Here is a 56256-nt window from a genome sequence, read left to right as displayed (position 1 = left end):
CCGGTCAGCACGCGTTCCGGCAGGATCTCGTCGGCGAGCACCGGGCGCGGCGCCTGCGGCCAGGCGGGCGCGGCGGCCAGCCCGGCGAGGGCGGCGGCCGCGGACGCCGCGGCGTCCGAGACGTCGGGCACGACGCCGCCGATCACGACGGGCCCGGGACCGAAGCGGTCCAGGAGCGACGTGGCGGCGGCGACGAGGTCGCCCTCGCCGCCCAGCACGAGCACGAGACGGTCGCCGTGGATGCCGACCAGGGCGTCGCCCGCGGCGCGGCGGGCGAGCCGCCGCAGCTCCGCCGTGCGGACGTCGTCGAGCCGCGTCGTCGCTTCGCCCACCACCACGAGGGCCTGGCCGCGGCCGCTCCAGCCGAGCGCCGAGACGCGCGAGCGGAGCGAGTCGTCGCCGTCGCCGCGCACCAGCGCGTCCACCACCAGCGCCTCGAGGCGGGCGTCCCAGGCGCCACGCACCTCGGCGGCGCGGGCGTACACCTCGGCGGCGGAGAAGGCGATCTCGCGGGAGTACCGCAGCACCGCCTCGCGCAGCTCGCGCTCGTACCCGGGGGCCGCGATCTCGTCCGAGTGCTGCTCCACGACGTCGACCATGAGGCGGACGAGCTGCAGCGTGTGCTGCAGGGAGATCGAGCGCGTGAGCTCGGGCGGCGCGGCGGCGAACATCTCGCCGACGCCGTGCGGGGTGGGCGTGGGCTCGGCGAACCAGCTCACGAAGGCGTTGATGCCGGACTGCGCGACCAGGGCCACGTACGACCGGTCCTCCGCCGGGAGCTGCCGGTACCAGTGCACGTCCTCCTCGAGGCGGCGCATCGCGGTCGAGGTGAGCAGCCCCATGCCCTCCCGCACGCGCTGCACGTTCTCGCCCCGGGAGACGGGAGTGCCGTCCGCGCTGCCCTCGGGGACGGCGGTCCCGTCGGTCGTGGAGGTCGGGGTGCCGCTGCTCGTCATGGGTCGAGGATACGGGCGTGGTTGTGGGGAGTGCACAAACGTCCGGGCGGTCGGAGCGGGGCCCGGCCGTGGCGGGGGTCATTGGATAGTGTCGGTGCTATGGCCCTCATGCCCCGGCTCCGGCAGCTGCTGCGCCGGCCGTTCTCCGCCTCGACGGTGGCCGCGCGCCGGCCGTCGCCCGCCCAGGAGCACGGGGACACGGTGCCCGAGGACGCGCTGCGGGCCATCCTCACCGACGACCCCAACGACGCGCCCGCCTTCCGGGCGCTCGCGGAGATCGTGCGCCGTCGCGCGGCCGAGTCGCCGAACCCGGAGGACCCGCTCACCGCCCCGGCCGACGAGGCCGCGCAGCAGCGCGCCGCCGACCTGGCCGTGTGGTCGCTCGCGGAGGAGCTCGCCGGTCACCCGCGCGGGTGGCGCCCGCTGCTCGAGCTCGGGCGCCTGTCCGTCGCCGACGACCCGGAGGGCGCGGCCCGGCGCCTCGCCACCGCGGCCGAGCGCGACCCGGGCGGCGAGGCCCTGGCCGAGGGCCTGGCGATCCTGCGCGACGCCGGCATGCCCACCGAGGCGCTGGGTCTCGGCATCGGCCACTGGCGCGCCCGCGAGCACACGCCCGAGGTGGGTCGGCAGCTCGTGCTCGCGGCCCTCGAGGCCGGTCGCGTCGCGGAGGCGCGCCAGCACCTGGAGTCGCTCGCCCAGCACCCCGGCACCGCCGCGCTGCGGGCGGAGCTGGCTCGCGTCGTGGCCGCCCGCGAGCAGACCTCGACGATGTAGCCCCGCCGTCGTCGCCCGACGGTCCGGCACCGCCGGAGACGGCACGAAGGCCCCGAGCCGTGCGGCTCGGGGCCTTCGTGCGGTGCGGCGCTACGTCAGCTGTCGCCGCCGGCGACGCCGGACGTGCCGGCGTTGACGTCGAGCAGGCGGTACTTCTCCACCGCCTTGGCCACGACGTCGGCCGGGACCTCGCCGCGACGGGCGAGCTGCTGCAGCGTCTTCACGACCATCGACGGGCCGTCGATGAGGAAGTAGCGCCGCGCGGCCGCGCGGGTGTCGGAGAAGCCGAAGCCGTCCGCACCGAGCACCGCGTAGTCGCCCGGCACCCAGGCGCGGATCTGGTCCGGCACCAGGTGGTCGTAGTCGCTGGTGGCGACGAACGGACCCTGGGAGCCCGACAGCTTCTGCGTGACGTACGGGGTGCGCGGCTCCGCGGCCGGGTCCACGAGGGCGTCCTTCTCCGCGGCGAGCGCGTCACGACGCAGCTCGTTCCAGCTGGTCACCGACCACACGTCGGCCGACACGCCCCAGTCCTCGGCGAGGAGCTGCTGCGCCTCGAGCGCCCACGGCACGCCCACGCCGGAGGCGAGGAGCTGGGCCTTGGGGCCCTCGACGTCGGACGTCGCGATCCGGTGGATGCCGCGGAGGATGCCGTCGACGTCCACCTCCTCCGGCTCCGCCGGCTGGATCATCGGCTCGTTGTACACCGTGAGGTAGTACATGACGTTCTGGTCGCGGCCGTCGGACCCGTCGCCGTACATGCGCTCGATGCCGTCGCGCATGATGTGGCGGATCTCGTAGCCGTAGGCCGGGTCGTACTGGACCATCGCCGTGTTGGTGCCGGCGATGAGTGGCGAGTGGCCGTCGGCGTGCTGCAGGCCCTCACCGGTCAGGGTGGTGCGACCGGCGGTGGCGCCGATGATGAAGCCGCGGGCGAGCTGGTCGCCGGCCGCCCAGAACTGGTCGCCCGTGCGCTGGAACCCGAACATCGAGTAGAAGATGTAGACCGGCACCATGGCCTCGCCGTGCGTCGCGTACGACGTGCCGACGGACTGGAAGGCGGCGGCGGAGCCGGCCTCGTTGATGCCGGTGTGCATGATCTGGCCGGACTCGGACTCCTTGTAGCTCAGCATGAGCTCGCGGTCCACGGCGAGGTAGTTCTGCCCCTGCGTGTTGAAGATCTTGGCGCTGGGGAAGATCGCGTCCAGACCGAACGTGCGGGCCTCGTCCGGGATGATCGGCACGACGCGCTTGCCGAACTCCTTGTCCTTGATGAGGTCCTTGAGCAGGCGCACGAAGGCCATCGTGCTGGCGACGTGCTGCGTGCCCGAGCCCTTCTTGAGGATCTCGTAGGCCTTCGGCTCCGGGAGCGTCAGCGGCTTCGGCGTCGAGCGGCGCTCGGGCAGGAAGCCGCCCAGGTGCCGGCGGCGCTCCAGCATGTACTGGATGCCCTCGTCGTCCATCCCCGGGTGGTAGTACGGGGGCAGGTACGGGTCGGCGTCGATCTGCTCGTCCGTCAGCGGGATGTGCAGGTTGTCGCGCAGCGCCTTGAGGTCGGAGTTCTTGACCTTCTTCATCTGGTGCGTGGCGTTGCGGCCCGCGAAGCTCGAACCGAGGGCGTAGCCCTTGACCGTCTGCGCGAGGATCACCGTCGGCTGGCCCGTGTGGGCCCGGGCCGCGGAGTACGCCGCGTAGATCTTGCGGTAGTCGTGACCGCCGCGCTTCATGTTCCAGATGTCGTCGTCGGTCATGTTCTCGACGAGGGCCTTCGTCCGCGGGTCGCGGCCGAAGAAGTGCTCGCGGATGAACGCGCCGGACTCCGCGCGGTACGTCTGGTAGTCGCCGTCGGGCGTGGCGTTCATGAGGTTGACCAGGGCGCGGTCCTTGTCCGCGTTGAGCAGGGCGTCCCACTCGCGGCCCCAGACGACCTTGATGACGTTCCAGCCGGCGCCCTTGAACTGGGCCTCCAGCTCCTGGATGATCTTGCCGTTTCCGCGCACCGGGCCGTCGAGGCGCTGCAGGTTGCAGTTCACGACGAACGTCAGGTTGTCGAGCTGCTGGTGCGCCGCCTGCTGCAGCATGCCGCGCGACTCCGGCTCGTCCATCTCGCCGTCGCCGAGGAACGCCCAGACGTCCTGCTGGCTGGTGTCCTTGATGCCGCGGTTGTGCAGGTACTTGTTCGTCCACGCCTGGTAGATCGCCGACGCCGGGCCGAGGCCCATCGAGACCGTCGGGAACTCCCAGAAGTCCGGCAGCATGCGCGGGTGCGGGTACGAGGGCAGGCCGCCGCCGGCGTGCGACTTCTCCTGGCGGAACCCGTCGAGCGTCTCGGCCGACATGCGGCCCTCGAGGAAGCTGCGGGCGTACTGGCCGGGGGAGGAGTGCCCCTGGAAGTACACCTGGTCGCCGCCGCCCGGGTGGTCCTTGCCGCGGAAGAAGTGGTTCAGGCCCACCTCGTACAGCGTCGCGACGGACGCGTAGGAGGAGATGTGGCCGCCCACGGAGATCTCGGGGCGCTGCGCGCGCGTCACCATGACGGCCGCGTTCCAGCGGATCCACGAGCGGTAGCGACGCTCCATCGCCTCGTCGCCCGGGAAGTACGGCTCGTCGTGCACGGCGATCGTGTTGACGTAGGGCGTCGCGAGCGTCGCGGGGATGTGCACGTTGCGCTCCCGCGCGCGGCGCAGCAGGTTGAGCATGACGTAGCGCGCCCGCGGGCCGCCCTTGTCGTCGATCAGGCCGTCGAACGACTCGACCCACTCGCCGGTCTCGGCGGGGTCGATGTCCGGGACGGCGCTGAGCAGGCCGTTGATCAACGGTCCGGTCTCGTCGTACGAAGCCACCAGCAACCTCTCTCATCTTCGGACGGTGTGCGGCACATGGTCGCCGCCCCGGTCCGTGTCAGGCATCCCGTCGTGAAGGCACCATGGCGCGTGGTCGCGACGGTGCGGACCACGAACGGGTGGTCATCACTCATTGTGTCCCCAGACGGCCCGGGGGAACACCATCGGGCGGTCAAGGATCCGTGATCTACGTCATGCCGCAGGTCGTCGATGTTGCCGAGGTCACTGTGCAGCCCCGCTCCGAGCAAACCACGGGCGTGTGGGGGTTGCCGGGCGGACGTGCTTCCGGTGGACTACGTTGGCGCACACGACAGACGTGCGCCCCGCGCGCGCGTCCGTACGTGTCGGTGATGGTCAGACGGAGAGGAACGAAGGTCCAAAGTGGGTAAGCAGGCGGAATCCCCGGCAGCTCGATTCGGGTTCACGCCCGGTCAGGTCGTGCAGGAGTTCGGGTGGGGAGACGACGTCGACGACGCGCTGCGGGCCGAGGTCGAGGCCGCGGTCGGGAGCGAGCTCGTCGACGAGGACTACGACGACGTCACCGACGGCGTCATCGCGTGGTGGCGCGACGAGGACGGCGACCTCACGGACATGCTCGTCGACGTCCTGACGGTGCTCGACGACGGCGGTCTCATCTGGCTGCTGACGCCGAAGCCGGGGCGCGACGGCCACGTCGGCCACGACGAGATCCAGGAGGCCGCGACCACCGCCGGCCTGCACGCGACGAGCACCTTCGCGGTCGCGCCCGACTGGTCGGCCACCAAGCTGGCCAACCGCGGTCGTGGGCGCTGACGCGGTGACCGGCCGGTGACGGCCTCGGCCCCCGAGGTGCGCCGGCGCGCGGGCGACCCCGCTCCCGACTTCACGCTGCCGGACACCCACGGCACGCCCGTGCACCTCGCCGACCTGCGCGGCGAGCCGGTGCTGCTCGTGTTCTTCCCGTTCGCGTTCTCGGGCATCTGCACCGGTGAGCTGTGCGAGCTGCGCGACAACATCGAGGACTTCGAGGCGGCCGGGGTGCGGGTGCTGGGCGTCTCCACCGACCCGGTCTTCACGCTCAAGGCCTGGCACGAGCAGGAGGGTTTCGGCTTCGACCTGCTCAGCGACTTCTGGCCCCACGGCGCCGTCGCCGACGCCTACGGGGTGTTCGACCCCACCAGCGGCCACGCGCTGCGCGGCACGTTCCTCGTCGACGCCGACGGGATCGTGCGGTGGTCGGTCATCAACCCGCGCGGCCAGCGGCGCGACCTCCAGGCCTACCGCGAGGCGCTCGCCGAGATCTGACCCTGACGAGGGCCGCGCGGCTGTCCGGTGGGCGCTCCGTCGCCGGGTATTCTTTGCTGCGCTGTCCAGGGCCTGTAGCTCAGCTGGTCAGAGCGCCACGCTTACACCGTGGATGTCGGGGGTTCGAGTCCCTCCGGGCCCACCACCCCCGCATTTCTCGTGTGCACCGGTCGTCCCTCGTGTTCGCGTCCGTCGAGCTCGTCGGCTGCCGGGCACTTGGCGAGGCCAGCGCACCGGGCGGCGCCGCGGGTCCCGGGGGGGCCACCGACGTCTGCGACGGGTGTGACGCGGCAAGGCCACGTCTACAATCGGAGACAGCGGACCTTGGAGGTCACGATGTCAGCCAAGAAGACGATCCGTGGCTGGTTCCAGCGGCGCTCGAAGGCGAAGCTGCCACCGCTGGAGCGGCCGCGCGACCTCCCGCCACGCCGCCCCGATGCGAAGGCGCCGCACGACGCCGAGCCCTTCCCGCTCGGGGGCGACCATGCGCTCGGGATGCGCGGCGACGGCAGCCCCTACTAACCCCACACTCGACGCGCGGGACAACGTCCACGACGCCAAGAGCCACGTCGCCGCCGTGCCGATGTGCCCGGCAGCTCTGCCTGCTTGATGCCGCAGGGCCCGGAGGATGGACCGTCCTCGTGCGCGGACCGGATGCCGCTGTGTGCGAGGACCTGCTCGCCAGCGTGACTTCGATGGGCGCCGCGGGAGACGACCTCGAACCGCGTCGCTCGGGCTCATTCCGTTCGTCCGCAGGCCCGGGCGGCCGCACGGCAATCATCGTTGTTCACCCTGCTGGCAGTCGTCAGCTTCGGTGCTGGTACCTCGGGCACCGAGGCTCTCTGCTGAACGTGTTCGGCGAGGCCTCGCCCGCAACTGGCGTCACGGCTTCGAGAGTCAGCGGAGAGCGTCGAACGCATCGTCGAGCAGATCGGAGAGCGTGCGGGCCCGCTCCAGAGCCACCCATTCGGCGAACGCGGCGTCGAGACAAGCGAATGCCGCGTGGATCAGCGCGTGGGTGTGTAGTCGCCTGGTGGCTGCCGGGCCGCCGATTCGCTTGAGGACCTCCGGTTCGAACATCTGCCCCCAGGCCAGGTGCTTCTCCAGGTGGCGTGCCCGCAGCGAGGAGGGTGGGTTCCGCATTTGGCGCGCTTAGCGCACAAAGCGGATGGTGGGACCCGGGGCCGGTACGCAGAGCACGACCGCGTGCTTCACGCGTACGGCAGAGGTACAGGGTGGCCGGTGCAGGGCTGTCCGGGGTTGGACGCCCTGATCAATCCCGCGTCGTGATTCCGGGCAGGATCAGCTCGAGCCACCGCTGCCGGACAGGTGCGGGTTGATCCATCGGCGCCGTCGCCATGAGGAGATAGATGTCGGCGACCGTCACGGTCGACCGGACGTCGCCCGCGAGCTGCGCCAGGTGGATGAGTTCTCCGATCGCCGCGGCCGCGCGCGCCTCGTCCGGCTGGTCTCCGTGACCTTCCACGCCGAGCGCCTTGGCTGCGACCTTCACCGCGTGGTGGTGCGCGGTCGACTCCGCGACGCGATCGAGGAACCCCACGACCTCGTCGACCGCGCGCGCACCCTGACGCGCACGCCCCAGCGCAGCCTCGGCGTCGTCGGCCACCTCGGCGACGTACTCGGCGATCACCGCTCCCACGAGGTCGGTCTTGTTCGGGAAGTGCCGGTAGAGGGTGCCGACGGCCACTCCGGCCGACCGTGCGATCTCGTCCATCCCTGCGTCCGGTCCCGTGGCGCTGATCTGCTCCCGGGCTGCCGCCAGGATGCGGCCACGGTTGCGGACCGCGTCGGCTCGTAGCGGACGACTCTGGCTCATCAGTGCTCCTCCCGGTGTGACGCGACCGCACGCTTGCGCGATCGTGAATCGTGGTTCAGCATATATGGTGAACCGCGATTCATCTTACATCGGGAGAGAACATGACCACCAAGGTCGCCCTCGTCACCGGAGCCTCCTCGGGCATCGGTGAGTCCACCGCACGCAAGCTGCAGAGCATTGGATACACCGTCTACGGCGCCGCACGCCGCACCGACCGGCTGCAGAGGCTCGCCGCGGACGGCGTCCGCCCGCTCCGGATGGACGTGACCGACGAGCAGTCGATGAAGGACGGCGTGGCGACGATCGTCGCCGACACCGGCCGGATCGACGTGCTCGTCAACAACGCCGGCTACGGGTCCTACGGCGCGATCGAGGACGTCGACATCGACGAAGGTCGCCGCCAGTTCGAGGTGAACGTCTTCGGCGCGATGAACTTGACCCAGCTCGTGCTGCCCCGCATGCGCGAGCAGAAGTCCGGGACGATCGTGAACATCACGTCCATGGGCGGCAAGATCTACACCCCGCTCGGCGGCTGGTACCACGGCACCAAGTTCGCCCTCGAAGCGCTCAGCGACTGCTTGCGGCTGGAGCTGGCTCCGTTCGGCATCGACGTCGTCGTGATCGAGCCGGGCGGGATCGCCACCGAGTGGGGCGGCATCGCCGCGGACAACCTCGAGAAGACCTCGGCGAACGGCCCGTACGAGCGTCAGGCCGAAGCGGTGGCCAGGTCGCTGCGATCGGAGGCCAACACCCGCCGCAATTCCCCGCCGTCGGTCATCGCCGACGTGATCGCGAAGGCGGTCACCGCCCGCCGCCCGAAGACCCGCTACGCAGTCGGGTACGGCGCACGCCCCCTCATCGCCGCCGGGAGGATTCTCGGCGACCGACAGTTCGACGCACTCATCACCCGCGCCAGCGGAGTCCCGCGCGACTGACACCCAGACCCGGGCGTGGTCGGTCGACGAACGGGCAACGCTCAACGTCTGGTCTCGTATCGTGTCAGGACCACACCACCGGGGAACTCTCGCCTCTCCACCAGATCAAGGCTCACCCAGTGCTCGAGCGCCGTGAAGAACGGTCTGCCGGCACCCACGAGCACCGGGTGGGTGACGATCGAGTACTCGTCGATCAGCCCGGCGCGCATGGCGGTCGCGGCGAGCGTGGGGCCGCCCCCGATATCCAGGGGGCCGCCGTCCTCGGCCTTCAACCGGGTGATCTCGTCGACGACGTCACCGGTGACCACGCGGGCGTTCCAGCCGACAGGCCTCGGCGTCGAGGAGAAGACCACCTTCGGCATGTCTCGCCAGCGGCGGGCGAACTCGACCTGGGCCGGGGTGACGCCGGGCTGCTGATCGGCGGTCGGCCAGTGCGAGCTCATCGTCTCCCACAGCCTGCGCCCGTACAGCGCCAGGCCGGTTGCGGCGACCCGATCGGACCACCACTGGAACCACTCGTCGCTGGGCCGGCTCCAGCCGAGGTCGTCGTCCGCCGCGGCCACGTAGCCGTCCAGGCTCACGTTCATCCCATAGGTCAGCTTCCGCATGTCATCTCCTGACTGTCGATCGTCGGTGGTCGACAGGCTCGATCGGTGTGCCTGTCGGGAGGCGGTAGAACGGCGTCGGCGCCCTCTCAGCCGAAGAACGCCAGGGCGATGCAGCCCAGGCCGAGCGGGACATCGAGGAAGAAGCAGGCCTCCGCCATCGACCGGGGCACCACCTGGTCCCTCCGGTGATGCACGACGTCCCACACGCCGTGGCCGGCGAGCGCGAGCCCCGCGACCACGAGACCGGCCTGGGGATCGATCGCCAGCGCGGTCACGGCCACGGCTCCGAAGCCGACGAGCGCAAGTGCTTGCGGCACTGCGGCTCGCGTCGCCCCGCGCGTCGCGCTGACGATGAGGAGCATCAGGGCGGTGATGCCCACCCCCGTCCACCAGGGGATCCCCGCGGCCTCGCTCGCCACGATCACGAGCGACGTGCCGAGGACGCTCGCCCACGCGACCCATCGGCGCCCGAACGCCGCCGCGGCGAGGTAGCAGAGCGCGGCCGCGCTCACCCCGATGGCAAGCGTGGCGCGGTCACCCACCCCGGTCGCGAGCAGAGCGGCCGCGACGCCCAGGCCCAGCGCGGCCGGCCAGCGGCTCACGACGCAGCGCACGGTGGCGCCGGACGACGGTTCCAGGGCGGGTGCCGCGGTGCTCGTACGAATCGTGGGTTCCGCGCTCATGTCGTCCTCGCTCCGTCGGGTGGGTGGTGCGTCGTGCAGCCGCGACCTCGTGGACCCAGGCTCCCTCTCGATTCGGGTACGCCCCGGGGGTACCGTCTGGAGGTGTCCAGATCCTTGGACCAGGCGTCGCGAAATCGGGGTGGGGCTCATGGACGAGCGTGTCGTCGCGGTCATCGGGTACGCCGGTGCGGAACTTCTCGACATCGCCTGCGTGACCTCCACGCTGGTCCTGGCGAATCGGCTCGGCGCCCGTCCCGGGTACCGGCTCGTGCTGCTCACGCCGGGGAATGCGCCTGTCGCGTGCGACTCCGGCCTGGTGCTGGCGAGCCAGGGCTCCTTGCAGCGCTGGGTCGAGCCGGTCGACACGATCGTCGTGACCGGCGGGCTCGGGCACGAGGACGCCGGAGCTGATCAGCTCGTGGTCACGCACGTCCGTCGGCTCGCCGCGCTGAGCCGTCGGGTCGCATCCGTGTGCACCGGGGCGACGGTGCTCGCGGCGGCAGGTCTGCTCGACGGGCGCCGTGCGACCACCCACTGGCGGTTCGCGGACCGGCTCGCCCGCGACTACCCGGCCGTCCGCGTCGACCCGGCGCCGATCTACGTCCGGGACGGTCGCGTCTACACGTCGGCCGGCGTGACCAGCGCCCTCGATCTGACGCTGGCGCTGGTCGAGGAGGACCACGGCCCGGAACTCGCGCGCCGCCTCGCCCGGGATCTCGTGACCTACCTCCAGCGTCCGGGGAACCAGGCGCAGATGAGCTCGTTCACCGCGGCGCCGCAGGTGCGCGACGCGTACGTCCGGTCGGTCACGGACCTGGTGACCACGCAGCTCGACGCCGATCTCTCGCTTCGTGCGTTGTCCGCCCACGCCGGTATCAGCCCGCGCCAGCTCAGCAGGCTCTTCGTCCGGCACGTCGGCCGCACCCCCGGGCGCTACGTCCGGCGGGTACGCACCGAAGCGGCCGCGCACCTGCTCGCGTCGACCGACCGCACCGTCAGCGCCATCGCGCGCGACTGCGGTCTCGCCTCTGCCGAGTCGCTGCGGCAGGCGTTCGTCGCCGAGTACGGCATCGCGCCGTCGCGGTACCGCACGGCTCATCGGCGTGCGACGCGGGTCGTCTCGCCGCCCTGACCTGACACGGGCGTTCGGGCGCGATGCCGAGCTCGAGAGCGGTGATACTGTCGCCAAGACAGTAAATTGCTCGCTCAGGAGGCCGTCCATGTCCACCACCGCACGCTTCGCCGACAAGGTCGCCCTCGTGACCGCCTCGGGCGCGGGGATCGGCGCAGCCGTCGCCACCCGGCTCGCCGCCGAGGGGGCCTCGGTCGTCGTCTCCGACGTCGACGCGGAGGCCGGGGCGAAGGTCGTCGAGGGGATCGCCGCGTCCGGTGGCCGTGCCGTGTTCCAGGGTGCCGACGTCAGTGACGCCGCGGCCGTCGAGGCGCTGGTCGCGACCGCCGTCGAGACGTTCGGCGGGCTCCACCTGGCGGTGAACAACGCGGGCGTCGGCACGCGGCCGACGCGCGTGCACGAGATGCCGGTCGAGGCCTGGGACCGGGTGGAGGACATCACCCTGCGGGGCACGTTCCTGTGCCTGCGGGCGGAGATCGCGCACATGGCCGCCCACGGCGGTGGGTCGATCGTCAACACCGCGTCGATCGCCGGGCTCAAGGCGTCGCCGGGCATGTCGCCCTACTCGGCGGCCAAGGCGGGTGTCGTCTCCCTCACGCACGCGACGGCCCTGGAGTACGTCCGCGACGGGATCCGCGTCAACGCGGTCGCGCCCGGCGCGATCGAGACCGCCGCGCTCGCGTCGCTCCCCGCCGAGGCGCGCGCGGGCTACGCCGCCGACGTGCCCATGGGGCGCCTCGGGCGCCCCGAGGAGATCGCCGCGGCCACCGCGTTCCTCCTGTCCGACGAGGCGGCCTTCGTCACCGGCGTGGTGCTGCCCGTCGACGGCGGCACGCGGATCGCATGACGCCCGCGACCGGTCCCGAGACCCGGCCCGCGGACGCGGCGGACGTCCCCGGGTACCGCTCGGACCTGCTCGACGCGCTGGTGCGCGTCATGGGCCTGTGGTCCGGCGGAGACCTCATGGCGTCGATCGCGCGCCGCGAGGGCGTGGACCTCGACGCCCCCGCGATCGTCGTCATGACGGTGCTCTGGCGGCATGGTCCGCGACGTCCGTCCGACGTCGCGGAGCACCTGTCGACGGGCGCGTCCAACGTCAGCAAGATCCTCGGCCGCCTCGAGGCCAGGGGGCTCGTCGAGCGGCGGGCCGACCCCGCCGACGCCCGCGCGTCCCGCGTGCACCTCACGCCGGCGGGCGTGGACGTCGCCCGCCGGTTCGTCGAGGGCGGCGACCGGCTGGTGGACGAGCTCCTCGCGGGGTGGGACGTCTCGGACCGTCGTGCGCTCGCCGTGCTGCTGCGTCGCCTCGAGACCGCCACGGAGGACCATCTGCGCCGGTCGTGACCACCGCGCGTCCGACCCCGCACCGACCCTCCCCGCCACGAACCCCGCAGAGGAGACGCCGAGGCGGGGGAGCGGCCGTCGAGACCACCACTGCCCGCGTCGTCACCGGCCGGATGACCCGGCGTCCGACTCGTCGGTGCCGCCGCCGACGAGCTCTCGGACCGACTCCGCGTCCGCGTCGATCGTCGCCTGGTCGACACCGTCGGTGGCGGGCACCCGTGCGGCCACCTCGTCGACCAGGTCGGCGGCCTTCCCGCTGTCGATCCACTCGGCGGTCAGGTCGTCGACGGCGGCGTCGATCTTCGCCGCGAGGCCGGCGTCCTCCTCGAACCGGGTGACGAGCGCGTTCTGACTCGTCATCCCGCCCATGCCACCGCCCCCGGCCCCTCCCGGGCCGCCCTCCATGCCCTCGGGCGGGCCCTGGGCGTCGTCGTCCGACGTGCCGCCACCCTCGCCGCCACCGGGCATCATCCCGCCCATCCCGCCGGGACCGGACATCCCGCCGAGGGCGAGGTTGAGGTCCCAGGACACGACGCTGAGGAGGCCGGTGTCGAGGTCGTAGTACAGGTAGGCGTTCTTGCCCGGCCCGGAGATGGTGTCGAAGTTGTCGATGACCTCCTGCGTGCCCAGGTACCGGGCGAAGGACTCGACGTCGACCCACTGGTCGAGCTCGTCGGCGAACTCCTCGTCCGACGCGCCGTCCAACCACCTCAGGAACGACACGATCGGCTGCAGGTCCTGGCTGCCGACGAGGTTGACCTGCTTGAAGTCGTCCGTGTACTCGGTCTGGTCGTCGCCCTGGTACTCGAACGAGCTCGTCGACAGCAGCTTGTAGAGCACCCCCTCGCCCTCGAGCCCGTCGGCGTACTGCGGGTCGGGGTTCTCGACGACGAGACGGGTCGTGGTCGGACGGTCGTTCACGGCATAGGTGGTGAACGCGTAGTCCTGCGTGGGCTGTCCCGACCGCGCCGTGAGCTCGAGCGCGACCGCCTCGTTGAGCGACGACTCGCTCGACGCGCTCGCGGGACGGATCGAGAGCTCGGTCCGTCCCTGATAGGCACGGCCCGGCTCGTTCTCGTCGAAGCTCACGAGCAGCGGCAGGTTCTCCGGCTCGGCGGTGGTCAGGGACACCCCGGTGCCGCCGAAACCACCGCCGTCCTCGCCGCCGGGCATCCCGCCTTCCGGCATCTGGCCGTCCGCGGGCGGCTCCATGCCTTCGGGGAGCTCCATGCCCTCGGGCGGCTGGGGCATACCACCCTCGCCGCCGCCCATGCCGCCACCGATGCCACCCGGCGCGCGCTCGCCCTCCGTGTCGGACCCCGAACGGTCGTCGACCAGCGACGAGAGCGTGGAGTTGCCCTTGAGGCGCACGGCCACGTCCTCGATCGTGGTGCCGTCGATGGTGATGTCGGCGGACATCCACTCCTTCTCGCCGTCGGCGAAGTAGGCGTCGAGCATCTCGTCGTAGCGCTCCTGCGTGTACGACAGCGAGATCTCGTGGTCCACGGAGTCGTCGAAGAGGTCGACCGACCCCGTGATGTCCTGGGTGAGGCGTTCTTCGTCGGTGACGGCGGCCGAGCTCGTGGAGTACGGCCGGATCGTCAGGTCCCCGAAGAAGGTCAGGGCGACGGCCACCCCGACGACTCCCGCGGTCAGGGGCTTCCAGTGCTGGCGCAGCCGCACCGGGAGGCGCTGGCGAAGGCTTGCGAGACTCATGTTCACCTGATCGGTCACCCGCTCACATGTCGGACTGGTCGTACCCGGTCAGGACGGTGACCTTCTGCCCGGAGTTGATCGCGCCGAGCGCCTCGATGACCTCGGCGGTCGTGACCCCGCCCTGGAGACGCACGGAGTAGAAGAGCTCGGTCAGGGCGCCGCCGCGCACGGTCTCGACGCTCACCAGCTCGAACTCCTGGGTCAGACGGATCAGCACGTCGGCGACGTCCTGCTGATACCGGGGCTCGGGCGGCACCTGGACCTTGACCACCTGCCGCTGGATGTCGAGCTTGAACCAGTCGAAGCGCTGCATGAGGAAGATGACGAGCAGGATGATCGCGGTCGCCGCGGCGGCCAGCAGGTAGAAGCGCGTGCCGACGGCCATGCCGATCGCCATCACGAGGAAGATGAACCCGACGTCGCGGGTCTCCTTGATCGCGTTGCGGAACCGGATCACGGACAGGGCGCCGACGAGCGCGAAAGCGCGGGCGATGTTCGACCCGACGACCAGCATGATCACGGCGACGACCATGCCGATGATGACGAGGGTCTGGACGTAGGACTGGCTGTAGGAGATGTTCCGGTGCGTCCGCTTGTACACCCAGCCGATGGCCGAGGACAGGACGAAGGACAGCACCAGCGTCATCGCGACGTCGAAGACGGAGAAGGTTCCGCTCAGATCTTGCAGGTTCATCGGACGAGGACACTCTTTCGGTTCGGGGCGTCGGCGACGCCGGTCGGGGTGGTGGGGTCGGTGGTCTGGACGCTGGCGGGGTCGCCGAGGACGGCCTCGAGCTCGTCCGGGGCGTGCATGGTCGAGCGCGGCGCGAGGCCGAAGGCCTGCACGCTCTGGCAGTACTTCGAGATCCGCACGACGTCGAGGCTCATGCGGGCGGTGAGGTCCGTGACCCACGCCGGCACGCGCTCGTTGGCCTTGACCTCGAGCACGGACAGGCGGGCGGGCAGGATGAGCCGGTTCGGGGCCTCGGAGGCGAGGTGAAAGTCGCGGTCGCGGCCGCGCAGGCGGTGGTCGAGGGTGACGCGCAGGCCGAGGTCGGCCTCGCGCCCCACCCAGGCCTCACGGTGGTACCCGGTGGTCACCGTCGGGCGCAGGTCGAGCTCGCCCACCAGGGTCGACACCTCGTCGAGGAAAGCGCGCTCGCGGGGGCTGACCTCGCCCTCGGGCTCGTAGCCCTCCGGCGAGCAGAGCCGCAGCGCGTCCCGGTACGGCAGCACGACGCGGCGCTTCTGCGTGACGCGGTTGACGCGCTGCTTGATCTCGACGAAGACCGCCGAGTCCGGCGTCAGGTCGTCGGCCGTGCCGTAGTGCCGCACGCGCAGCTTGCGCCGGAACTTCAGGCCCTCGATCTTCTCCCAGTAGAACGTCAGCCGGGCGGTGTCGTAGTAGACGCTGGTGATCGGGTAGCCCCGCTCGCCGGAGTACGCGTCGTCGTCCATGTGCCGGCGCAGCTCGGCGCGGAGCTCCTCGGCCTGGTCCTGCGGCACGAGGTACTTGATCTCGAACCGGTTGAACGCGTGCAGGCGGCTCGCGGTGGCGGTGCGTGCCGAGGACGCGGGGCCGGCGGGGCGACCCGGGTGCTGCGGTCCGGGGTCGCTGGCTGTCGTCCGGGTCTCGGAACGTCGGGACCGACGTCGCACGGGAGGCTCCTCTCGTCGGTGCCGGGGCGGCGCCGGGGATGAACGACGGCCGTCCGGCAGGTGAACAACCGGGAACCTGCAGGCTGGCGGGGCAACTTATGCGCCCGCTGAGATCTGCGGGTTCACGGGCGAAGACATAGCGGGCTCACAGGTTCGGTACAGGAACCGCGGGGGTCGAGGCCGCAGGCTGGCGCCATGACGTCGTCCTCCGTACCCTCCTTCACGACCGTCGGGCGTCCTGACCAGCCGCTCCTGACCCGACCGGACGGGTCGCCCGTCCGCGCCCTCGTGGTGGACGACGAGCTCAACCTCGCCGAGCTCCTCGCGACGGCGCTCCGGCTCGAGGGGATGGACGTCACGGCCGCGCCCGACGGCGCGTCGGCGCTCCGCCTGGCGCGCGAGACCGGGCCGGACCTCGTCGTGCTCGACGTGATGCTCCCGGACATGGACGGGTTCACCGTGCTGCGACGGTTGCGCGCCCAGGGCGCCCGGATGCCGGTGCTGTTCCTCACCGCGCGCGACGCCGTCGAGGACCGGGTCGCGGGCCTCACCGTCGGGGGCGACGACTACGTGACGAAGCCGTTCAGCCTCGAGGAGGTCGTCGCCCGGGTGCGTGGCCTGCTGCGACGTGCGGGAGCGGTGACGCGGTCCGAGGACGGGCTGCTCGTCGTCGGCGACCTCGAGCTCGACGAGGACGCGCACGAGGTGCGCCGGACGGGGGAGGAGGTCCACCTCACCGTCACGGAGTTCGAGCTGCTGCGGTTCTTCATGCGCAACCCGCGCCGGGTGCTGTCGAAGTGCCAGATCCTCGACCGCGTGTGGAACTACGACTTCGGCGGCCAGTCGAGCATCGTCGAGCTGTACGTCTCCTACCTGCGCCGCAAGATCGACAAGGGGCGGGAGCCGATGATCCACACGCTGCGCGGGGTGGGATACGTCCTCAAGCCCGCGGCCGGCGCGGCGGACGGCGGCGCCCGTGCGTGACCATGGCCGGTGGGCGGGACGGCGGTCCGCCACCCCGGGACCTGCCGCCGCGCAGCCCCGCACCCTGAGGCCCGTCACCCTGAGGCGGCGCCTCGTGATCGTGCTCGCCGCCGTGGTCGTCGTCGTGACGGTCGGCCTCGTGACGGCCTCGACGGCGGTGCTGCGATCCCAGCTCGTCGCGCAGAGCGACCAGCGGCTGGAGCAGGCGAGCCGGCGCCTCGTGGACGGGCCGGGGCCTCGGCCGCCCGGCACCGCCGCCGAGGACGGGTCGGCCGTCCCGGACGACGTCCCGCCCGCCGCCGGCGACGACCCTTCGGAGTTCCCCGCGGGCTTCGGCCCCGGCAGCGCCGTGGTGCGCTCCGTGGACGGCGAGCCGGAGCTGGCCGACCACGTGACGGAGGCGCTGGAGCGCACCACCCTGGACGACGCGCAGGTCGCCGCCCTCGAGGCGGTGCCCGCGGACGGCCGGGCGCACGACGTCGACGTGCCGGACCTCGGCGCGTTCCGCGCCGTGCACCGGACGAGCGGCGACGTGGAAACCGTCGTGGCCACGAGCACCGCGACGGTCGCCACGACCGTGCGGGGCTACGTCCTCGTGCAGGTGGCGCTCGGGGCGGCCGGCCTGGCGGTGGCCGTGCTCGGCGGCGCATGGCTGGTGCGGCGCTCGCTGCGCCCCCTCGACGACGTCGCCGAGGCCGCCGTCCGGGTCTCGGAGCTCGAGCTCGCCCGGGGCAAGGTCGCCGGCATCCCGCGAGTGCCCGCGGGCCTCACGGACGAGCGCACGGAGGTGGGCCAGGTGGGCGCCGCGCTCAACCGGATGCTCGAGCACGTCGAGACCTCTCTCCAGGCGCGGCACTCCTCGGAGCAGCAGGTGCGCCGGTTCGTCGCGGACGCGAGCCACGAGCTGCGCACCCCGCTCGCGACGATCCGCGGCTATGCCGAGCTCGTGCGCCGCGCCCCCGACGAGCCTGCCGGCGGCACCGCCCGGTCGCTCGACCGGATCGAGTCCGAGGCGGTGCGCATGTCCGGACTGGTCGAGGACCTGTTGCTCCTCGCCCGGCTCGACGCCGGCCGCCCGCTCGACCGGAAACCGGTCGACCTCGCCGCGCTCGCGGTCGACGCGGTGATGGACGCCCACGCCGCGGGTCCGGCCCACGACTGGGTGCTCGCGCTGCCGGGCGACGGTGACGACGACGGTGATGACGACGGTGATGACGACGGTGATGACGACGGCGAGGGGCGCGGTGACGGGGACGACGCCGGTCCCGGTGAGGACGCGCCGGTCGTGACCGGCGACGAGGCGAGCCTGCGCCAGGTGCTGGCGAACCTGCTCGCGAACGCCCGTACGCACACGCCGGCGGGCACGCGCGTGGCGGTGCGGCTGCTGGACCGCGGCGACGCCGTCGAGATCGAGGTGGCCGACGACGGCCCCGGCATCGCCCCCGACCTCCGCCCGGGGCTGTTCCGCCGCTTCACGCGGGGCGACGCGTCGCGTCACCGGGCCGGCGGGTCGACCGGACTCGGCCTCGCGATCGCCGACGCGATCGTGGCCGCTCACGACGGCTCGATCGACGTCCGGTCCGCCACCGTCGGCGAGCGACGTGAGGGCGGGACGGGGACGACGTTCACCGTGCGCCTGCCGCGCGGGCGCACGGCGGACGCCGCGCCGCGCTCAGCGTGACGCGCCCGACGGCGGCTGGAAGCCCTCCGGGAAGCCGCCGCCCGGGAACCCGCCCTGCGGCCCGGTCTGCTCGTCGGAGCCACCGAGCCCGCCGAGGCCGCTCGACCCCTCCTCGTCGTCCTGCACGAGCTGCTGGTCCAGGTCGGCGAGCACGACCTCGTCGCCGGCGTCGAGCCCACCCGTGATCTCGGTGCGCTCCGGCCCGACGGCGCCCGTCGTGACCTCGACCGTGCGCACGGCGTCGCCGTCGAGCACCCGCACCGTCCGCGCGGAGCCGTCGGCGCTCACGGCCGACGTCGGGACCACGAGCGCGTCGTCCACGGTCGCGACCTCGATCGTCGCCGAAGCGGAGGCGCCCTCCGGCAGCGAGCCGCCCCCGCCTGCCGCCCCGTCGGACGGGTCGAGCGCGATCGTCGCCGCGTACGAGGGGGTCGACGTCTCCGAGGAGTCGAGGACGCCCACGCTGCTCACCGTGCCGGTGTACTCGCCGCCGGTCGCGGGCACCGTCGCGGTGACGGGCTGCCCGACCTCGACCGACCCGACCTCGGCGAGGTCGAGCGTCGTGGACAGGACGTAGCCGCCGTCGCCGAGGATCGTCACGGCCGCGTCGCCCGCGCTCACGCTCGCGCCCTTCGCGGCGTCGACCCGGGCCACCGTCCCGGAGACGGGTGCCGTGAGGGTGCCCGCGGCGGCGGCCGCCGTCGCGATGTCGACCTCGCTCTGCGCGACCGTGACCGCGGCGCGGTCCGCGAGGATGCGCTCGGCCGTGACGCTGCCGGCGCTCGTGCCGGAGCCGCCGGGCGTTCCGGTTCCGGCCGTGCCTCTGGTGCCGCCCGTACCCGACGTTCCGGAGGGCGCGGAGCCTGAGGGCGCAGCGCCCCCGTCCGCGCCGCTCGGTGCTCCGCCCCGGGACGTGTCGTCCGAGCCCGCCTCGGGCGCCTCGCCCGACGGGGACCCGCCCCCGGTGCCCGTGCCGGTGCTGCCGCCGGTCCCGGAGCCAGTTCCGGAGCCAGTTCCGGAGCCGGTGCTGCCGCTGTCCGGCGTGCCCCCGGCGGAGCCGGGGGCGTCGGCGTCCTGGAGCGCCCGGACGGCGTCGTCGAGAGCGTCGGCCTCCTCGCCCAGGCTCGTCACGGCGTCGTCCAGGTCGGCCACCAGGTCGGTCAGCGCCCCCTCGGCCTTCCCGGTCGCCTGCTGGGCGGTGCCGGTCGCGACGAGCGCGTCCTGCGCGGCGACGATCGCGTCCACGCAGGCCGCGAGGTCGTCGTCCGTGGTCTCGTCGTCCGTGGTCCCGTCGTCGCCGGAAGCACCGTCGGTGGCGTCGGCCGCGGCCAGGACGGCCGCGCAGGCGCCGTCGTCGCCGGTCGCGGCGGACACGGCGTCGCCCGAGGCGCCGAGCGCCGTCGTGCCCGCGACCAGCGCGTCCTCCACGGACTCGTAACCGTCCAGGAGCGCGTCCTGGGCCGCCTCGACGTCCTTCCGGGCCGCGGCGAGCGCGGCGCGCGCCGCCGTGACCGACTCCTCCAGGTCGGTGCCGCCCTCCGTGGCCGCCGCGGCGGCGGCCGTGCTCACGGTGCCGGTCGTGCTGACGAGCCGTACCGACCTGGTCGCCGACCCGGTAGCCGACGAGGCGTCCGTCGTCGCGGAGCTGGGCTGGACGTCGCCGGACCCGGACGTGCTCCCGGTCGCGGTGCTGCCCGTCACGGTGCCGCCGCTCGTGCTGGCGCTCGTCCCGTCGGCCTGGGCCTCCAGGTCGTCGGCGAGCGTCTGCTTCGCGTCGGCGAGGGTCTCGGTGGCGTCGTCGACGGCGTCCTGCAGCTCGTCGGCGTCGAGCGTGGCGAGCGTGTCGCCCGCCTCGACCTCGTCGCCCGCGGCCACCTTCACCGAGGCGACGGTGCCGGACGTGCCGAACGTCGTGTCGGCGCGGCCGGCGGACGCGACGGTCGCGCTGACGGACACGTGCTGCACGACGTCGCCCGTGGTCGCCGCCACCGTGCGGTAGCGAGCGTCGGCCGGGCGCAGGGCGAACGCCGTGCCCCCGGCACCGATGACGACCACGGCGACCCCCGCTGCGACGAGGCGCCGGCGCCGCGTGCGCCGTCGGCGGACGGCGGCGTCACGCATCGCCGTCACCGCCCTGCCCGCCGTCCTGCCCGCCGTCCTGCCCGCCGTCCTGCCCGCCGTCCTGCCCGCCGGGGAACCCGCCGCGACCGCCGAACCCGGTGGAGCAGCCGTCGTCGCCGGGCGCCGAGACGGTGAGGCTGGTCGCGGTGACCGCGCCGCCGTCGTCCTCCTCGCCCTGCGCGGTGACGCACTGCCCGACGGCGACGTCGTCGGCCGACCCGCCCTGCTGCACGGAGTACGTGGTGGCGTCGTCGACCATGACGGTCTCCTCGCCCGTCTCGCCGTCCGCGGAGGTCGTGGTCAGCGTGACCGTGGTCCCGTCGACCGCGGTGACGGCCCCGGCGGTCACGCCGCCGAAGCCGCCCCGGCCGCCGCCCGGGCCCCCGGACGGCACGTCGGTCGGCATGTCGGTCGGCATCCCCGACGGCAGGTCGGTGGGCAGGTCGGACGGCGCGCCCTCCGGACGTTCGCCGCCCCCTGGGAACCCGCCGCCGAGCCCGCCGGTGCACTCGCCGTCGACCGGTGCGCTCACGACGACGGACGACACCGCGGAGCCCTCGTCGTCGGCCGAGCCCGAGCCGGCGAACGAGGACGAGTCGCCGCCGGGCATCCCGCCCGCCGTCGCGACGACGCACGAACCCACGGCGACGTCGTCGAGCGAGCCGTCGACGGTGACCGTGATCGTGGTGTCGTCCGTCCAGCTGACGGCGGTCTGGGAGTCGGAGCCCTGGACCTGTGCCGTCGTGCCGTCGACGGCGGCCACCTCGCCCGAGACGCCGGGAGCGCGGCCGCCGCCCTGCGGGCCGCCCCGGCCCTCCTGCTGGTCCTGCTGCTGGCCCTCGGCGGCGGGCGGCGCGTCCGACGTCGCGGCGTCCGACGACGAGCACCCGGCGAGCGTGAGCGCGAGGCCCACGACCCCCAGGACGCCGTACGACGCGAGTGCGGTGCGCGAGCGTCGGGCGGGGGAGGTGGCGGGGGACAAGGTGGTGCTGGACGGGGTGGTGCGGCGGGTCATGAGGTTCTCCGGGACGTGGGGAGGGTCGGGGTGCGGCTGGCCGCCGCTCGTGATGGGGCGCGGTGCACGGCTACTCGCTCCGCAGCGCGTCGATCGGGGCGAGACGGGCGGCGCGGACGGCGGGGTAGACGCCGAACACCAGCCCGATGGCGAGCGCGACGGCGAGCGAGCCGGCCACCGCGACGGGCGAGACGACGATCGACGAGTCGAGCACCGACGGCAGGGTCACCGCGGCGAGGACACCGAGGCCGGCGCCGACGAGCCCGCCGGTGATGCCGAGGATCGACGCCTCCGTGAGGAACTGCCGCCGGATCGCCCCGGGCGGGGCGCCGAGGGCCTTGCGCAGCCCGATCTCGCGGGTCCGCTCGGTGACGGACACGAGCATGATGTTCATGACGCCGATGCCGCCGACCAGCAGGGACAGGCCCGCCACCCCGGCGAGCAGCACAGTGAGGGTGCGGTACACCGACGTCGCCGTCGACACGAGCGAGTCCTGCGAGTCGATCGTGAAGTCGGCGGCGTCCGCGCTCGTCGCGCCGTGCAGCGCGAGCAGGAGCGACTGCGCCTCCTGGTACGCGGCGGAGATGGCGTCGGTGTCGGTCGCCTTGAGGTAGATGGTGCTGACCGACGTGTCGGAGCCGCCCGTGATGCCGGACGTCATCGCGGTCATGGACACGACGGCGGTGTCGTCGAGGTTGGCCGACGCGCTCGACCCGGCCGCCTCGAGCACGCCGACGACGTCGAACGTCGTCCCGGCGATGCTCACCGTGCGCCCGACGACGCGGGTGGAGCCGAACAGCTCCGTCGCCGTCTCGGGGCCGAGCACGACCTCGTCGGTCGTCCCGTCGCCGACGAACTCGCCCGAGGCGAGCTCGCGCGAGCGGACGCCCAGCCAGTCGCCGGTGACGCCGGTGACCGTGGTGGTCCAGTTGGCGTCGCCGGCCTCGAGGGACTGCGACGACTCCTTCTCGGCCGTGACGGCCGCGACGTCCGGCACGGCGACGCCGGAGCCCAGCGCGTCGGCGTCCGCCGTCGTCAGCGTGGACGCGGAGCCGAAGCCGCCGCGCACGCCGGAGGAGTCGGTGGACGACCCCGGCGTGACGATGAGCAGGTTCGACCCGAGCGAGCTGATGTCCTCGGACACGTCCTTCTGCGTGCCGAGCCCGAGGCCCACGGTGAGGATGACCGCGGCGATGCCGATGAGGATGCCCAGCACGGTCAGCAGCGAGCGCATCGTGTGCGCGCGGATCGCGTGCCACGCGGTGGCGAGGGTCTCCGCCCAGCTCATGGCGCCACCGCCCGGCCGCTCGGGGCGTCGGACGTGATCAGCCCGTCGAGCACCCGCACGACGCGGCGCGACCGTTCGGCCACCTCGTGCTCGTGCGTGATGAGCACGATGGTGCGGCCGTGCGCGTGCAGCGCGTCGAACAGGTCGAGCACGTCGGCCGTGGAGCGCGAGTCGAGGTTGCCCGTCGGCTCGTCCGCGAGGACCAGCGCGGGCTCGCCGACCAGCGCCCGCGCCACGGCGACGCGCTGCTGCTGGCCGCCCGAGAGCTGCCCCGGCCGGTTCGCCGTGCGGTCGCCGAGGCCGACGCGCTCCAGCGCCTGCACGGCCCGGGCCCGCCGCTCGGCCGGCGCCACGCCGCGGTACACGAGCGGCAGCTCGACGTTGCGCAGCGCCGACAGCGAGGGCAGCAGGTTGAACTGCTGGAACACGAACCCGATCTGCTCGTTGCGCACGCTCGCGAGGTCGGTCTCGTCCATGTCGTCCACGTCGTCGCCCGCGATCCGGTAGCTGCCGGACGTGAGCGTGTCGAGGCAACCCAGCACGTTCATGAGCGTCGACTTGCCGGAGCCGGACGGCCCCACGATCGCCACGTACTCGCCGCGCTCGATGCGCAGATCGACGCCGCGCAGCGCCTCGAACTCCAGGTCGCCGGTGCGATAGGTCTTGCGCGCGCCCCGGAGGTCGATGACCGGGTCGGACGGCGTGTCGTCCGCCTCGAGGCCGACGACGGTCGGGCTCGGCGCGGTCACGAGTCCCCTCCTCGCCCGCCGCCGGGAGCGCCCATCTGCGAGGGGTCGAAGCCCTCGGGGAGACCGCCCTGGCCGCCGCCGCGCAGCTGGGACGGGTCGAAGCCCTCCGGCAGGTCGCCCTGCCCACCGTCCTGCCCGCGCCCGGTGCCGGGGGTGAACGTCGTGTACTGCACGGTGTCGCCCTCGGACAGCCCCGACGTGATCTCGACCAGCTGGCCGGACGTCTCGCCCGTCTCGACCGCCTGCTCGGTGGTCGAGCCGTCGTCGCCGACGAGCCTCACGGTCGACGCGCCGTCGTCGCCCGTCGTCACGGCGGCCGCGGGCACGGACAGCACGTCGCTGCGGCGCTCGGTGACGATGGAGACGTCGACGCTCACGCCGTCGTGCAGGCCCTCCGGGTCGCCCGTCACCGTCACCGTGACCGGGTAGGCCACCGCGCCCTGCGACGTGGACGGGAGCCGGCCGATCTCGCTCACGGTGCCGAAGACGGTGTCGGTGAGGTCGTCGGACGTCATCTCGACCTGGTCGCCCGTCGCGATCGACGCGACGTCCGCCTCGCCGACGCTCACGTCGACCGTCCACGCGTCGGTGCCGACGATCGTGAACGCCGCGGCGTCCGTCGAGCCGGTGGAGCCCGACGAGCTCGCCGACCCGCCCGAGGCGCTCGGCGTCGCGCCGGTGCCGCCCTGGCCGGACGTCGAGCCGCTGCCCGAGGAGGAGCCGACCGTGTCGCCCACCGCGACCCCCACCGACGTCACCAGCCCCGCCGCGGGGGCCTGGAGCGTGGCGTGGGACATCGCGGCCTCGGCGTCGTCGGACGACTGCTGGGCGACGGCGACGGCGGCCTCGCGCGCCTCGACCGTGGCCTCGGCCGCGTCCGACCCGTCGTCGGAGTCCTGCGCGTCCGCGAGGTCCGCCTGCGCCTGGGCCAGGTCGGCCTTCGCCTGCGCCAGCGCGGCGTCGAGCTGCAGCGTGTCGACGGTCGCGAGGGTCTGCCCCTTCGTCACCGTGTCGCCCTCGGCGACCTGCACGCTCTGCACGGTGCCCGACGCCTCGAAGGAGACGTCCTCCTGCACGCTCGGCGTCAGCGTGCCGGTGGTCGTGACGGACTGCTCGAACGTCGCGGTGCTCGCCTGGGCGGTGGTGGACCGGGTGGCGGCCGCCGCGTCCGGCGTGCCGGCGCGGGGCCGCAGCACGGCGAGCCAGACGACGAGCGCCGCCACCACGACGACGGCGACCGCGCCGAGCAGCACCGCGCGGCGTCCCGGGCGGCGCCCGCGCAGCCGCAGGGCGACGCGACCGCGGCGGGCCGTCGGGTCGTCGGGGACCCCCGACGACGGTGAGGTCGCGGACGACCGTGAGCGCTGGAGCAACACCCTCGACTCCCTGGATCGGTGCCGCCAGGCAGGCGGCGCGTGATCCGGAGGCTAGGGAGCGTGCCTGGGACGCGGTGAGCGCGCGGCTATGCGGTTCCTGGGAGCGCCGGCGCGATCAGGGGGCAGGGGTCGAGGTGGACCCGCCGGCGTCGTCGACGGGACCGTCGGTGGGGTCGGGTTCCGCCGGAGGTGTGGTCTCCTCGTCGGTCGGGTCCGGGTCGGGCTCCGTCGGCTCGTCCGTCGGTGTCGGCGTCGACGTCGGCTCGTCGGTCGGGGTGGGGGTCGAGGTCGGCTCGTCGGTCGGTGTGGGGGTCGACGTGGGGGTGGGGGTCGAGGTCTCCGACGGCGTCACGCTGGGCGTGGGCGTGCCGGTCGGGGTGGGCGTCGACGTCCGGTCGGGGCGCGACGTCGGCTCGTCCGGGGCCTGGGTCGTCGGGGCGGTCGTGGTCGGCGTGCGCGACGGCGTGGGCGACGGCGACGGGCTGTGCGTGACCGGCGCGACCGGGGAGCCGCCGTCGGCGTCGCGGAAGAACCAGAAGGCGCCGGCGCCGAGGGCGGCCACCAGGAGCGCGGCCACGACGATCAGGAGGATCCGACGCCGGCGGGACGGCTCGGGCTCCCCGGCGGCGGGCACCCCGGCGACGGGGGTGTCCGCGGGCGGCTCGGCCGGCGGCCCGCCCAGCACCTCGGTGGGCGCCTCCCCGGAGTCGGGGACGGGCTCGGTCGGCTCGCCGTCATCCGGGAGAGGTGCCAGGGGCTCGGTCGCGTCGACCGCCCCGAGCATCCGGGTGCGCTGGAGCTCCGCCTCGGCCGCCGCCGCCGCGGCGGCGGCGAGACCTGCGGCGCCGATCGCCGCCGTCCGGTGCGGGTCCTGGGCGGCGATCTGGCCCATCGTCATGGTCTGGTCGCCGTCCGGCTCCGGGGGCTCCGCGCTGACGGGAGCCGCAGACGACGGCGGCGCGCCGGCCAGCAGCGTGGCGACCGTCTCGCCCATCGCGCCGGCGGTCGCGAACCGCCGGGCCGGGTTCTTCGCCATCGCACGGGCCACGAAGCGGTCGACGGCGGCGGGGACGGCGGCCCGCCGGGCCGACGGCGCGGGCACGGGAGCCCCGACGTGGGCCAGCAGGACGTCGCCCGGCCGAGCGCGCTCGTACGGGGGGTGCCCCGTGAGGGCGAAGTAGGCGAGGGCCCCGACCGAGTACAGGTCGCTGCGGCCGTCGAGGGGCCGGCCCTGCGCCTGCTCGGGGGACATGTACGACGCCGAGCCGGCGACGCGCTCGCCTTCGCCGTCGCCCCCGCCGGGCGCGGTGAGGCCGAGGTCCAGCAGGCCGACCGTCATGCTGCCGTCGTCGTGCCGGTCGACCACGACGTTGCGCGGGCCGACGTCGCGGTGCACCAGCCCTGCCTCGTGCACCGCCGCGATCCCTTCCAGCAGCCCGCCGACCACGGAGAGCGCCACCGGCCAGGGCAGGCCGGTGCCGCCCGCCAGCTCCGACAGGGGGGTGCCGGGCAGGCGACGCATGAGGAGCCAGGGGACGTTCGCGCCCGCGACCTCGTCCTCCCCGGTGTCGAGGACCTTCGCGACGCCCGGGTGGTCCATCAGGTCCGACGCCGCGACCTCGCGGGCGAGGCTGGCCCGTGCCGCCTCGTCGTCGACCAGGTGCGGGTGGAGCACCTTGACGAGGAGCGCCGGCGCGTCGCCGGCCCCTTCAGCGGTCTCGTCACCGGTCTCGTCGGAATCGCCGGGCAGGCGGGTGGCCTCGTAGACGGTGTACGTGCCTCCCGTGCCGAGGATGTCTCCCAGCACGTACTTTCCGCCGAGCACGACGTGCCCGGCCGTCGGCTCGTCGGCCGGGTCGTTCGGCGTCATGCCGGGCACCGCGGCGAGTGCGGGGCGTCGATGCGGAGGCCTGCGGGGGAGGGCGTCGGGGCGGCGGCGAACTCGGTCATTTCAGTCATGGGCCATCACAGGATAGGTGGTGGTCACTCGTACTGCAGTGTGCCCGGTCACGCCTCCTGGAGGTCGGCCAGCGCGCTCTCGATCGCCCGGTGGAACGTCGGGTAGGCGTAGATCATGTGCCGCAGCTCGGAGACGGGCACCCGGGCCTGCACGGCGAGGGTGAGGACCGCGAGGATCTCGCCGCCCGCCGGCCCGGCGGCGGTCGCGCCGACCAGCACGCCGGCGTCGGCGTCCACGACCAGCTTGATCAGGCCCTCGTTGCCGGGCCCGTGCACGAACCCGCGCGACGACGCGGCGAGGTCGGTGAGGCCCGTGCGGACCGTCGTCCCGGCGTCGCGGGCGGCGGCCTCCGTGAGCCCGACGCCGCCGATCTCCGGGTCGGTGAACGTCACGTGCGGGACGGCGCGGTAGTCGGCACGCTCCTCGCCGCCGGCGTCCCCGCCGTTTCCGCTGTCGCCCCCGGCCGCGAGGATGTCCGCGACCGCGATGCGCGCCTGGTACATCGACACGTGGGTGAACGCCCCCTTGCCGGTGACGTCCCCGATCACCCAGACGCCGTCCGCCGCGCGCAGCCGGTCGTCGACGGGGATCGTGCGGCCCGTGTCGTCGATGCCGACCGTCGCGACGCCGAGCGCCCGCAGGTCGGTACGGCGGCCCGCGGCCACCAGCAGCCGCTCGGAGACCAGCTGCGTGCCGTCGCCGAGGGTCAGGGTGAACCCGCCGCCGTCGTGCGAGACCGACGACACCTTGGCATCGGTGCGCACCCCGATGCCCTCGGCGGCGAAGCGGCCGGCCAGGAGCGTGCTCGCCTCGGGCTCGTCGGGCGCCAGCAGGCGCGGGCCCGCCTCGACGACCTCCACGGCGGTGCCGAACCGGGCGAAGACCTGCGCCAGCTCGCAGCCGATGGCGCCGCCGCCCAGCACGGTGAGCGACGCCGGCGCCTCGGTCGCGCGCACGGCGTCGCGGTTGGTCCAGTAGGGGGTGTCGGCCAGGCCCTCCACCGGCGGCACGGCCGGCTCGGTGCCCGGGTTGAGCAGGACGCCGCGCGTCGCGCGGAAGCGGCGCTCGCCGTCGGCCGTCGCCACGACGACCTCGCCCGGGCCGACCAGGCGCCCACGGCCGCGCACGACGCGCGCGCCCGCCTTCTCCAGCCGCTCGACGGCGGCGGTGTCGTCCCAGTCGGCGGTCGCCTCGTCGCGGACGCGCGCGGCGACGGGCGCCCAGTCCGGCACGACGTCGACCCGCCCGGCCAGCGTGCCCGCCCGGCGGGCCTCCGCGAGCGCGTCCGACGCGCGCACCATCATCTTGGTCGGGATGCAGCCGAAGTAGGGGCACTCGCCGCCGACCAGCCGCGCCTCGACCGCGACGACGTCGAGCCCTGCGCGGGCCAGCCGACCGGTCGCGTCCTCCCCGCCCGGACCCGTGCCGATCACCACGACGTCGACGGTCTCGACGGGCTGCTCGGTCGTCATGCGGTCCTCCTCGTGCGGGGTGCGGGCTGCGGGCTGCGGGCCCGGCCGGCCGGGGACGCCGACCTGGGCCAGCGCACCACATCGGCGCGCTCGTCGCGCGGCGAGATGCCGGTGCCGGCGGTCGCACACCTCTGCCACGCTGGCGCGATGGAGCTGATCGCCGCGGGTCGCGACGCCGACGTCTTCGCCCTGGACGACCACCGGGTGCTGCGCCGCTACCGCGACGGCCGTCCCGCGCACCGGGACGCCACCCTGCTCGCCGCCGTCGTCGACGCGGGGTACCCGGCGCCCGCCGTGCTCGGGGTCGACGGCCCCGGCATGCTGCTCGAGCGGCTGGCCGGCCCCACGCTGGCGGACGAGCTGCTGGCGGGCCGCCGCGACACGGGCGAGGCGGGAGCCCTCCTCGCGTCGCTGCACGCGCGCCTGCACGCCCTGCCCTGGCCGGACGGGCCCCTCCTGCACCTCGACCTGCACCCGTCGAACGTGGTGCTGGCCGCGCGCGCCCGTGGTGATCGACTGGACCGACGCCCGGACCGGGCCCGGCTACCGCGACCACCTGGGCGAGGCGGTCGCGCGGCGTCGTGCCGTTCCCGTGCTGACCGACCACGAGCTCGCGCGGCTGGACGACGCCCGGGCGCTCGCGGCCCGACCTGCCTGAGCGTCGGTGGGGGACGGCAGGATGGCGTCGTGCACGTCGTCCTGACCCGAGAGCCCGGCGGCACGGTCCGCGTGCACGACGGTACGCAGCGTGCCGTGCCCGCCGCGGACCTGCCCGCGCTCGTGGCGGACGCGGAGGACGGCGCGCGCAAGGGGGGCGTCGTGCCGCGCTGGACGTGGGACGACACGAACCGCTGGTACCTCGGCCTGCTGCGGGCGGGCGTCCGCGTGGAGCGGTCGCACGACCTGCGCCTCGTGCACCGCGTCCTGCGGCACTCCACGGCGACCGCGGGCTCGGAGCTCGCGGGGTCGCCGGCCGGCGCGTGGGACACGATGACCCCGACGCCGGCGGGCGCGGCGCCGCCGGTGGGCGCCCGCCGCGCGCCGCAGGGCGAGGCGCTCTTCGACCTCGCGGCACCCGCGCCGTCGGCCCCGGCCCCGCAGGGGGGCGAGGCGGTCGACCCCGTGGCGGAGCTGCGGCGGCAGGAGGACGCGGTGCGCGGCTCGACGGCGCCCGGGCGGCTGCGGCTGCTCGCGGCGGGGGAGTCGGCGGGTGCTCTGGTCGCGGCCGAGATGCACCACGCCGGGCTGCCGTGGCGCGCCGACGTGCACGACGCCGTCCTCACCGAGGCGCTGGGCCCCCGGCCGCCCGAGGGGCAGCGACCCGCGCGGCTCGAGGAGCTCGCCCGGCAGATCCGGGCGGCCCTCGACGCGCCGCCGTCCCTCAACCCCGACTCGCACCCCGACCTGCTCAAGGCGATGCAGTACGCGGGTGTCGGGGCGCGCAGCCTGCGCAAGTGGGAGCTCTCGACGATCGACCACCCGGTCGTCCCGCCGCTGCTGGAGTACAAGAACCTCTACCGGCTGCTCACCGCCAACGGCTGGCACTGGCTCGACGAGTGGGTGACCGACGGGAGGTTCCGCACCGAGTACGTGGTGGGCGGCGTGGTGACCGGACGCTGGGCCTCCACCGGTGGTGGGGCGCTGCAGCTCCCGAAGGGCGTGCGGCGCGCGGTGGTCGCCGACCCGGGCTGGTGCCTCGTCGTGGCGGACGTCGCCCAGCTCGAGCCGCGCGTCCTGGCGGGCATGGCGGGCGACGAGGCGATGGCGACGGCGGGCCGCGCCGGCGACCTGTATGCCGGCATCGTCGCGTCCGGGGCGGTGCCGACGCGGGAGCTGGCCAAGGTGGGCATGCTCGGCGCGATGTACGGCGGCACCACGGGGGCGAGCGCCCAGGTGCTGCCGCGGCTGGGCCGGGAGTACCCGCGGGCGATCGCGCTGGTGGAGGAGGCGGCCCGCACGGGGGAGCGCGGCGGCGTCGTGACGACGTGGCTCGGCCGGTCGTCCCCCGCCCCCGGCTCCGCCTGGGACGAGGCGCAGGCGGGGGCGTTCGCCGACGACGCGGGGGCCGACGCCGCGGCGCGCGCCCGGTCGGCGACCCGGTCGTGGGGGCGGTTCACCCGCAACTTCGTGGTGCAGGGCACCGCGGCGGAGTGGGCGCTGTGCTGGCTGGCCTCGATCCGCCGCCGCCTCTGGGCGCTCGGCGCCGCCGGGGGAGCGCGGCCCGGCCTGGCCCCCGCCCCGTTCGCCGACCGCCCGCACCTGGCGTTCTTCCTGCACGACGAGGTGGTGGTGCACGCCCCGCGGGAGCTCGCCGACGTGGTCGCGGCCGAGGTGCGCGCGGCCGCCGAGGAAGCGGGCCGCCTGCTGTTCGGGGACTTCCCGGTCGACTTCCCGCTGACCGTCGCGGCGGTCGACTCCTACGCCGACGCCAAGTGACCGGCCCCGGCTTTAGGGTCGGGCCATGACCACCGGTACCGGAGACAGCACCGCACCGCGCACCCCCGCGAACCCTCCGAGGCTGCGCGACGTCGTCGCCGCCCTCGAGGACCTCTACCCGCCGTCGACGGCGGAGGGCTGGGACGCCGTCGGCCTGGTGGTGGGCGACCCGGCGGCGCCGGTGCGCAAGATCCTGTTCGCCGTGGACCCCGTGGCCGCGGTGGTCGACGAGGCGATCGCCTGGGGCGCGGACCTGCTCGTCACCCATCACCCCCTGTTCCTGCGGCCCGTGCACTCGGTGGCGGCGACGACGTTCAAGGGCGACGTCGTGCACCGGCTGCTCACCGCGGGCTGCGGCCTGTACGTCGCGCACACCAACGCCGACGCCGCCCCGCGCGGCGTCGCGGACGCGCTCGCGGACCTCGTCGGCATCACCGACCGGAGCCCCCTCGTCGTCGGGGACGACGGCGACGGGGTCGTGCGGGGGATCGGCCGGGTCGGGCGGCTCGCCGAGCCCACGACGCTCGGTGCGTTCGCCGAGCGCGTCGCGGCCGTGCTGCCGGCGACGGCGCAGGGCGTGCGCGTCGCCGGCGACCTCGACGCCCCGGTCGCGACCGCCGCCGTGGTGGGCGGCTCCGGGGACTCGCTGTTCGACGCGGTCCGAGCCGCCGCCGTCGACGTCTACGTGACCGCCGACCTGCGCCACCACCCCGCCTCGGAGCTGCGGGAGCGGGCGGACTTCGAGGCGGGACCCGGCGGCACGGCGACGCCGTTCCTCGTGGACGTGGCCCACTTCGCGAGCGAGTGGCCGTGGCTCGCGTACGCCGCCGACGACGTCCTGGCGCGGCTCGGGGAGCGGGCCGGAGGGGGGACCGGAGACGGTTCCGGAGAAGGTACGGTGACCACGAGGGTGAGCACGATCGGCACCGACCCGTGGACCGCGCGGGTGCCGAGCACCGTGCGCGAGACCGACCGCCCCACCAGCTGAATCACTGCGAGAGGACCCGCCCGTGGCCACTGCACCCCCCGAGGACCAGCGCCGACTGCTCGAGGTCCAGGCCCTCGACACCCGGCTGCAGCAGCTCGTCCACCAGCGCCGCAACCACCCGGCGCTGGCGACCATCGCCGAGCTCGACGGCCGCATCGGTGACCTGCACACGTCGCTCGTCGACTCGCGCACCGCCGTGGCCGACCTCGAGCGTGAGCTCGCCAAGGCGGAGTCCGACGTCGCCCAGGTGCGCACCCGGGCCGAGCGCGACCAGCAGAAGCTCGACTCCGGCGCCCTGTCGGCGAAGGACTCCCAGGCCCTGGTGAGCGAGCTCGAGTCCCTGGCCCGCCGCCAGTCGGTCCTCGAGGACGCCGAGATCGAGGTCATGGAGCGCCTGGAGGCGCACCAGGGCTCGCTGGCCGAGGTGGAGTCGGCGCACGCCGAGCTCGAGGCCGCGAAGGCGAAGGCCACCGCCGAGCGGGACGAGGCCTGGGCCGAGATCAACGCGACCGGGTCGAAGGTCAAGGCGGAGCGCGAGGCGACCGCGGCCGGGCTCGACGCTGGCCTGGTCGCCCTGTACGACAAGCTGCGCGCCCAGCTCGGTGGTGTCGGCGCCGCGGCGCTGCGCGGCGGCCGGTGCGAGGGCTGCCGCCTCGACCTCAACCCCCGCGACCTCGCCGCGGTCAAGGCGGCCCCGCCCGAGCAGGTCGTGCGGTGCGAGGAGTGCGGCCGCATCCTCGTGCGCCCGGCGGACGACGGCGCCGCGGCCTGATGACCCGACCGTCCGGAGCGAGCCCGGCGGCGGGCACCGGGGCGGGCACCACCCTGCGCACCGTCGTGCTCGTCCGGCACGGCGTGACGGAGCTGACCGAGGCGCGCGCCTACTCGGGCGGCGGCGTCCCCGGGCCGTCGCTGACGACGCGGGGACGCACCCAGGCGGCGCGCGCCGCGGACGCCGTCTTCCGCCTCGGCAAGGACCTGTGGCCGGACCTGCCGCGCGCGGGTGCCCTCGTCGCCTCGCCCCTCGTGCGCACGCTCGAGACCGCCGCGGCGGTCGGGCGGCGCACCGGCCAGCACGTGCGCCCGGACGACCGGTTCGCCGAGTGCGTGTTCGGTGACTGGGAGGGCCTCACCCCCGACGCCATCGCCGCCGGCTGGCCCGACGAGTTCGCCGCCTGGGCCACGACGGGCACCGACCGGGCGCCCGGCGGCGAGTCGTACGAGGACGTGGGCGAGCGGGCGTGGGCCGGGCTGCGGGACGTCGTCACCGCGACGGACCCGGGCGCGGCGACCGTCGTCGTCGCGCACACCGTGACGATCCGCGCCCTGGCGGGGCGTTCGCTCGGTGCGCCCGCGTCGTCGTGGCGGCTGCTGCGCGTGCCTCCCTGCTCGCTCACCGTGCTGCGCTTCGGCCTCGGGGAGGACGGCGAGCCTGCGCTCGCGGAGGTCACCGCGGCCGGTTTCCCGACCGACGCCTGAGCCCGCGTGCCGCGCCGCCTACCCCTTCGCCCTGGTGGGCCGGGGCGGCTGGGGAGGGGTGGCCAGGGCGAGGTCGACACCGCGGGCCACCCAGTGGTGCAGCGCGTCCTCGTCGGCGGTGACCGACGCCGCCACCCCGACCATCCCGCGCATCACGCGTTCGCCCATGCGCAGCTCGTGCGCCCCGTCTGCGAGAGCCGCGTCGTAGCCGTCCGTGCCGACGCGCACCATGAGCTCGTCGCGGGTGATCCCGACGGCCATGTGCGTGTGCACCATGAACGCCAGCCCGCCGAACATCTTCTGCTCGGTGAACTCCGCGCGCTCGGCGACGGCGTCGCGCACGCGCGCGGCGAGGACCTCGTCGTAGGCCATGCGGCCAGTGTCGCCGGGTGTCCGACGACCCGCCCGTCAGGCGATGACGACCTCGAGGGTGCGCGGGCCGCGCCGGGTGGCGGCGTCGTGCAGGGTGGCCTCGACCATCCGGTACGACAGGCCCGTCCCGACCTCCGTGCCGATGACCTGACCGTCGAGCTCGCGGGCGGCGTCGAGCAGCTCCGCGGCGCTGGTGGGCGCCGGGCCGGAGCGGCGCAGCAGGTGGCCCGCGAGCACGCCGCGCGTGTGCTTGGCGTTGTGCGAGACGACGGCGCGCTTCCCGTCCGTCTCGCGCACCACGCGGACGGCCACCCAGTCGGCGGCCGCGTCGCCGGTCGTGGCCGGCTTCCACGCGGCGAGGTAGGCGGCCGAGCGGCAGTCGACGACGACGTCGCCCGTGGCACGCGCGTCGAGGGCGGCGGACAGGTGCGACCGCCACGCGGTGGCGAGCTTGCCGACACCGGGCAGGTCGACGCCCATCGAGAGGCGGTACGCCGGGATGCGGTCGGCGGGGGAGACGGCGCCCCACAGGCCCGAGAAGACGCGGACGTCGTCGGCGGCGCGGCGGGCCGCGTCGCCGGGCAGGTCCGCGAGGCCGGCCGCGGCGTACAGCACGCCGGTGTAGACCTGGGCGGCGGGCGCCGTCGGCGCGGCCTTGAGGTCGGTGTTGCGCGCGACCTCGTCGCCGAGCGACGCGCCCACGCCCAGGAGGTCGGTGGCGTCCGGCCGGGCGCTCGCGGCGGCGAGCGCGTCGAGCACCGCGCGGCGTTGGTCGGTGAGGTGCGCCGCCGCCGTGAGGCGGGCCAGGTCGACCGGGGCGGCACCCTCGGGCGCGGGGGTCTTGCCCTCGGAGGGCGGCAGGCAGATCAGCACCCGGACACCCTATGACCGCGCCGGGCGGGGTCTCGGTTGCCGGACCTGCCGGTGACAGTGCGGTCCGTCACCGCTAGCGTCGCCGGGCATGGTCCAGGTGAAGATCTACGGCAACCGACGGGTGTGGGGTCAGCGGCGCACGGAGGTCTCCGACGCGCTGCACGCGGCGCTGGTCGGTGCCTGGCGGATCCCCGAGGACAAGCGGTTCCACCGGTTCCTGCTGCTGGACGACGGCGACCTGGTCGCACCCCGCTCGGACGAGTACCTCATGATCGAGATCGTCGCCTTCACCGGCCGCACGCGGGAGGCGAAGCGCGAGCTGATCCGGCGCGTGTACGACGACGTCGCGCCCGCCCTGGGCGTCGCGACGGACGACGTCGAGCTGGTCGTCATCGAGTCGCCCGCCGAGAGCTGGGGGATCCGCGGCCGCTCCGGCGACGAGCTGTCGCTGAGCTACAAGGTCGACGTCTGACCCTGCCGGCGGTGAGAGGGCGTCCGACCGGCTCGACGGCGCATAGACTGTGCGACGCGGACGAGTCGGTCGGACGGTCGCGTCGGCGGTGCCCTCGGGCGCCGTCGCCGAGGAACGTCCGGGCTCCGAAGGGCGAGGTGGTGGCTAACGGCCACCCGGGGTGACCCGCGGGACAGTGCCACAGAAAACAGACCGCCGTCGCCGGGCAACCGGTGGCGGTGAGGGTGAAACGGTGGTGTAAGAGACCACCAGCGCGGCCGGTGACGGTCGTGGCTCGGTAAACCCCACCTGGAGCAAGGTCAGACAGATTGTGTTTGAGGGTTGCCCGCCCGATTCTCTGTTGAGAAGCACAGTCGGGTAGACCGCTCGAGCCCTGCGGCAACGCAGGGCCTAGATGGATGACCGTCGCCCGCGCCGGGGTAACCGGGCGCGGGAACAGAACCCGGCGTACAGACCGGCTCGTCCGCACTCATCTGCTCGCGGCCAGCACGGCCGCGAGGCCGGCGCGCAGGTCCTTGACGAAGAAGTCGGGGACCTCCAGCGACGGGAAGTGCCCGCCGCGCTCGGGCTCGGTCCACCGGACGATCCGCCGGTAGCGCTGCTCCGCCCAGGCGCGCGGGGTACGCGACTCGATGTCGCCGGGATACATGGTGAGGGCGCAGGGGACGTCCACCCGCAGGTCGGGGTTCAGGGAGCCGGGGCTCTCGGCGTAGATGCGGGCCGCCGAGGCGCCGGTCCGGGTCAGCCAGTACAGGGTGACGTCGTCGAGGATCCTGTCCCGGGAGATCGTCTCGAACGGGCTGTCCTCGGTGTCGGACCACTCGGCGAACTTGTCGAGGATCCAGGCGAGCAGGCCGACGGGCGAGTCGACGAGCGAGTACCCGATGGTCTGCGGCCGGGTCGCCTGCTGCGTCGCGTACGACCGGTGGTGGAGCCAGAAGTCACGAGTCTCCTCGGCGTGCCGGCGCTCCTGCGCCGTCAGGCCGTCCGTCGTCATCCCGGGCGGTGGCAGGGCGAGCGTGGTGTGGATGCCGAGCACGTGCGCGGGGAACCTCCCGCCGAGGACCGCCGTGACGTTGCCGCCCCAGTCGCCGCCGTGGGCGAGGAACTCGTCGTAGCCGAGCCGTCCCATCAGCTCCACCCACGCGGCCGCGGTCTTCTCGACGCCCCATCCGGTGACGGCCGGTCTGTCGCTGTAGCCGAAACCGGGCAGCGACGGGACGACGACGTGGAACGCCGGCGCGCCGGGGTCCGTCGGATCGGCCAGCTCGTCCACCACGTCCACGAACTCGGCGACGCTGCCCGGCCAGCCGTGGGTCAGGACCAGCGGAGTGGCGTCCGCGCGCGGCGACGGGCGGTGCAGGAAGTGGATGCCCAGGCCGTCGACGGTCGTGCGGAACTGGCCGATCTCCTCGAGGCGCCTCTCGAACTTCCGCCAGTCGTACCCGGTGCGCCAGTGGTCGACGACGTCCACGAGGTCGGCCAGAGGGACCCCCTGGTCCCACCGGCGCGGGTCGGGCGCGGGGCGGCGGACCGTCTCGGGCTCCGGCAGCCGTGCTGCGGCGAGCCGCGCGCGCAGGTCGTCGAGGTCGGCGTCGGTGGCGCGGGACTCGAACGCCTGGACGGCGCTGGACAGGTGGGGCATGGGGGCTCCTGGTCGTCGCGAAGCCGGCCCCGCCGTCGTGGGCCGACCTCACGGTTCTACCAAGCGGCCCTGACACGCCGGGGGCTGGTCCGCCCCCGGCGCGTCCGCCCGCGCGTCCGGCGTCAGGCCGTGGCCCGCTCGGCCCCCTGCGCGTGCTCGAGGGCCCAGGCGAGGGCGTGGTCGGCCACCTGCTCCCAGCCCGGCGCTCCGCAGGTCCAGTGGTCGCGGTCCTCGAACTCGTAGTACTCGGTGAGCGCCGAGGACTTCTCCCAGTGCTTGGCGTTCGACCGGTTCACCGACGCCGGCATGATGTGGTCCTGCCCGCCGGCGATGAACAGCAGGGGCGCCCGGTCGGTGCTGAAGTCCACCCAGGTCTCCTGGTGCCCGGGCTTGAAGTTGGCGATCAGGCCGTAGTCCCACACCCAGCGTCCGGGCGCCGGGATCGCGTAGCGCTCCCACACCGCCCGGGACTCCTCCTCCGAGAGGGTGTTGGTGAACGCGTAGTGGAACTCCTCGGGCGTGAACCCGACCGCACGGTGGCGGTTCGCGGGGTTCTTGAGCGCGGGGAAGAGCGACCTCGCCTGCGACGGCGGGTTGACCCGCACGCCCTCGGTCGGGGCGGAGTCGATGACCACCCCGGCGGCGCCGAGGCCCCGGGCCAGGAGGATCTGGGTCAGGGCACCCCCGAAGGAGTGGCCCATGATGATCGGCGGCCGGTCCAGGGCGGTGATGACGCCGGCGAGGTGATCGACGGTCTCGGGGACCGACAGGTCCGCGATGACCTGCGGGTTCTCGCGGAGGGCCTCGACCTCGATCTCGAAGCCGGGGTACGCGGGCGTCACGACCGTGAGGCCCTTCTCCTGGTAGTGCCGGACCCAGCCCTCCCAGCTGCGGGGGGTCATCCAGAGGCCGTGGACGAGGACGACGGTGTCGGGCGCGCTGCTCTCGGTCGCGTCGCTCGTGTCGCTGATGTCAGTCATGGGTGGGGCCCTCTCAGGAGTCGATGAACGCCAGCAGGTCCGCGTGCAGCCGGTCGCGGTCGGTGTCGGGCAGGGCGTGGCCGCTGCCCGGATAGGTCAGGAGGCGGGCGTCGGCGATGAGCTCGACCGACCGCCTGCCTCCGACGTCGTAGGGCACGATCTGGTCGTCGTCGCCGTGGATCACCAGGGCCGGGACGTCGATCGCGGCCAGGTCGGGCCGGAAGTCCGTCGCGGAGAACGCTGCGATGCACTCGTACGCCGCGCGGTGACCGCAGGCCATGCTCTGGAGCCAGAAGGCGTCGCGGAAGCCCTGGTCGACGTCGCCGCGGCGGTTGTGCCCGAAGAACGGACCGTCGGCCAGGTCCCGGTAGAGCTGCGACCGGTCCGCGCGCTCGCCGGCACGGATCTGGTCGAACACCTCCATCGGCAGCCCGTCGGGGTTGTCGTCGGTCCGCACCATGAGGGGCGGGACGGCGGACACCAGGACGACGCGGGCCACGCGGTCGGTGCCGTGGCGTGCGACGTACCGCACGACCTCGCCGCCGCCGGTGGAGTGACCGACCAGGGTGAGGTCGCGCAGGTCGAGCGCGTCGACCAGGCACGCCAGGTCGTCGGCGTAGGTGTCCATCTCGTTGCCGTCCCAGGTGCGGCTCGACCGTCCGTGCCCCCGCCGGTCGTGCGCGATGGCGCGGTGGCCGTGCTCGGCGAGGAACAGGGCGGCGGCCGCCCAGGCGTCGGAGTTGAGGGGCCACCCGTGGCTGAGGAGGACGGGCGTCCCCTCTGTGCCCCAGTCGGTGTAGTAGATCTCGGCACCGTCGTCGGCGGTGATGTAGGGCACGGTGGGCCTCCCTGGCGCTGGTCGGGACGGGTTGCTCCGAGGGTCCCCGCCTTCCGGCCCTGCCCGGACCACGTGGTTCGCGTAGTCCGTGGCGGGGCCTACGGGGTGACGGGGCCGAAGCGCTCGGAGAGCTGTCGCCGGGACGTGACGCCGAGCTTCTGGAACACCTTTCTCAGGTGGTAGTCGACGGTGTGGGGGCTGAGGAACAGGCGGGCCGCGATCTCGGCGTTGGTCCGTCCGGCCGCGGCCATCGTGGCGACGGCCCGTTCCTGCGTCGTCAGGTCCTGACCGGACCGGGGCGCCGGCGCGCCCGCGGTGCCGCCGGCCGCCTCGAGCTCGGCGCGGATCCGGCCCTGGAAGACGGTGGCGCCGCTGCGGTCGGCATGGTCCAGGGCGAGGTGGAGGTGCACGGCGGCGTCCCGCCGTCGTCGGGCCCGTCGGAGCCACTCGCCGTAGACGAGGTGCGAGCGTGCGAGCTCGACGGTCGCGCCCGTGCTCGAGAGTGCGTCGACCGACGCCGCGTAGTGGGACTCGTCGTCGTCGGATCCGGCGAGGGCGAGGGCGCGCTCGGCGAGGCCGCGGCACCATGCGGAGCCGTTCGCCCTCGCGCGCGCGTCGAGCTCCGCGGCAGCGTGTGCCGCGTCCTCGGGCCGACCGCTCCGCACGGCCGCCTCGGCGTGGTCGGCGAGGTGGAGCGGGGTGACCTGCAGGAACGGATCCTCGACGAGAGGGTGGAGCCGTGCGAAGGCCCGTTCGTAGCGGCGCTCGGCGAGGTGGCGGACCGCGAGCGCCGCGGTGGCCGACGCCTCGACGCCGCCCCACCCGGCGGCGGCGGCGGCCTGCCCGACGGCCTCCACGGTCTCTTCCGGGCTGCCGCTCCAGGCCATGACGGCCGCGTTGACGACGTTCTCGCCGTCGTAGCCCATCGCCCGGCGGACCTCGCGGACCGTCGCGTCGAAGGAGAGGGCGCGGCTCACGGTGCCCCCCATGAGCTCCGACAGCGCGCCGACCCAGAGCAGGGTGTCGAGCGCCTGCAGGGCGCCCCCGTCCCGCGCGGCGCGCATCGCCCGTTCCAGCCCCGCCCGGCGCCCGGCGTCGTCCCACAGGAAGGCGCCGATCGCCGCGATCAGGGTGCCCCGGTGGACCAGGTCCCGGTCGGGCAGCGCGAGGATCGCGTCGAAGGCCTCGCGCACCGGCCGGACGGCGCGCTCGTACGGCTCGAGGATCAGTGCGGCGACCCCCCGCAGGATCACGGAGGCAGGACCGGGCGTCTCCGCCCCGGCGGCGATCCGGCGCCCCAGCGTCGGGATGTCGACCCCGACCAGGAGCCGGTCCGCGCTGCTGCACCGTTCGAAGGCCTGCAGGAGCGCGCGCTGCTCCCGCTCGACGTCGTGGCCGTGGAACTCGTCGGCGGCCCGGAGCTGGTCGGAGGTCGATGCCCGGACGCCGTCGGGATCGGAGACGAACAAGGCGGCGGCGCTACGGACGAGGATCGCGCGGCCGCGGGTCACCTGGTCGAGGCCCGCCTCCCGTACGTCCGCGAGCAGGCGCACGGCGACGTCGGCGGCCCCTGCCTCCAGGGCGGCCTCGGCAGCGCCGACCAGCCGCTCGCCACGGACCGGACCGGACGGTGTGAGCTCGGCAGCGCGGGCGAGGATGCTGGCCCGCGACGACGAGCCGCCACGCTGTGCCGCGAGGTCCGCAGCACGCACGAGGCGTTCCGCGACGGTCTCGTCGGTCCCGCTCGCCGCGCGCGAGGCGTGCCACGCCTCGGTCTCGACGAGCCCGAGCTTCGCGGCGGCCTCCGCCAGCGCGCCGTGGACCCTCCGGCGCTCGGCCCGGGACGCCGACCCGTAGACCGCGGACCGGACGAGGGGGTGCCGGAACCCGGCCGTCGGTTCGAGGTGCACGAGGCCGGCCGACTCCGCGTCCTCCCGACGGGAGGGATCGATGGCGAGGGCGGCGCCGGCGATCTCGAGCAGCTCCAGGTCGCCGGTGGAGTCGGTCGCGGCGAGCAGGAGCCAGCGCTGCGAGGCCGGCGGCAGGTGCATGACGCGGCGCAGGTAGTGGGCCTCCAGGTGCTGCCCGACGGGCACCGGCTCGGGGCCGAGACCGAGGTCGGTCATCTCCCGGAGCAGGGGATCGGCCGCCAGGTCGACCAGGGCCAGCGGGTTGCCCTCCGTCGCGCGGACGATCGCGGCGGTGGCCGTCGGGGTGAACGGCCCCGCCGCGGACCGGTTCAGCAGCGCCGCGGCCGGCTCGGGCGACAGCCCCGCGAGCGCGAGGACCGGCACCCCGCGCAGCACCGCGTCCAGCTCGCGCTCCTCGCGCCCGGCGAGGACGAGCGCCAGGCGCTCGGCGCCGAGGCGGCGCGCGACGAATGCGAACGACTCGAGGCTCTCGCGGTCGAGGAGGTGCGCGTCGTCGACGGTGCAGAGCAGCCCGGCCCGGGTGCTTGCGGCGGCGAGCAGGCTGAGCACGCCGAGGCCGACCAGGAACCGGTCCGGCGGGGGCCCGTCGGCGGCGCCCGAGGCCACCTGGAGGCTCAGGCGTTGCCGCTCCGGGATCTCGGCCAGGTGCTCCCGCAGCACTCCGGTGAGGCGCTCGACCGCCGCGTACGGCATGGACGACTCCGACTCGTAGCCGTCGAGGCGCAGGACCCGTGTCCCGGCGCCCGGCGCGGCGTCACGCAGCAGGGTCGTCTTCCCGACGCCGGGCTCACCGAGGACCAGGAGCGCGCTGCCGTGCCCGTTGCGGGCCGCGCCGACCACCTCGGCGACCCTTCGCTGTTCGCTCTCGCGGCCGAGCAGGCCGCCGGTGCCGTGCACGAGCCACACGATAGGGAAGCGCTCCCACGCCTGCGCGGCCGAGCGCGAAGATCACCCGCACCGGGCCCTGCCGCGCCGCGGGACGGCGCAGGCAGGGCCCGGACAGGGGCGGGGACGACGCCGGCGTGGCTACCTCGCGGCCGCCTTGATGACCCGCAGGACCTGGAGGGGATGGCTGATCATCACCGAGTGCGAGGCGCGGATCTCCACCGTCGTCGCGCCGGCGCGCTTCGCCATGGCACGCTCCGCCTCCGGGGGGATGATGCGGTCGTCCTTCGCCACGATGTACCAGCTCGGGACGGACCTCCACGCGGGCTCGCCGGACGGCTCGACCAACGACGCGAGGGCCCCCGGTCGCTGGGCGCCGGCCATCGTCTCGGCGAGACGTCGCGGAAGGTCCTGGGCGAACAGCCGCGGGTACCACTCGGGGTCGATGTACGCGTCGGCGTTCCCCTCCCCGGCGCCCGGGAAGGGCCGCAGCACGAGGTGGTCGATCACGTCGGTGTGGCCCCCGCCGAGCGCGTTCGCCGCGGCGACGGACTCGCCCTCGTCGAGCGCGTAGCCGGCCACGTACACGAGCGACTTCACCTGGTCGTTGCCGGTCGCGGCGTTCGTGATGACCGCACCGCCGTACGAGTGGCCCACCAGGACGATCGGGCCGTCCACGGTCGAGAGGAACTGGCGCAGGTACTCCGCGTCGTGCGCGACGCCGCGCAGGGGGTTCGAGAAGGACAGGACCGGGTAGCCGTCGTCCAGCAGCCGTTCGGCGACGACGGTCCAGCCGCTCGAGTCGGCGAACGCCCCGTGGACCAAGACGACGGTGGGTCTGGGGGCGGTCGGGCGGCCTTCCGCGACGGCCGCGGGCGCGGCCGAGGGGCCGGCCGACGCCGTGAGCGGAGCCAGACCGAGAACGGCGACGAGCACCGTGATCAGGGCCGCGACGACGCGGCGTGACCGGATCGCCAGCGAGGACTGCTCAGACATGGCATCTCCTTCGACGAGTTCAGGGGATCCCAGCCTCGGGGGCAAGGAGGCGCCGCGGACCACGCGCCGCGCGTAGTCCGACGGCCTCACACGAGCGAGCGGAGGTACCGGCGGCGGTAGAGCTTCTGGGCGACCAGGATCGCGGGGAACAGCGCCCGCCACGGGCCCCGGCCCGCGCGCGTGAGGGAGCGCAGCGTGAGGTGCACCGTCCCGTCGTCGTCCCGGTGCACGACGAATGCCTCCTCGCCGGCCACGGGATGACCGTCGAGGGTGCCGTAGGCGAGGGCGACGCGGCGGTCCGTCACGACGGTCTCGACCACCTGGACCGGCTCGCGCACCCGGAGGGGCCCGATCCGCGCGACGAGCCAGGAGCGCTCGCCCGCCCGCGCCGCCCGGCCCGGGGCGAGCGGCGGGTCGACGGCGAACCCGCTGCGGGTCTTCACGCCCCACGACAGGACCGCCGTCGAGGCCTCGGCCCACAGCTCTGGACCGGAGCCCAGGGGGACGGTGCGCTCGTACGCGCGCCAGCGGGCAGGCGGGAGCCACCGTGCGACGGCAGGCGCCGTCCCGCCCACGACGTCGTAGCCGACGCTCTTGCGGCCCAGGTGGTGAGTGGCCAGGAGGATCAGGTCGCCGGGGTCGGCCCCGGCGCAGAGCACGGCCGAGCGCACGACCTCCTCCTCGGCGGGCGTCAGGCGGAAGCTTGCGCTGGTTCCCGTGTCGTGCGCGTCCCACAGGAGTCGCCCGCCGTCATCGAGCGCCGAGCAGCCGATGCTGAACGGCGCGAGCGCCAGCGCGAGGCCGAGGTCCTCGTCGACGTGGGGGTCTAGCGACAAGGTCGTGCTACGAACTCGACCGCCCGCGAGGCGCTGCTCGGCGGCGCGGACAGCGGCTTGCACGGCCGAGGGCCACTCTTGGTCGGACAGGACATCGATCTCGACGAGACTCAGGCGGCTGCGCAGTGCGCTGAGCGCTGCCCGCGTCGCCGCCGCGGTGGTCGCTCGTGGGGCGCCGTCGCGCACGGTGAACCACCGTCCGTCGTTCAGTGTCGCGCGGGCCACGGCGCCCATCGTGCCGCACCCGACGCGGCAGAGGCTGCGAAGGCTGGCACGAGTTCCGCGACGGCGCGCGCGACCGGCCCGGTCATCGACAACGAGGCCGCCGCGTGCCCGGGTTCCCGGAGGCGGCCTGCGTGGTACCACGCAGGCGGCGGCGCCGGCGTGGACGGGCCGGAGTGGGATGGACAGGTCCGACACCCCGACCGGAGGCTTCCCGTGAACCGTTCCGCTTCGCCCACCTCGGTAGCCGACGTGGTCGGCAGTCCGCCCGGAGGATCGCGCGGCGCGCCGCACGCAACGATCGAGGCCGCCGTGCGCGGCCGGGTGGTGATGGTGCGGATGGCCGGCGAGGTGGATGCGGCATGTGTCGCCGAGGCCGTGCCCACGATCGCGATGCTCGACACGCTGGCGGGGTGCCGCCCGGTGCTCGTCGACACGCACGACGTGACGTTCATGGACTCGTCGGGCGTCGCCCTGCTGGAGCGGGTGGTGCGCCTGTGCCGCGCGGCCGGCGTCCCGGTGGCGCTGCTCGACCCGGCCGTCGTCGTCACGGAGGTGCTGGGGCTCCTCGGGCTGGACCGCTGGTTCCCGGTGGTGCGCTCCGCAGGCCGTGCCAGTGCCTGACGCCGGGCAGGAGGACCACGGTGGCGGGGCCACCACGACCGACCCGCGGGTGCACCGCCCTCGCGGCCACGACACCGAGGGGTGGAGATGAACGCACCGCAGCACGTCCTGGTCGGGGTCGACGGCTCGGACGAGAGCCTGCACGCGCTCGACTGGGCCGCCGCTTACGCCCGCCGCGCCGGCGTGGAGCTGCACGTCCTCAGCGCCTACACGCTGCCGGGGTTCACCGGGAGCTACAGCTTCGCCCACGACGTCCCGATGGTCGACGACCTGTACGCGAAGCGGTACGTCGAGGACCTGCTGGCCCGCGCGCACGAGCGGGTGGTCGCGACCGGCGTGCCCGCGACGACCGAGGTGACCATCGCCGACGCGACGACCGCGCTTTCGGAGCGGTCGGCGCGGTCCGGGCTGGTCGTCGTCGGGGCGCGCGGTGCCGGTGGCTTCATGGAGCGGCTGCTCGGCACGGTCTCGGCGAACCTCCCCGTGCGGTCGGCCTGCCCCACGGTCGTCGTGCCGGGGCGGGCGCGGGCCGACGACGACGGCTCCCTCGCGGCTGACTCCCTCGACCGCTTCGGCAAGGTCGTCGTCGGGGTGGACGGCTCGCCGTCGTCGGACGCCGCGCTGCGGGCCGCCGTCGTGCAGGCGCGTGCCTGGGGAGCCGCCGTCGAGCTAGTGCGGGCGGTCTCCCTCGTCGGCTGGAGCGGTTCACCCTGGCTCGACCCGGGATTCCGGGAGTCGGTTCTCGGCGGCGCCCGCGCGGAGCTCGACCGGGACGTCGCGCGCCTCCGGGCGGAGCACCCGGACCTGAGCGTGAGCGCCGACGTCGTCGAGGGGCACGCGTCCGACGTCCTGGCCGACAGCTCGGCGGCCGCGGACCTGCTCGTCGTCGGCTCTCGCGGACGAGGCGGGATCCGCGGCCTCCTGCTGGGCTCGACGAGCCAGGCGGTGCTGCGGCGGTCCCACTGCCCCGTGCTGATCCCGGCGCGCGCGTCCGAGCGGGCCGGTGGCGGACGCACGGACGGCGACTGACCAGGCGGGGAGGACCGCGCCCTGCCTACGATCGGCGGCATGGTGACTCCCCGCACGCGTGTGGGCATCGTCGAGGACGAGGCCCTGATGCGGGGGATGCTCGAGCAGACCCTGTCGGCCGAGGAGTCGTTGCGCGTGGTGCACTCGGTGCCCGGCGTGACCGAGGCGAGGCTGGTCTTCACCCCCGGGTCGTGCGACGTCGCCCTGCTGGACGTGAACCTGCCCGACGGCAACGGGGTGGCGCTCGGGGTGGCGCTGCAGCGGGCCGACCCGCGCCTGGCGGTCATGCTGCTGTCGAGCGAGGACGTGATGGGCCTGTTCACGACCGTGCAGGGCGAGGCGACCCGCCCGTGGAGCTACCTGTCCAAGCGGTCGAGCTTCGCGCGCGACGTCCTGGTGCGCGCGGTCGCGGCGGCGGCGCAGGGGCAGGTGGTGCTCGACCCGTACCTCGTGCAGCGCTCCACGCCGCGCCCCGGGTCGGCCGTCTCCGCGCTGACGCCCGCCCAGTTCGGGGTGCTGCGGCTCGTGGCCGAGGGGCTGTCGAACCACGCCACGGCAGACCGGCTCGGGATCAACGAGCGGTCGGTTGAGAGCCATCTGAAGTCGATCTACCAGCGCCTGGGCGTCGACGGCACCGAGCACAACCGGCGCGTCGCCGCGGTGCTCGCGTTCCTCGAGCAGACCGGACGCTCGTGGCGGGCCTGAGCGCGCGGGTCGCCCCGGCACGGGGGCGCGCCGCGGAGACCGTCCTGCTGCGGGACAGGACGCGGATCGCGGTCGCCGTCGCCGGGGCCAACTTCGTGCTGTACGCCCTGATGACCGTGGCCGGGTGGGCCGGCTGGGGTGGGCTGCAGACCGCGATCACGCACGAGCGCAGCGCTCTCGGGGTGACCCTCGACGGCGTCGTGGTGCTCGTGGTGAACCTGGCGTTCGGGGCGGTCGTCATCGCCGGCACGCTCGCCTTCCGCCCGCTGTCGCGCCGGTGGCCTGCCCGGCTCGCCGTCGTCACGGGCGTCTCTGCCGTGGCCTCGGTGCCACGGATGCTCGCGCTCACCGCGATCAGCAGCACGCCGACCGGCGGCGCCTACGTCGCGGCCGTCGGCACGCTCGGGCTCGCCGCGGGCGTCGTCGGGATGTCCGCCGGGCTCCTGTCCGCGTCGCTGGTCGACCAGGCCCGGACGGAGCAGCAGCGCCGCGAGGAGGAGGCGCTCCGCGCAGCCCGCGCCGTGGAAGAGCTGCAGGACGAGGAGATCCGGGTGCGCCGGCTGGTGTTCGACCAGCTGCACGGCACGCTGCAGTTCCACCTCGTGACGGTGACGGCGGGGCTCGACCGCGTCGCCGAGCAGCTGGCGTCGGCCGGCGACGACGACCGTGCCGCCGAGGTGCGCCACTGGGCCGAGACGATCGAGGAGATCCGCGAGGAGGACGTGCGCTCGCTGAGCCACAGCGTCTTCCCGTCGGGCGCCGACCTCGGCCCCCAGGAGGCGATCGAGCTCCTGCTGCGGCGGCTGCCGCCCCAGGTCGACGCGTCGATCGAGCTCGGCGACCGCTACCGGGACCTCGTGGCCCGGGAGGGGCTGCGGATGCCGATGGCGGAGCGTCTCGTGGTGATCTACACGGTCGAGGAGGCGGTGACCAACGCCCTCCGGCACGGGCGGGCGCGGACGGTCACCGTCCGTGCGGACGCCGAGCCCACCGCCGACGCCGACCGCTGGGTGTTCGTCACCGTGGTCGACGACGACGGCACGGGGCCCACGGACCCTGCGCCGGAGCTGCACGGCCTGCGGCGCCACCTCGAGCGCATCGAGTACCGCGGCGGCACCCTCGCCCTCGGCGCCGGTCCCGACGGAGGGGGCCGGCTCGCCTTCCGGCTCCCGTTCACCGCGGACCCCGCGGCCGGGGACGGTGCGTCGTGACCGGCGTCGGGCCCCGGTGCCCCATGAACCGCTCTGTGAACGCTCGGTAAAGAAAGTCTCTGGTGAGGTTCCGCCGGAGGTTCGCAGAGGTGTAGCGTTGCGGGCGTCGCGACGACGAGGTCGCGAGTCCGGATCGCAGCGCTCGAGACCGAGGCGCGCAGGACGCAGGACGTGGGACGAAGGTGCGGCAGTGACTTTCACCGACGAGGCGCAGGCCGGGGGAATCGCCCTGGTGGAGCGGACCGACGTGAGCGTGGTGGACATGTGGGGCGAGATCGACATCGCCCTGCGCAACGAGGCGAGCGCGGCGCTCGCGAGGGCGTTCGAGCGCGATCTCCCCGTCGTCGTCGACACGTCTCGGGTGACGTTTATCGACTCCGCCGGGGTCGCGTTCCTCGTCCAGCTCTGCCGGATCGGCCGGGACGAGGGCCTGCGGGTGTCGCTGCACCGTCCGCCGGCAGCGGTGCTCGACGTGCTGCGGATGCTCGACCTCGACGTGCCCCCGGACGCGAACATCCTCGACCGTCCCACGACCCCGACGGCGCCGACGCCCGCCGCGCCGCACAGCCTGGCCGGCTGACGGGCGGACGCGGGAGCGTCAGTGGTCGCGACCGCTGGCGGCGAGGGCCGCAGCCCCGACGATCCCCGCGCGGTTGCGCAGCGTGGCCGGGATGATCGGCGCGCGCAGGTTCAGCAGGGGCAGGAACTTCTCGTGGTGCTTGCTCACGCCGCCGCCGACGACGATGAGCTCGGGGGCGAGCAGCATCTCGACCGTCTCGAAGTAGCGCTGCAGCCGTTCGGCCCACTGGTGCCACGACAGGTCGTGGCGCTCGCGGGCGGACTCGGCGGCCCGCGACTCGGCGTCGTGCCCGTCGATCTCGAGGTGCCCGAGCTCGGTGTTCGGCACGAGCAGGCCGTCCACCAGCAGCGCGGACCCGATCCCGGTGCCCAGCGTGACCACGAGGACGACCCCCTCGCGCCCCTGGGCGGCGCCGTAGCGCTGCTCGCCGACGCCGGCGGCATCGGCGTCGTTGACGGCCGTCACCTGCCGGCCCGTCGCCTCGCTCGCGAGGGCGGGCAGGTCGACGCCCTTCCACGACTTGTGCAGGTTGGCGATGAACCGGACGACGCCGTGGTCCATCGGGGCGGGGAAGGCGACGCCGACCGGCACGTGCGGCGGCAGCTCGAACGAGTCGACGAGCTCGGCGAGCACGCCGGCCACGGCCTCCGGGGTGGACCTCTCGGGGGTGGGGATGCGGCGTCGTTCGTCCGCGAACTCGCCCGTCGCGAGGTCGACCGGAGCCCCCTTGATGCCCGACCCGCCGATGTCGATGCCGAACGCGACCGGCTGCGCTGCCTCCACCATGGGCCCCATCTTGATGCAGGATCGTCCTATGAGCGACACAAGCCCGGTGCAGTACTGGTACAACACCAAGACCGGTGAGGTCGAGGAGAGCCGCGACCGCTCCAGCTGGAGCCACCGGATGGGCCCCTACCCCACGCGGGAGGCCGCCCGCAACGCCCTGGACTCGGCGCAGCGCCGCAACGAGGAGTGGGAGGGCGAGGACGCCGACTGGCGCGGCAAGGACTGACGCCGGCGCCCCGCACGACGGGACCGATGAGTCCGCGTGCCGCCCCCGGTCGACCCGGCATGACGACGACGATCGAGGCGAACGGTGTCGCGCACGGCGTGGAGCACCTCGGGGACGAGGCGGCCCCGCTGGTGCTCTGCGTGGGCGCCCCCACCATGGTGTCCTGGCCCGACGCGCTCTGCGCGGCCCTCGCCCGCGGGGGACGTCACGTGGTGCGGTACGACCTGCGCGACGCCGGGGCGTCCACGACCGTGGACCCCGAGGCGCCGGCCTACACGCTGCGGGACCTCGCGGCCGACGCCGCCGCGCTCGCACGGGAGCTCGACGACCGGCCCGCGCACCTGGCGGGCCTCGGTGTCGGCGGGATGGTCGCCCAGGTCGCCGCGCTCGACCACCCGGAGGCGTTCGCGGCGCTGACCCTGGTCGGCACGCGACCCGTCGCGCCGGGCCCGGTCGACGACGACCTGCCCGACCACGACGCCGCGGCGATGGAGCGGCTGTTCTCGCTGCCGGAGCCCGACTGGTCCGACCGCGACGCGGTGACCGAGCACGCCGCCCTGGGCGCCGCGATCCTCGGGGACGACCCGGCCGCGGCGCGCGCGGTCGCCGGGCGGGTCTGGGACCGGACGCCCGGCACGTCGCCCGCCCTGCACGCGGCCAACCAGGAGGGCATGGTCTTCGCCCGGCTCGACTGCGCGCCCCGCTGGCGTGAACGCCTCGGGGAGATCGCGGTCCCGGCGCTCGTGGTGCACGGCCGGCGTGACCCGTTCTTCCCGGTCGGGAACGGGGAGGCCCTCGCTCGGGAGATCCCGGACGCGCGCCTGCTCGTCCTCGAGGAGGCTTCGACGGCGGTCCCGGACGCCGCCGCCGGCCGGGTCGCGGCGGCGATGCTCGACCTGGCGGACGCCGTCGGCGTCGGCTGACGCCCGCCTAGCGCTCGAAGGAGTGCGCGGCGTCGGGGAACGAGCCCCCGCGGACCTCGGCGGCATAGTCCTCCGCCGCCTGCCGCAACAGGTTGCCGACCTCGGCGAACCGGCGCGCGAACCGCGGCGACCAGTCCGTCATCCCCGCCATGTCGGTCCAGACCAGCACCTGCCCGTCCACGCGCGGCCCCGCGCCGATGCCGATGGTCGGGATGCGCAGGATCTCCGTGGCGCGCGCCGCGACCTCCACCGGCACCATCTCCAGCACGACGGCGACCGCCCCGGCCTCCTGCACGGCGAGCGCGTCCTCGCACAGCGCCTCCGCGGCGTCGTCGCCCCGGCCCTGCACGCGCGGCCCACCGAGGATGTTCTCCGACTGCGGCGTGAAGCCGAGGTGCCCGACCACGGGGATGCCGGCGTCGGTGAGCGCGCGGATCTGCGCGGCGGACCGGCGGCCGCCCTCGAGCTTGATCGCGGCGGCACCCGTCTCCTTCATGACGCGGACGGCGGAGGTGAGGGCCTGCTCCGGCCCGGCCTCGTAGGTGCCGAACGGCAGGTCGACGACGACGAGCGCGTGCTCGGCCGCCCGGGCGACGGCGCGGGCCGGCGGGATCATGTCGTCGAGGGTGACGGGCAGGGTCGTCGAGTGCCCGTGCATGGTGTTGCCGATCGAGTCGCCGACGAGCAGCAGGTCGAGACCCGCGGCGTCGAAGATCCGCGCCGTGACGGCGTCGTACGCCGTGAGCATCGTGAGCTTCTCGCCGCGCTCCTTGGCCTCGGCCAGGTGGTGGACCCGGACGCGCCGCCGGCGCGTGAGGTCGGCGGCGGGCGAGGGGGCTGCGGCGACGTCGGCGGCGGCGTCGGGACCGGGGTTCGACATGGCGGCCAGCCTATGCCTCCGACGCGTGGTACCGGGCATCCGTCCAGGTCGGAGCCCGGCGCGCGCGGGGCAGGCGCCAGGACATACCCCGTTAACACTTCTCGGGCAGGATGGGCTCATGGACAGGCAGCAGGAGTTCGTGCTCCGCACGGTCGAGGAGCGCGACATCCGCTTCATCCGGCTCTGGTTCACCGACGTGCTCGGGGTGCTGAAGTCGGTGGCGGTCGCCCCGGCCGAGCTCGAGCAGGCGTTCACGGAGGGCATCGGCTTCGACGGCAGCTCCATCGAGGGGCTGACGCGGGTCTACGAGGCGGACATGATCGCCAAGCCCGACCCGACGACGTTCCAGGTGCTGCCCTGGCGCGGCGAGCGGCACGGCACGGGCCGCATGTTCTGCGACATCCTCACGCCGGACGGCGAGCCCTCCCTCGCGGACTCGCGCAACGTGCTCAAGCGGCAGCTCGCCAAGGCCAGCGACCGCGGGTTCACCTTCTACACGCACCCCGAGGTCGAGTTCTACCTGTTCAACCAGCTCGCGGCGCCGGAGGACCCGCTGGTCCCGGTCGACAACGGCGGCTACTTCGACCACCTGGCCCGCGGCAGCACGCACGACTTCCGCCGGGCCGCGATCACGATGCTCGAGTCGATGGGCATCTCGGTGGAGTTCTCCCACCACGAGGCGGGGCCGGGCCAGAACGAGATCGACCTGCGGTACGCCGACGCGCTGACCACGGCGGACAACCTCATGACCTTCCGCACGGTGGTCAAGGAGGTGGCGCTGGAGCAGGGCGTCTTCGCGTCGTTCATGCCCAAGCCGATGGCCGATCAGCCGGGCTCGGGGATGCACACGCACCTGTCCCTGTTCGAGGACGACCAGAACGCCTTCCACGAGCCGGGCGCGCAGTTCGAGCTGTCGAAGACGGCCCGGCAGTTCATCGCCGGCCTGCTGGTGCACGCGGCCGAGATCACGGCCGTGACCAACCAGTACGTCAACTCGTACAAGCGGCTCTGGGGCGGCGCCGAGGCTCCCAGCTACATCTGCTGGGGCCACAACAACCGGTCCGCCCTCGTGCGCGTGCCCATGTACAAGCCGGGCAAGGGCAACTCCGCCCGCGTCGAGTACCGGGCCCTCGACTCCGCGGCGAACCCGTACCTCGCGTTCGCGGTGCTGCTCGCCGCCGGACTCAAGGGCATCGAGCACGGCTACGAGCTGCCGGAGGCCACGGGCGACGACGTCTGGGAGCTGACGGACCGCGAGCGTCGCGCGCTCGGCATCGCCCCGCTGCCGCAGTCGCTCGACGAGGCGATCGAGCTCATGGAGCGTTCCGAGCTGGTGGCCGAGACGCTCGGGGAGCACGTCTACGACTTCGTCCTGCGCAACAAGCGGCAGGAGTGGGACGCGTACCGCGCGCAGGTGACGCCCTACGAGCTGCGCCGGTTCCTGCAGAACCTGTGACCGCCCGTCCGCCGACCCTCACGAGCCGGTTGCTGCACGCCGGCTTCGCGGACCTCACCCGGTCGGCGTCGCTCTGGTCCGACGAGGCGCTGCAGGACGCCCTCGCGGCGCCCGGGCGCGCGGACGCGCTCCTGGGAGCGGTGGGGGCCTGCGCCGACCCGGACCTGGCGCTCCTGCAGCTGGTGCGCCTCGCGGAGCACCCCGATGCGCGCGAGCGGCTCGGAGCGCTGCTCGACGAGGGTGCCTCGCCGCGGGCGCGCACCCGGCTGCTGGCGGTGCTCGGGGCGTCGTCCGCCCTGGGGGACGAGGTGGTGCGCCGGCCCGAGCTGCTCGACGTCCTCGCGGTGCCCGACGGCGCGGCGCTCGACGCCGACGACGCCGACGAGCTCGACGACGCCGACGACGAGGGGGAGGGGGAGGACGGCGGCGACCCCGGCCCGCGCACCCTGAAGGGCCCGGCCGAGGTGCGCGCCGCGCTGCTGCGCGCCGTCGGCGCCGACCCGGACGCCGCGGTGCCGGTGGCCGCCGACCCGGGCTCCGGACCGGGCGTCGGCTGGCCGGACGCGGATGCGGCGACCACCACGGACGCGCTGCGCCGGGCGTATCGCGCCCGGCTGCTGGCGCTGGCCGCCGACGACCTCACCGCCAGCGAGCCGCTGACCCGCATGCCCGTCGTCGGGGCGGCCCTCGCCGACCTGGCGTCGGCCGCGCTGGAGGCCGCGCTCGCCGTCGCGCGGGCCGACCTGGACGACCACGGTGCCGGCGTGCGGCTCGCCGTCCTGGGCATGGGCAAGACCGGCGGACGAGAGCTGAACTACGTCTCCGACGTCGACGTCGTGTACGTGTGCGAGCCCGGCGAGCTGCCGGACGGCGGCGTCCTCGACGAGGAGGCCGCGCTCGCGGTCGGCACCCGCCTCGCGACCGGGCTGCAGCGGGTGTGCTCGGCCGCCTCCGCGGAGCCGGCCCTGTGGCCGGTCGACGCCGCGCTGCGGCCCGAGGGCGCGCAGGGGCCCCTGGTGCGCACCCTCGCGAGCCACGTCGCGTACTACGAGCGCTGGGCCGCGACATGGGAGTTCCAGGCCCTGCTCAAGGCGCGCCCCGTGGCCGGCGACGCGGCGCTGGGGCGCGACTACCGCGCGGCCGTCGACCCGTTCATCTGGTCGGCCGTGCACCGCGAGCACTTCGTCGAGGACGCCCGCGCGATGCGCCGCCGGGTCGAGCAGCACGTCCCCGCCGCCGAGGCGGACCGGCAGATCAAGCTGGGCAAGGGCGGCCTGCGCGACGTCGAGTTCACGGTCCAGCTGCTGCAGCTGGTGCACGGTCGCGCCGACCCGCAGATCCGCTCGCCGCACACGCTGTCCGCGCTCGCCGCCCTCGCCGCCGGCGGGTACGTCGGGCGCGAGCACGCCGCGCGGATGGCGGTCTGCTACCGGTTCCTGCGGGCGCTGGAGCACCGGGTGCAGCTGTACCGGCTGCGCCGGACGCACCTGCTGCCCACCGCGGAGGAGGACCTGCGCCGTCTCGCACGGTCGCTCGGCATGCGCGCGGAGGGCGCCTCAGGCCTCCTCGAGCGCTGGCGCGCGACGCGGCGCGAGGTCCGCGCCCTGCACGAGGAGGTCTTCTACCGGCCGCTGCTGCCCGCCTCGGCGCAGCTCTCGGACGCCGAGCTGTCGCTGTCCCCGGACGTCGCACGCGAGCGGTTCGCCGCCGTCGGGTACCGCGACCCCGACGGCGCGATGCGGCACGTCGTGGCCCTGACGGCGGGCACGTCGCGCCGGGCGGCGCTGCAGCGGCAGCTGCTGCCGGTGCTGCTCGGCTGGTTCGCCGAGGGCGCCGACCCGGACGGCGGGCTGCTGGCGTTCCGCAAGCTGTCCGACGAGCTGGGCGCCACGCCCTGGTACCTGCGCCTGCTGCGCGACTCGGAGAACGCGGCGTACCACCTGAGCCGGCTCCTGGCGTCGTCGACGTACCTCGCCGAGGCCCTGGCGCGCTCGCCCGAGTCGGTGCGCTGGCTGGCCGACACGTCCGGGCTCGACCCCCGTGGCCCGCAGCGGCTGGCCGCGGAGGCGGACGCCATCCTCACGCGGGCCGACGAACCGAGGTCCGCCGCGCAGCGGCTGCGGGCCCTGCGCCGGCGGGAGCTGGCCCGCACCGGCGCGGCCGAGGTCCTCGGGCTGCTGCCCCCCGTGGGCGCCGCGGCCGCGGTCTCGGACGCGGCCGACGTCGTCCTGGCGGGCGGACTGCGCGTGGCCGAGCACGTCGCGCGCACGGAGCTCGGGCTGGGGGAGTCGCGCGAGGCGAACCCCACACGGCTGCTCGTCGTCGCGATGGGGCGGCTCGGCGGCCGTGAGATGGGGTACGGCTCCGACGCCGACGTGATGTTCGTGCACGAGCCCGTGCCGGATGCCGAGCCGCAGCTCGCGCAGGACTTCGCCACCCGCGCCGCGACGCGCCTGCGGGCGCTGCTGTCGGAGGTGGGCCCGGAGCCGACCCTGCCGGTGGACGCGGACCTGCGGCCGGAGGGCCGGCAGGGACCGCTCGTGCGCACGCTCGACTCGTACGCCGAGTACTACGGGCGGTGGTCGAGCGTGTGGGAGGCCCAGGCGCTGCTGCGCGCGCGGCCCGTGGCGGGAGACGTCGGCGGAGAGGACTCGCTGGGCACCCGGTTCGGGGCGCTGGTGGACCCGTTGCGCTACCCGGCCGGCGGGCTGGACGACGCGCACCTGCGCGAGGTGCGCCGGATCAAGGCCCGCGTCGAGGCCGAGCGGCTGCCCCGCGGTGCGGACCCCTCGCGCCACCTCAAGCTCGGCCGGGGCGGCGTCGCCGACGTCGAGTGGACGGCGCAGCTGCTCCAGCTGCAGCACGCGGGCGAGGTGCCGGGCCTGCGCACCACCGGCACGGTCGCGGCGCTCGACGCCGCGACGTCGGCGGGGCTCCTGGACCCCGAGGACGCCGCCCAGCTGCGCGACGCGTGGGTGCTCGCCTCGCGCCTGCGCTCCGCCGTCGTGCTCTGGTCCGGGCGCACCACGGGGGCGCAGACCGACCGGTTGCCGCACGACTCGCGCGACCTGTCCGGCGTCGCCGCCCTGCTCGGCGACGTGGGCACCGGGGGAGAGCTCGAGGAGCTCTACCTGCGCACGGCCCGCCGCGCCCGCGCGGTCGTGGAGCGCGTCTTCTACGGCGAGGAGTGACCTCGGCGCGGCGTCGGGCCGCGGAGCCGGGCTTCCCCTGAGACCCCTCCCGGACGCCCCCGCGGGTACGGCAGAATCTGGGGCATGCATCAGCCCATGCCGTCGCCCGCGGGCGCGCCGACCGCTCGCCGACGACCCTCGGGAGCGGTCGCGTGAGCGCCGGCCTGCTCGGCCTGCTCGACGACGTCGCGGCGATCGCCAAGCTCGCCGCCGCCTCGCTCGACGACGTCGGGGCCGCCGCCGCGAAGGCGACGGCGAAGGCGGCGGGCGTCGTCGTCGACGACACCGCCGTGACGCCGCAGTACGTGCACGGCGTCGCCGCGAACCGCGAGATCCCCATCGTCAAGAAGATCGCCTGGGGCTCGATCCGGAACAAGGTGTTCTACATCCTCCCGGTGGCCCTGATCCTCAGCCAGTGGGCGCCGTGGCTGCTCACGCCGATCCTCATGGTGGGCGGCACGTACCTGGCCTTCGAGGGTGCCGAGAAGATCTGGGGTCGCCTGCGCGGGCACGAGGGGCACGACAAGCCCGCCGCGACGGTGGGCCCCGAGGCCGAGAAGAGCCTCGTCGCCGGCGCCGTGCGCACCGACCTCATCCTGTCCGCGGAGATCATGGTCATCGCCCTCAACGAGGTGGCGCACGAGCCGTTCTTCTCGCGGCTGGTCATCCTGCTGGTCGTCGCGCTCGCCATCACCGTGATCGTCTACGGCGTCGTCGGCCTCATCGTGCGGATGGACGACATGGGCCTGGCCCTCGCGGGCCGTGACTCCCGGACCAGCCAGCGCGTGGGGCGCGCCCTCGTGACCGGGATGCCCAAGGTGCTCGCCGTGATCTCCGTCGTGGGCACCGTCGCGATGCTGTGGGTGGGCGGTCACATCCTGCTGACCGGCACCGACGAGCTCGGCTGGCACGCGCCCTACGCGTTCGTGCACCACCTCGAGGAGGCCGTCGCGCACGCCGTGCCGGGCATCGGCGGGTTCCTCGGCTGGCTGGTCAACACGTTCTTCTCGGCCCTCGTCGGCGTGGTCGTGGGAGCCGTCGTCGTCGCCGTCATGCACGTGCTGCCGTTCGGGAAGAAGCACGGTGAGGAGCACTCGGCCGACCACTCGGCCGACCACCCGGCCGATCACGCCACCGAGCACGAGGGCGACGTCGAGGCGACGTCCACCGACGGGCCCACCGACGAGCCCACCGGCGGTCCGCGGGCCTGAGGCGGCGGGGGGCGCGCCGGGGGCGCGGGGGGGGCCCCCGGCCCCCCCCCCCCCCCCCCCCCCC

Annotated in this window: 51 protein-coding genes, 1 tRNA gene and 1 other RNA gene (1 of these 53 cut by a window edge); 27 read left to right on the top strand and 26 right to left on the bottom strand. The window is 74.5% G+C overall.

Translation table 11 applies throughout. From position 1 onward, the window contains the following. Positions 1-956 carry the 5' portion of a PucR family transcriptional regulator gene (locus tag ACFQ8E_RS07875; protein WP_430550022.1) on the bottom strand. It extends 277 nt beyond the left edge of the window, so only the first 956 of its 1233 coding nucleotides appear in the window; the start codon lies at positions 954-956; its stop codon lies off the left edge, out of view. A gap of 99 nt (positions 957-1055) precedes the next feature. On the opposite strand from ACFQ8E_RS07875, the gene ACFQ8E_RS07870 reads away from it, so the two are divergent. After that, positions 1056-1730, top strand: a complete 675-nt coding sequence (locus ACFQ8E_RS07870; protein WP_430550021.1) for a hypothetical protein — start codon at positions 1056-1058, stop codon at positions 1728-1730. 95 nt (positions 1731-1825) lie between these two features. On the opposite strand, the gene aceE is transcribed toward ACFQ8E_RS07870, so the two are convergent. After that, on the bottom strand, positions 1826-4573 hold the full coding sequence (aceE, locus tag ACFQ8E_RS07865; RefSeq protein WP_430550020.1) for a pyruvate dehydrogenase (acetyl-transferring), homodimeric type: 2748 nt from the start codon (positions 4571-4573) through the stop codon (positions 1826-1828). Positions 4574-4954: 381 nt separating this feature from the next. On the opposite strand from aceE, the gene ACFQ8E_RS07860 reads away from it, so the two are divergent. From ACFQ8E_RS07860 to ACFQ8E_RS07845, 4 genes are all read left to right on the top strand, one after another. Continuing rightward, positions 4955-5365 (top strand): DUF3052 domain-containing protein, encoded by a 411-nt coding sequence (locus tag ACFQ8E_RS07860; RefSeq protein WP_429764203.1) that lies wholly within the window; start codon positions 4955-4957, stop codon positions 5363-5365. 15 nt (positions 5366-5380) lie between these two features. Then, entirely contained in the window at positions 5381-5857 is a 477-nt protein-coding gene (locus tag ACFQ8E_RS07855) for a peroxiredoxin (protein ID WP_430550019.1), read from the top strand. A gap of 68 nt (positions 5858-5925) precedes the next feature. Then, a tRNA-Val gene (locus ACFQ8E_RS07850) sits at positions 5926-6002 on the top strand. Positions 6003-6193: 191 nt separating this feature from the next. Continuing rightward, positions 6194-6379 (top strand): hypothetical protein, encoded by a 186-nt coding sequence (locus tag ACFQ8E_RS07845; protein WP_430550018.1) that lies wholly within the window; start codon positions 6194-6196, stop codon positions 6377-6379. 375 nt (positions 6380-6754) lie between these two features. On the opposite strand, the gene ACFQ8E_RS07840 is transcribed toward ACFQ8E_RS07845, so the two are convergent. Then, on the bottom strand, positions 6755-7000 hold the full coding sequence (locus tag ACFQ8E_RS07840) for a hypothetical protein (protein ID WP_430550017.1): 246 nt from the start codon (positions 6998-7000) through the stop codon (positions 6755-6757). Positions 7001-7130: 130 nt separating this feature from the next. After that, on the bottom strand, positions 7131-7694 hold the full coding sequence (locus tag ACFQ8E_RS07835; RefSeq protein WP_430550016.1) for a helix-turn-helix domain-containing protein: 564 nt from the start codon (positions 7692-7694) through the stop codon (positions 7131-7133). Between the two features lie 101 nt (positions 7695-7795). Between ACFQ8E_RS07835 and ACFQ8E_RS07830 the strand changes: the two genes are divergently transcribed. After that, positions 7796-8629, top strand: a complete 834-nt coding sequence (locus ACFQ8E_RS07830) for an oxidoreductase (RefSeq protein WP_430550015.1) — start codon at positions 7796-7798, stop codon at positions 8627-8629. 41 nt (positions 8630-8670) lie between these two features. On the opposite strand, the gene ACFQ8E_RS07825 is transcribed toward ACFQ8E_RS07830, so the two are convergent. After that, positions 8671-9237: a dihydrofolate reductase family protein gene (locus ACFQ8E_RS07825; protein ID WP_430550014.1), complete on the bottom strand. Its 567-nt coding sequence runs from the start codon at positions 9235-9237 to the stop codon at positions 8671-8673. 86 nt (positions 9238-9323) lie between these two features. Further along, complete coding sequence (locus ACFQ8E_RS07820; RefSeq protein ID WP_430550013.1) at positions 9324-9920, bottom strand: hypothetical protein; 597 nt, start codon at positions 9918-9920, stop codon at positions 9324-9326. Between the two features lie 148 nt (positions 9921-10068). Here ACFQ8E_RS07820 and ACFQ8E_RS07815 point away from each other — a divergent pair, with 148 nt between their 5' ends. The 3 genes from ACFQ8E_RS07815 (at position 10069) to ACFQ8E_RS07805 (ending at position 12396) form a co-directional block, all read left to right on the top strand. Beyond that, positions 10069-11052: a GlxA family transcriptional regulator gene (locus ACFQ8E_RS07815; protein ID WP_430550012.1), complete on the top strand. Its 984-nt coding sequence runs from the start codon at positions 10069-10071 to the stop codon at positions 11050-11052. Positions 11053-11140: 88 nt separating this feature from the next. Then, positions 11141-11899, top strand: a complete 759-nt coding sequence (locus ACFQ8E_RS07810) for an SDR family NAD(P)-dependent oxidoreductase (protein ID WP_430550011.1) — start codon at positions 11141-11143, stop codon at positions 11897-11899. Next, entirely contained in the window at positions 11896-12396 is a 501-nt protein-coding gene (locus ACFQ8E_RS07805) for a MarR family winged helix-turn-helix transcriptional regulator (protein ID WP_430550010.1), read from the top strand. The genes ACFQ8E_RS07810 and ACFQ8E_RS07805 overlap by 4 nt, the downstream gene beginning before the upstream one ends. Positions 12397-12498: 102 nt before the next feature. Here ACFQ8E_RS07805 and ACFQ8E_RS07800 read toward each other — a convergent pair whose 3' ends face one another. The 3 genes from ACFQ8E_RS07800 to ACFQ8E_RS07790 are packed head-to-tail and all read right to left on the bottom strand — an operon-like array spanning position 12499 to position 15771. Then, positions 12499-14112 carry a CotH kinase family protein gene (locus ACFQ8E_RS07800; protein ID WP_430550009.1) on the bottom strand — a complete coding sequence of 538 codons (1614 nt, stop codon included), beginning with the start codon at positions 14110-14112 and terminating at the stop codon, positions 12499-12501. A 22-nt stretch (positions 14113-14134) separates the two neighbouring features. After that, positions 14135-14806, bottom strand: coding sequence for a DUF4956 domain-containing protein (locus ACFQ8E_RS07795; RefSeq protein ID WP_430550008.1), 672 nt, complete (start codon positions 14804-14806; stop codon positions 14135-14137). After that, positions 14803-15771: a polyphosphate polymerase domain-containing protein gene (locus ACFQ8E_RS07790; protein ID WP_430550007.1), complete on the bottom strand. Its 969-nt coding sequence runs from the start codon at positions 15769-15771 to the stop codon at positions 14803-14805. Before ACFQ8E_RS07790 ends, ACFQ8E_RS07795 begins: the two co-directional genes overlap by 4 nt. Before the next feature lie 195 nt (positions 15772-15966). Between ACFQ8E_RS07790 and ACFQ8E_RS07785 the strand changes: the two genes are divergently transcribed. Further along, the gene (locus ACFQ8E_RS07785; RefSeq protein ID WP_430550006.1) at positions 15967-16755 is read left to right on the top strand and encodes a response regulator transcription factor; all 789 of its coding nucleotides are present in this window, start codon (positions 15967-15969) and stop codon (positions 16753-16755) included. 94 nt (positions 16756-16849) lie between these two features. Beyond that, positions 16850-18436 (top strand): sensor histidine kinase, encoded by a 1587-nt coding sequence (locus ACFQ8E_RS07780; protein ID WP_430550005.1) that lies wholly within the window; start codon positions 16850-16852, stop codon positions 18434-18436. Here the strand turns inward: ACFQ8E_RS07780 and ACFQ8E_RS07775 are convergent. From ACFQ8E_RS07775 to ACFQ8E_RS07745, 7 genes are all read right to left on the bottom strand, one after another. After that, positions 18428-20557 carry an HlyD family efflux transporter periplasmic adaptor subunit gene (locus ACFQ8E_RS07775; RefSeq protein WP_430550004.1) on the bottom strand — a complete coding sequence of 710 codons (2130 nt, stop codon included), beginning with the start codon at positions 20555-20557 and terminating at the stop codon, positions 18428-18430. The genes ACFQ8E_RS07780 and ACFQ8E_RS07775 overlap by 9 nt on opposite strands. After that, on the bottom strand, positions 20550-21572 hold the full coding sequence (locus ACFQ8E_RS07770; protein ID WP_430550003.1) for a hypothetical protein: 1023 nt from the start codon (positions 21570-21572) through the stop codon (positions 20550-20552). The genes ACFQ8E_RS07775 and ACFQ8E_RS07770 overlap by 8 nt, the downstream gene beginning before the upstream one ends. A gap of 70 nt (positions 21573-21642) precedes the next feature. Then, entirely contained in the window at positions 21643-22860 is a 1218-nt protein-coding gene (locus ACFQ8E_RS07765; protein WP_430550002.1) for an ABC transporter permease, read from the bottom strand. Then, positions 22857-23609, bottom strand: a complete 753-nt coding sequence (locus ACFQ8E_RS07760) for an ABC transporter ATP-binding protein (RefSeq protein ID WP_430550001.1) — start codon at positions 23607-23609, stop codon at positions 22857-22859. The genes ACFQ8E_RS07765 and ACFQ8E_RS07760 overlap by 4 nt, the downstream gene beginning before the upstream one ends. Continuing rightward, positions 23606-24985, bottom strand: a complete 1380-nt coding sequence (locus ACFQ8E_RS07755; RefSeq protein ID WP_430550000.1) for an efflux RND transporter periplasmic adaptor subunit — start codon at positions 24983-24985, stop codon at positions 23606-23608. Before ACFQ8E_RS07755 ends, ACFQ8E_RS07760 begins: the two co-directional genes overlap by 4 nt. A gap of 115 nt (positions 24986-25100) precedes the next feature. After that, complete coding sequence (locus ACFQ8E_RS07750) at positions 25101-26855, bottom strand: serine/threonine-protein kinase (protein ID WP_430549999.1); 1755 nt, start codon at positions 26853-26855, stop codon at positions 25101-25103. A 137-nt stretch (positions 26856-26992) separates the two neighbouring features. After that, positions 26993-28417 carry a dihydrolipoyl dehydrogenase family protein gene (locus ACFQ8E_RS07745; RefSeq protein WP_430549998.1) on the bottom strand — a complete coding sequence of 475 codons (1425 nt, stop codon included), beginning with the start codon at positions 28415-28417 and terminating at the stop codon, positions 26993-26995. Positions 28418-29104: 687 nt separating this feature from the next. Here ACFQ8E_RS07745 and ACFQ8E_RS07740 point away from each other — a divergent pair. The 4 genes from ACFQ8E_RS07740 to ACFQ8E_RS07725 are packed head-to-tail and all read left to right on the top strand — an operon-like array spanning position 29105 to position 33320. Further along, positions 29105-30853 (top strand): bifunctional 3'-5' exonuclease/DNA polymerase, encoded by a 1749-nt coding sequence (locus ACFQ8E_RS07740; RefSeq protein ID WP_430550375.1) that lies wholly within the window; start codon positions 29105-29107, stop codon positions 30851-30853. A 25-nt stretch (positions 30854-30878) separates the two neighbouring features. Next, the gene (locus ACFQ8E_RS07735) at positions 30879-31841 is read left to right on the top strand and encodes a Nif3-like dinuclear metal center hexameric protein (RefSeq protein ID WP_430549997.1); all 963 of its coding nucleotides are present in this window, start codon (positions 30879-30881) and stop codon (positions 31839-31841) included. 22 nt (positions 31842-31863) lie between these two features. Continuing rightward, positions 31864-32613, top strand: coding sequence for a zinc ribbon domain-containing protein (locus ACFQ8E_RS07730; RefSeq protein WP_430549996.1), 750 nt, complete (start codon positions 31864-31866; stop codon positions 32611-32613). Further along, entirely contained in the window at positions 32613-33320 is a 708-nt protein-coding gene (locus ACFQ8E_RS07725; RefSeq protein ID WP_430549995.1) for a histidine phosphatase family protein, read from the top strand. Before ACFQ8E_RS07730 ends, ACFQ8E_RS07725 begins: the two co-directional genes overlap by 1 nt. A gap of 18 nt (positions 33321-33338) precedes the next feature. On the opposite strand, the gene ACFQ8E_RS07720 is transcribed toward ACFQ8E_RS07725, so the two are convergent. Beyond that, positions 33339-33692 (bottom strand): TfoX/Sxy family protein, encoded by a 354-nt coding sequence (locus ACFQ8E_RS07720; protein WP_430549994.1) that lies wholly within the window; start codon positions 33690-33692, stop codon positions 33339-33341. A gap of 36 nt (positions 33693-33728) precedes the next feature. Next, a complete protein-coding gene (locus tag ACFQ8E_RS07715) occupies positions 33729-34565 on the bottom strand; it encodes a YaaA family protein (RefSeq protein WP_430549993.1) in 837 nt (278 codons plus the stop codon). 88 nt (positions 34566-34653) lie between these two features. On the opposite strand from ACFQ8E_RS07715, the gene ACFQ8E_RS07710 reads away from it, so the two are divergent. Continuing rightward, complete coding sequence (locus ACFQ8E_RS07710) at positions 34654-35037, top strand: tautomerase family protein (RefSeq protein ID WP_430549992.1); 384 nt, start codon at positions 34654-34656, stop codon at positions 35035-35037. A 61-nt stretch (positions 35038-35098) separates the two neighbouring features. Next, an RNA gene (gene rnpB, locus ACFQ8E_RS07705) (RNase P RNA component class A) lies at positions 35099-35503 on the top strand. Between the two features lie 3 nt (positions 35504-35506). Here rnpB and ACFQ8E_RS07700 read toward each other — a convergent pair. From ACFQ8E_RS07700 to ACFQ8E_RS07675, 6 genes are all read right to left on the bottom strand, one after another. Further along, positions 35507-36682: an epoxide hydrolase family protein gene (locus tag ACFQ8E_RS07700; RefSeq protein ID WP_430549991.1), complete on the bottom strand. Its 1176-nt coding sequence runs from the start codon at positions 36680-36682 to the stop codon at positions 35507-35509. A 122-nt stretch (positions 36683-36804) separates the two neighbouring features. After that, positions 36805-37662, bottom strand: coding sequence for an alpha/beta hydrolase (locus ACFQ8E_RS07695; protein ID WP_430549990.1), 858 nt, complete (start codon positions 37660-37662; stop codon positions 36805-36807). Positions 37663-37675: 13 nt separating this feature from the next. Then, a complete protein-coding gene (locus ACFQ8E_RS07690) occupies positions 37676-38500 on the bottom strand; it encodes an alpha/beta fold hydrolase (protein WP_430549989.1) in 825 nt (274 codons plus the stop codon). 98 nt (positions 38501-38598) lie between these two features. Next, positions 38599-41328 (bottom strand): LuxR C-terminal-related transcriptional regulator, encoded by a 2730-nt coding sequence (locus tag ACFQ8E_RS07685; RefSeq protein ID WP_430549988.1) that lies wholly within the window; start codon positions 41326-41328, stop codon positions 38599-38601. A 129-nt stretch (positions 41329-41457) separates the two neighbouring features. Beyond that, positions 41458-42312 (bottom strand): alpha/beta fold hydrolase, encoded by an 855-nt coding sequence (locus tag ACFQ8E_RS07680; protein ID WP_430549987.1) that lies wholly within the window; start codon positions 42310-42312, stop codon positions 41458-41460. An 86-nt stretch (positions 42313-42398) separates the two neighbouring features. Next, positions 42399-43148 carry a DUF1990 family protein gene (locus ACFQ8E_RS07675; RefSeq protein ID WP_430549986.1) on the bottom strand — a complete coding sequence of 250 codons (750 nt, stop codon included), beginning with the start codon at positions 43146-43148 and terminating at the stop codon, positions 42399-42401. Positions 43149-43622: 474 nt separating this feature from the next. Here ACFQ8E_RS07675 and ACFQ8E_RS07670 point away from each other — a divergent pair, with 474 nt between their 5' ends. The 5 genes from ACFQ8E_RS07670 to ACFQ8E_RS07650 all read left to right on the top strand — a co-directional run bounded on the left by ACFQ8E_RS07670 (position 43623) and on the right by ACFQ8E_RS07650 (position 47519). Further along, positions 43623-43994, top strand: coding sequence for an STAS domain-containing protein (locus ACFQ8E_RS07670; protein ID WP_430549985.1), 372 nt, complete (start codon positions 43623-43625; stop codon positions 43992-43994). 87 nt (positions 43995-44081) lie between these two features. After that, complete coding sequence (locus tag ACFQ8E_RS07665; protein WP_430549984.1) at positions 44082-45023, top strand: universal stress protein; 942 nt, start codon at positions 44082-44084, stop codon at positions 45021-45023. A 39-nt stretch (positions 45024-45062) separates the two neighbouring features. Continuing rightward, on the top strand, positions 45063-45728 hold the full coding sequence (locus ACFQ8E_RS07660) for a response regulator (protein WP_430545157.1): 666 nt from the start codon (positions 45063-45065) through the stop codon (positions 45726-45728). Beyond that, on the top strand, positions 45716-46939 hold the full coding sequence (locus tag ACFQ8E_RS07655; RefSeq protein ID WP_430549983.1) for a hypothetical protein: 1224 nt from the start codon (positions 45716-45718) through the stop codon (positions 46937-46939). The genes ACFQ8E_RS07660 and ACFQ8E_RS07655 overlap by 13 nt, the downstream gene beginning before the upstream one ends. 190 nt (positions 46940-47129) lie before the next feature. Beyond that, positions 47130-47519: an STAS domain-containing protein gene (locus ACFQ8E_RS07650; RefSeq protein ID WP_430549982.1), complete on the top strand. Its 390-nt coding sequence runs from the start codon at positions 47130-47132 to the stop codon at positions 47517-47519. A gap of 18 nt (positions 47520-47537) precedes the next feature. On the opposite strand, the gene ppgK is transcribed toward ACFQ8E_RS07650, so the two are convergent. Further along, positions 47538-48305: a polyphosphate--glucose phosphotransferase gene (gene ppgK, locus ACFQ8E_RS07645; protein WP_430549981.1), complete on the bottom strand. Its 768-nt coding sequence runs from the start codon at positions 48303-48305 to the stop codon at positions 47538-47540. Positions 48306-48333: 28 nt separating this feature from the next. Between ppgK and ACFQ8E_RS07640 the strand changes: the two genes are divergently transcribed. Together ACFQ8E_RS07640 and ACFQ8E_RS07635 are read left to right on the top strand one after the other, a co-directional pair. After that, positions 48334-48531 (top strand): SPOR domain-containing protein, encoded by a 198-nt coding sequence (locus ACFQ8E_RS07640; protein WP_430549980.1) that lies wholly within the window; start codon positions 48334-48336, stop codon positions 48529-48531. Between the two features lie 59 nt (positions 48532-48590). Continuing rightward, a complete protein-coding gene (locus ACFQ8E_RS07635) occupies positions 48591-49454 on the top strand; it encodes an alpha/beta fold hydrolase (protein WP_430549979.1) in 864 nt (287 codons plus the stop codon). A gap of 7 nt (positions 49455-49461) precedes the next feature. On the opposite strand, the gene panB is transcribed toward ACFQ8E_RS07635, so the two are convergent. Continuing rightward, the gene (gene panB / locus ACFQ8E_RS07630; protein ID WP_430549978.1) at positions 49462-50334 is read right to left on the bottom strand and encodes a 3-methyl-2-oxobutanoate hydroxymethyltransferase; all 873 of its coding nucleotides are present in this window, start codon (positions 50332-50334) and stop codon (positions 49462-49464) included. Between the two features lie 118 nt (positions 50335-50452). Here panB and glnA point away from each other — a divergent pair, with 118 nt between their 5' ends. The 3 genes from glnA to ACFQ8E_RS07615 all read left to right on the top strand — a co-directional run bounded on the left by glnA (position 50453) and on the right by ACFQ8E_RS07615 (position 56192). After that, the gene (gene glnA, locus ACFQ8E_RS07625) at positions 50453-51790 is read left to right on the top strand and encodes a type I glutamate--ammonia ligase (RefSeq protein WP_429764241.1); all 1338 of its coding nucleotides are present in this window, start codon (positions 50453-50455) and stop codon (positions 51788-51790) included. Further along, positions 51787-54981 carry a bifunctional [glutamine synthetase] adenylyltransferase/[glutamine synthetase]-adenylyl-L-tyrosine phosphorylase gene (locus tag ACFQ8E_RS07620; RefSeq protein ID WP_430549977.1) on the top strand — a complete coding sequence of 1065 codons (3195 nt, stop codon included), beginning with the start codon at positions 51787-51789 and terminating at the stop codon, positions 54979-54981. Before glnA ends, ACFQ8E_RS07620 begins: the two co-directional genes overlap by 4 nt. Before the next feature lie 152 nt (positions 54982-55133). Next, a complete protein-coding gene (locus ACFQ8E_RS07615) occupies positions 55134-56192 on the top strand; it encodes a DUF808 domain-containing protein (protein ID WP_430549976.1) in 1059 nt (352 codons plus the stop codon). The last annotated feature ends 64 nt before the right edge of the window (positions 56193-56256 follow it).

This window comes from Isoptericola sp. NPDC056573, from assembly GCF_042793335.1.
Classification (GTDB): domain Bacteria; phylum Actinomycetota; class Actinomycetes; order Actinomycetales; family Cellulomonadaceae; genus Isoptericola.
The sequence above is the reverse complement of the archived record's forward strand: the minus strand, read 5'-3'. Positions and strand labels throughout refer to the sequence as shown.

Coding starts and splice junctions, on each gene's coding strand:
- ACFQ8E_RS07870 (WP_430550021.1), top strand. CDS start 1,056: ATGGCCCTCATGCCCCGGCTCCGGCAGCTGCTGCGCCGGCCGTTCTCC.
- ACFQ8E_RS07845 (WP_430550018.1), top strand. CDS start 6,194: ATGTCAGCCAAGAAGACGATCCGTGGCTGGTTCCAGCGGCGCTCGAAG.
- ACFQ8E_RS07840 (WP_430550017.1), bottom strand. CDS start 7,000: ATGCGGAACCCACCCTCCTCGCTGCGGGCACGCCACCTGGAGAAGCAC.
- ACFQ8E_RS07835 (WP_430550016.1), bottom strand. CDS start 7,694: ATGAGCCAGAGTCGTCCGCTACGAGCCGACGCGGTCCGCAACCGTGGC.
- ACFQ8E_RS07830 (WP_430550015.1), top strand. CDS start 7,796: ATGACCACCAAGGTCGCCCTCGTCACCGGAGCCTCCTCGGGCATCGGT.
- ACFQ8E_RS07825 (WP_430550014.1), bottom strand. CDS start 9,237: ATGCGGAAGCTGACCTATGGGATGAACGTGAGCCTGGACGGCTACGTG.
- ACFQ8E_RS07820 (WP_430550013.1), bottom strand. CDS start 9,920: ATGAGCGCGGAACCCACGATTCGTACGAGCACCGCGGCACCCGCCCTG.
- ACFQ8E_RS07815 (WP_430550012.1), top strand. CDS start 10,069: ATGGACGAGCGTGTCGTCGCGGTCATCGGGTACGCCGGTGCGGAACTT.
- ACFQ8E_RS07810 (WP_430550011.1), top strand. CDS start 11,141: ATGTCCACCACCGCACGCTTCGCCGACAAGGTCGCCCTCGTGACCGCC.
- ACFQ8E_RS07805 (WP_430550010.1), top strand. CDS start 11,896: ATGACGCCCGCGACCGGTCCCGAGACCCGGCCCGCGGACGCGGCGGAC.
- ACFQ8E_RS07800 (WP_430550009.1), bottom strand. CDS start 14,112: ATGAGTCTCGCAAGCCTTCGCCAGCGCCTCCCGGTGCGGCTGCGCCAG.
- ACFQ8E_RS07795 (WP_430550008.1), bottom strand. CDS start 14,806: ATGAACCTGCAAGATCTGAGCGGAACCTTCTCCGTCTTCGACGTCGCG.
- ACFQ8E_RS07785 (WP_430550006.1), top strand. CDS start 15,967: ATGACGTCGTCCTCCGTACCCTCCTTCACGACCGTCGGGCGTCCTGAC.
- ACFQ8E_RS07775 (WP_430550004.1), bottom strand. CDS start 20,557: ATGCGTGACGCCGCCGTCCGCCGACGGCGCACGCGGCGCCGGCGCCTC.
- ACFQ8E_RS07770 (WP_430550003.1), bottom strand. CDS start 21,572: ATGACCCGCCGCACCACCCCGTCCAGCACCACCTTGTCCCCCGCCACC.
- ACFQ8E_RS07765 (WP_430550002.1), bottom strand. CDS start 22,860: ATGAGCTGGGCGGAGACCCTCGCCACCGCGTGGCACGCGATCCGCGCG.
- ACFQ8E_RS07750 (WP_430549999.1), bottom strand. CDS start 26,855: ATGACGCCGAACGACCCGGCCGACGAGCCGACGGCCGGGCACGTCGTG.
- ACFQ8E_RS07745 (WP_430549998.1), bottom strand. CDS start 28,417: ATGACGACCGAGCAGCCCGTCGAGACCGTCGACGTCGTGGTGATCGGC.
- ACFQ8E_RS07735 (WP_430549997.1), top strand. CDS start 30,879: ATGACCACCGGTACCGGAGACAGCACCGCACCGCGCACCCCCGCGAAC.
- ACFQ8E_RS07725 (WP_430549995.1), top strand. CDS start 32,613: ATGACCCGACCGTCCGGAGCGAGCCCGGCGGCGGGCACCGGGGCGGGC.
- ACFQ8E_RS07720 (WP_430549994.1), bottom strand. CDS start 33,692: ATGGCCTACGACGAGGTCCTCGCCGCGCGCGTGCGCGACGCCGTCGCC.
- ACFQ8E_RS07710 (WP_430549992.1), top strand. CDS start 34,654: ATGGTCCAGGTGAAGATCTACGGCAACCGACGGGTGTGGGGTCAGCGG.
- ACFQ8E_RS07700 (WP_430549991.1), bottom strand. CDS start 36,682: ATGCCCCACCTGTCCAGCGCCGTCCAGGCGTTCGAGTCCCGCGCCACC.
- ACFQ8E_RS07695 (WP_430549990.1), bottom strand. CDS start 37,662: ATGACTGACATCAGCGACACGAGCGACGCGACCGAGAGCAGCGCGCCC.
- ACFQ8E_RS07680 (WP_430549987.1), bottom strand. CDS start 42,312: ATGTCTGAGCAGTCCTCGCTGGCGATCCGGTCACGCCGCGTCGTCGCG.
- ACFQ8E_RS07665 (WP_430549984.1), top strand. CDS start 44,082: ATGAACGCACCGCAGCACGTCCTGGTCGGGGTCGACGGCTCGGACGAG.
- ACFQ8E_RS07660 (WP_430545157.1), top strand. CDS start 45,063: ATGGTGACTCCCCGCACGCGTGTGGGCATCGTCGAGGACGAGGCCCTG.
- ppgK (WP_430549981.1), bottom strand. CDS start 48,305: ATGGTGGAGGCAGCGCAGCCGGTCGCGTTCGGCATCGACATCGGCGGG.
- ACFQ8E_RS07640 (WP_430549980.1), top strand. CDS start 48,334: ATGAGCGACACAAGCCCGGTGCAGTACTGGTACAACACCAAGACCGGT.
- ACFQ8E_RS07635 (WP_430549979.1), top strand. CDS start 48,591: ATGACGACGACGATCGAGGCGAACGGTGTCGCGCACGGCGTGGAGCAC.
- panB (WP_430549978.1), bottom strand. CDS start 50,334: ATGTCGAACCCCGGTCCCGACGCCGCCGCCGACGTCGCCGCAGCCCCC.
- glnA (WP_429764241.1), top strand. CDS start 50,453: ATGGACAGGCAGCAGGAGTTCGTGCTCCGCACGGTCGAGGAGCGCGAC.